At 53.2% G+C, this 57,671-nt stretch carries 51 protein-coding genes and 1 pseudogene (1 of these 52 cut by a window edge); 44 read left to right on the forward strand and 8 right to left on the reverse strand.

From position 1 onward, the window contains the following. The 3 genes from AC1Q6D_RS24880 to AC1Q6D_RS24890 form a co-directional block, all read right to left on the reverse strand. A protein-coding gene (locus AC1Q6D_RS24880) for a hypothetical protein (protein ID WP_103403700.1) crosses the window boundary here: on the reverse strand, positions 1–445 show its 5' portion. The gene continues 14 nt to the left of window position 1, outside the view; 445 of the gene's 459 nt are visible here — the first part of the coding sequence; the start codon lies at positions 443–445; its stop codon lies beyond the left edge, outside the window. Between the two features lie 89 nt (positions 446–534). Beyond that, positions 535–2,658, reverse strand: coding sequence for a type I DNA topoisomerase (gene topA, locus AC1Q6D_RS24885; RefSeq protein WP_103403699.1), 2,124 nt, complete (start codon positions 2,656–2,658; stop codon positions 535–537). An 81-nt stretch (positions 2,659–2,739) separates the two neighbouring features. Further along, positions 2,740–2,961: a hypothetical protein gene (locus AC1Q6D_RS24890; RefSeq protein ID WP_103403698.1), complete on the reverse strand. Its 222-nt coding sequence runs from the start codon at positions 2,959–2,961 to the stop codon at positions 2,740–2,742. Between the two features lie 153 nt (positions 2,962–3,114). Here AC1Q6D_RS24890 and AC1Q6D_RS24895 point away from each other — a divergent pair, with 153 nt between their 5' ends. Then, the gene (locus AC1Q6D_RS24895; protein WP_103403697.1) at positions 3,115–3,603 is read left to right on the forward strand and encodes a PD-(D/E)XK nuclease family protein; all 489 of its coding nucleotides are present in this window, start codon (positions 3,115–3,117) and stop codon (positions 3,601–3,603) included. 257 nt (positions 3,604–3,860) lie between these two features. On the opposite strand, the gene AC1Q6D_RS24900 is transcribed toward AC1Q6D_RS24895, so the two are convergent. The 3 genes from AC1Q6D_RS24900 to AC1Q6D_RS24910 form a co-directional block, all read right to left on the reverse strand. Then, positions 3,861–4,325, reverse strand: a complete 465-nt coding sequence (locus tag AC1Q6D_RS24900) for a hypothetical protein (RefSeq protein ID WP_103403696.1) — start codon at positions 4,323–4,325, stop codon at positions 3,861–3,863. A 15-nt stretch (positions 4,326–4,340) separates the two neighbouring features. Further along, positions 4,341–4,790, reverse strand: coding sequence for a hypothetical protein (locus AC1Q6D_RS24905; protein ID WP_103403695.1), 450 nt, complete (start codon positions 4,788–4,790; stop codon positions 4,341–4,343). A 61-nt stretch (positions 4,791–4,851) separates the two neighbouring features. Next, the gene (locus tag AC1Q6D_RS24910) at positions 4,852–6,015 is read right to left on the reverse strand and encodes a ParB/RepB/Spo0J family partition protein (protein WP_256590173.1); all 1,164 of its coding nucleotides are present in this window, start codon (positions 6,013–6,015) and stop codon (positions 4,852–4,854) included. 12 nt (positions 6,016–6,027) lie between these two features. Between AC1Q6D_RS24910 and AC1Q6D_RS24915 the strand changes: the two genes are divergently transcribed. Next, positions 6,028–6,576, forward strand: a complete 549-nt coding sequence (locus tag AC1Q6D_RS24915; protein ID WP_146041462.1) for a hypothetical protein — start codon at positions 6,028–6,030, stop codon at positions 6,574–6,576. A 49-nt stretch (positions 6,577–6,625) separates the two neighbouring features. On the opposite strand, the gene AC1Q6D_RS24920 is transcribed toward AC1Q6D_RS24915, so the two are convergent. Continuing rightward, positions 6,626–7,159, reverse strand: a complete 534-nt coding sequence (locus AC1Q6D_RS24920) for a hypothetical protein (protein WP_103403693.1) — start codon at positions 7,157–7,159, stop codon at positions 6,626–6,628. Positions 7,160–7,297: 138 nt separating this feature from the next. Here AC1Q6D_RS24920 and mobH point away from each other — a divergent pair, with 138 nt between their 5' ends. The 20 genes from mobH (at position 7,298) to traN (ending at position 36,299) form a co-directional block, all read left to right on the forward strand. After that, a complete protein-coding gene (gene mobH, locus AC1Q6D_RS24925) occupies positions 7,298–10,894 on the forward strand; it encodes a MobH family relaxase (RefSeq protein ID WP_103403692.1) in 3,597 nt (1,198 codons plus the stop codon). Positions 10,895–10,899: 5 nt separating this feature from the next. Then, a complete protein-coding gene (gene traD / locus AC1Q6D_RS24930; protein WP_103403691.1) occupies positions 10,900–12,771 on the forward strand; it encodes a conjugative transfer system coupling protein TraD in 1,872 nt (623 codons plus the stop codon). A gap of 32 nt (positions 12,772–12,803) precedes the next feature. Further along, positions 12,804–13,208, forward strand: a complete 405-nt coding sequence (locus tag AC1Q6D_RS24935) for a hypothetical protein (protein WP_103403690.1) — start codon at positions 12,804–12,806, stop codon at positions 13,206–13,208. 1 nt (position 13,209) lies between these two features. Next, complete coding sequence (locus AC1Q6D_RS24940) at positions 13,210–13,863, forward strand: IncC plasmid conjugative DNA transfer DtrJ family protein (protein ID WP_050682339.1); 654 nt, start codon at positions 13,210–13,212, stop codon at positions 13,861–13,863. 121 nt (positions 13,864–13,984) lie between these two features. Beyond that, positions 13,985–14,797 carry a DsbA family protein gene (locus AC1Q6D_RS24945; RefSeq protein ID WP_050682338.1) on the forward strand — a complete coding sequence of 271 codons (813 nt, stop codon included), beginning with the start codon at positions 13,985–13,987 and terminating at the stop codon, positions 14,795–14,797. Then, complete coding sequence (gene traL / locus AC1Q6D_RS24950; RefSeq protein WP_050682337.1) at positions 14,797–15,078, forward strand: type IV conjugative transfer system protein TraL; 282 nt, start codon at positions 14,797–14,799, stop codon at positions 15,076–15,078. The genes AC1Q6D_RS24945 and traL overlap by 1 nt, the downstream gene beginning before the upstream one ends. A 7-nt stretch (positions 15,079–15,085) precedes the next feature. Beyond that, positions 15,086–15,724 carry a TraE/TraK family type IV conjugative transfer system protein gene (locus AC1Q6D_RS24955; RefSeq protein WP_050682336.1) on the forward strand — a complete coding sequence of 213 codons (639 nt, stop codon included), beginning with the start codon at positions 15,086–15,088 and terminating at the stop codon, positions 15,722–15,724. Next, positions 15,714–16,856, forward strand: coding sequence for a TraK domain-containing protein (locus tag AC1Q6D_RS24960; RefSeq protein ID WP_050682335.1), 1,143 nt, complete (start codon positions 15,714–15,716; stop codon positions 16,854–16,856). The genes AC1Q6D_RS24955 and AC1Q6D_RS24960 overlap by 11 nt, the downstream gene beginning before the upstream one ends. 10 nt (positions 16,857–16,866) lie before the next feature. Further along, complete coding sequence (locus AC1Q6D_RS24965; RefSeq protein WP_178083118.1) at positions 16,867–18,228, forward strand: TraB/VirB10 family protein; 1,362 nt, start codon at positions 16,867–16,869, stop codon at positions 18,226–18,228. 57 nt (positions 18,229–18,285) lie between these two features. Beyond that, positions 18,286–18,810 carry a type IV conjugative transfer system lipoprotein TraV gene (traV, locus tag AC1Q6D_RS24970; protein ID WP_103403689.1) on the forward strand — a complete coding sequence of 175 codons (525 nt, stop codon included), beginning with the start codon at positions 18,286–18,288 and terminating at the stop codon, positions 18,808–18,810. Positions 18,811–18,845: 35 nt separating this feature from the next. Beyond that, positions 18,846–19,187: a TraA family conjugative transfer protein gene (gene traA / locus AC1Q6D_RS24975; RefSeq protein ID WP_492618485.1), complete on the forward strand. Its 342-nt coding sequence runs from the start codon at positions 18,846–18,848 to the stop codon at positions 19,185–19,187. Between the two features lie 69 nt (positions 19,188–19,256). Then, on the forward strand, positions 19,257–26,039 hold the full coding sequence (locus tag AC1Q6D_RS24980; protein ID WP_256590172.1) for an Ig-like domain-containing protein: 6,783 nt from the start codon (positions 19,257–19,259) through the stop codon (positions 26,037–26,039). Positions 26,040–26,157: 118 nt separating this feature from the next. Then, positions 26,158–26,847, forward strand: a complete 690-nt coding sequence (locus AC1Q6D_RS24985; RefSeq protein WP_178083117.1) for a DsbC family protein — start codon at positions 26,158–26,160, stop codon at positions 26,845–26,847. After that, positions 26,848–29,250 (forward strand): type IV secretion system protein TraC, encoded by a 2,403-nt coding sequence (traC, locus tag AC1Q6D_RS24990; RefSeq protein ID WP_050682333.1) that lies wholly within the window; start codon positions 26,848–26,850, stop codon positions 29,248–29,250. It begins immediately after the preceding gene. Continuing rightward, positions 29,247–29,567, forward strand: coding sequence for a hypothetical protein (locus AC1Q6D_RS24995; protein ID WP_050682332.1), 321 nt, complete (start codon positions 29,247–29,249; stop codon positions 29,565–29,567). Before traC ends, AC1Q6D_RS24995 begins: the two co-directional genes overlap by 4 nt. Next, positions 29,560–30,051, forward strand: a complete 492-nt coding sequence (locus tag AC1Q6D_RS25000) for a S26 family signal peptidase (protein WP_103403688.1) — start codon at positions 29,560–29,562, stop codon at positions 30,049–30,051. The genes AC1Q6D_RS24995 and AC1Q6D_RS25000 overlap by 8 nt, the downstream gene beginning before the upstream one ends. 29 nt (positions 30,052–30,080) lie before the next feature. Continuing rightward, the gene (locus AC1Q6D_RS25005) at positions 30,081–31,196 is read left to right on the forward strand and encodes a TrbC family F-type conjugative pilus assembly protein (RefSeq protein WP_256590171.1); all 1,116 of its coding nucleotides are present in this window, start codon (positions 30,081–30,083) and stop codon (positions 31,194–31,196) included. Further along, on the forward strand, positions 31,193–31,906 hold the full coding sequence (locus AC1Q6D_RS25010; protein WP_103403686.1) for an EAL domain-containing protein: 714 nt from the start codon (positions 31,193–31,195) through the stop codon (positions 31,904–31,906). Before AC1Q6D_RS25005 ends, AC1Q6D_RS25010 begins: the two co-directional genes overlap by 4 nt. Then, positions 31,906–32,949, forward strand: coding sequence for a TraU family protein (locus AC1Q6D_RS25015; protein WP_050682328.1), 1,044 nt, complete (start codon positions 31,906–31,908; stop codon positions 32,947–32,949). The genes AC1Q6D_RS25010 and AC1Q6D_RS25015 overlap by 1 nt, the downstream gene beginning before the upstream one ends. A gap of 8 nt (positions 32,950–32,957) precedes the next feature. After that, positions 32,958–36,299, forward strand: a complete 3,342-nt coding sequence (traN, locus tag AC1Q6D_RS25020) for a conjugal transfer protein TraN (protein ID WP_103403685.1) — start codon at positions 32,958–32,960, stop codon at positions 36,297–36,299. A 48-nt stretch (positions 36,300–36,347) separates the two neighbouring features. Here the strand turns inward: traN and AC1Q6D_RS25025 are convergent, their stop codons facing one another. Beyond that, positions 36,348–36,998 (reverse strand): hypothetical protein, encoded by a 651-nt coding sequence (locus AC1Q6D_RS25025; protein WP_050682325.1) that lies wholly within the window; start codon positions 36,996–36,998, stop codon positions 36,348–36,350. A gap of 445 nt (positions 36,999–37,443) precedes the next feature. On the opposite strand from AC1Q6D_RS25025, the gene AC1Q6D_RS25030 reads away from it, so the two are divergent. From AC1Q6D_RS25030 to AC1Q6D_RS25135, 22 genes and pseudogenes are all read left to right on the forward strand, one after another. Then, entirely contained in the window at positions 37,444–37,749 is a 306-nt protein-coding gene (locus AC1Q6D_RS25030) for a hypothetical protein (protein WP_050682324.1), read from the forward strand. Between the two features lie 116 nt (positions 37,750–37,865). After that, positions 37,866–38,057 (forward strand): hypothetical protein, encoded by a 192-nt coding sequence (locus tag AC1Q6D_RS25035; RefSeq protein WP_050682323.1) that lies wholly within the window; start codon positions 37,866–37,868, stop codon positions 38,055–38,057. Positions 38,058–38,287: 230 nt separating this feature from the next. Further along, positions 38,288–38,765: pseudogene (locus AC1Q6D_RS25040) on the forward strand (single-stranded DNA-binding protein). Between the two features lie 108 nt (positions 38,766–38,873). Further along, complete coding sequence (locus AC1Q6D_RS25045; protein WP_103403684.1) at positions 38,874–40,040, forward strand: RecT family recombinase; 1,167 nt, start codon at positions 38,874–38,876, stop codon at positions 40,038–40,040. A gap of 69 nt (positions 40,041–40,109) precedes the next feature. Next, on the forward strand, positions 40,110–41,126 hold the full coding sequence (locus AC1Q6D_RS25050; RefSeq protein WP_103403683.1) for a lambda-exonuclease family protein: 1,017 nt from the start codon (positions 40,110–40,112) through the stop codon (positions 41,124–41,126). A gap of 203 nt (positions 41,127–41,329) precedes the next feature. Then, positions 41,330–42,361, forward strand: coding sequence for an AAA family ATPase (locus AC1Q6D_RS25055; protein WP_050682320.1), 1,032 nt, complete (start codon positions 41,330–41,332; stop codon positions 42,359–42,361). A gap of 3 nt (positions 42,362–42,364) precedes the next feature. Beyond that, complete coding sequence (locus AC1Q6D_RS25060) at positions 42,365–42,808, forward strand: hypothetical protein (RefSeq protein WP_050682319.1); 444 nt, start codon at positions 42,365–42,367, stop codon at positions 42,806–42,808. 58 nt (positions 42,809–42,866) lie between these two features. Continuing rightward, positions 42,867–43,196 (forward strand): DUF5983 family protein, encoded by a 330-nt coding sequence (locus tag AC1Q6D_RS25065; RefSeq protein WP_050682318.1) that lies wholly within the window; start codon positions 42,867–42,869, stop codon positions 43,194–43,196. Positions 43,197–43,398: 202 nt separating this feature from the next. Next, on the forward strand, positions 43,399–44,640 hold the full coding sequence (locus tag AC1Q6D_RS25070; RefSeq protein ID WP_256590170.1) for a DUF3150 domain-containing protein: 1,242 nt from the start codon (positions 43,399–43,401) through the stop codon (positions 44,638–44,640). A gap of 69 nt (positions 44,641–44,709) precedes the next feature. After that, positions 44,710–46,506 carry a VWA domain-containing protein gene (locus tag AC1Q6D_RS25075; RefSeq protein ID WP_103403682.1) on the forward strand — a complete coding sequence of 599 codons (1,797 nt, stop codon included), beginning with the start codon at positions 44,710–44,712 and terminating at the stop codon, positions 46,504–46,506. A gap of 72 nt (positions 46,507–46,578) precedes the next feature. Next, positions 46,579–47,001 (forward strand): hypothetical protein, encoded by a 423-nt coding sequence (locus tag AC1Q6D_RS25080; protein ID WP_103403681.1) that lies wholly within the window; start codon positions 46,579–46,581, stop codon positions 46,999–47,001. Positions 47,002–47,149: 148 nt separating this feature from the next. Beyond that, positions 47,150–47,980 carry a hypothetical protein gene (locus tag AC1Q6D_RS25085; RefSeq protein WP_103403680.1) on the forward strand — a complete coding sequence of 277 codons (831 nt, stop codon included), beginning with the start codon at positions 47,150–47,152 and terminating at the stop codon, positions 47,978–47,980. Positions 47,981–48,176: 196 nt separating this feature from the next. Beyond that, entirely contained in the window at positions 48,177–49,103 is a 927-nt protein-coding gene (locus AC1Q6D_RS25090) for a hypothetical protein (RefSeq protein WP_103403679.1), read from the forward strand. A 104-nt stretch (positions 49,104–49,207) separates the two neighbouring features. Continuing rightward, positions 49,208–49,645: a hypothetical protein gene (locus tag AC1Q6D_RS25095; RefSeq protein ID WP_050682312.1), complete on the forward strand. Its 438-nt coding sequence runs from the start codon at positions 49,208–49,210 to the stop codon at positions 49,643–49,645. A 488-nt stretch (positions 49,646–50,133) separates the two neighbouring features. Continuing rightward, a complete protein-coding gene (locus AC1Q6D_RS25100; protein ID WP_146041461.1) occupies positions 50,134–50,607 on the forward strand; it encodes a hypothetical protein in 474 nt (157 codons plus the stop codon). A 64-nt stretch (positions 50,608–50,671) separates the two neighbouring features. Further along, a complete protein-coding gene (locus AC1Q6D_RS25105) occupies positions 50,672–51,319 on the forward strand; it encodes a hypothetical protein (protein WP_103403677.1) in 648 nt (215 codons plus the stop codon). A gap of 374 nt (positions 51,320–51,693) precedes the next feature. Further along, complete coding sequence (locus AC1Q6D_RS25110) at positions 51,694–52,194, forward strand: hypothetical protein (RefSeq protein ID WP_103403676.1); 501 nt, start codon at positions 51,694–51,696, stop codon at positions 52,192–52,194. A gap of 168 nt (positions 52,195–52,362) precedes the next feature. After that, entirely contained in the window at positions 52,363–53,040 is a 678-nt protein-coding gene (locus tag AC1Q6D_RS25115) for a hypothetical protein (RefSeq protein WP_146041460.1), read from the forward strand. Between the two features lie 57 nt (positions 53,041–53,097). Then, positions 53,098–53,649, forward strand: coding sequence for a hypothetical protein (locus AC1Q6D_RS25120; protein ID WP_146041459.1), 552 nt, complete (start codon positions 53,098–53,100; stop codon positions 53,647–53,649). A 205-nt stretch (positions 53,650–53,854) separates the two neighbouring features. Continuing rightward, the gene (locus AC1Q6D_RS25125; protein ID WP_103403673.1) at positions 53,855–55,405 is read left to right on the forward strand and encodes a DNA cytosine methyltransferase; all 1,551 of its coding nucleotides are present in this window, start codon (positions 53,855–53,857) and stop codon (positions 55,403–55,405) included. Positions 55,406–56,197: 792 nt separating this feature from the next. Next, on the forward strand, positions 56,198–56,686 hold the full coding sequence (locus tag AC1Q6D_RS25130) for a JAB domain-containing protein (protein ID WP_103403671.1): 489 nt from the start codon (positions 56,198–56,200) through the stop codon (positions 56,684–56,686). A gap of 66 nt (positions 56,687–56,752) precedes the next feature. Then, positions 56,753–57,637 carry a DNA adenine modification methylase gene (locus AC1Q6D_RS25135; protein ID WP_103403670.1) on the forward strand — a complete coding sequence of 295 codons (885 nt, stop codon included), beginning with the start codon at positions 56,753–56,755 and terminating at the stop codon, positions 57,635–57,637. The last annotated feature ends 34 nt before the right edge of the window (positions 57,638–57,671 follow it).

Consider the following 57,671-nt stretch of genomic DNA (forward strand, 5'->3'; position numbering starts at 1 on the left):
GTGAAGCGCCTCTGCTCTTACTTTGCCTGGCGAGGAACACAAGCCTACGAGCTTCCATTTCTGCGCAAGCACCTTGATCAAAGGTCGGAGGCGAAATGTCGAGGTCACCAAGCTCCTCTAACTGAAATTCCATGTGATGGCCTGCGATCTTATAAAGCTGCTGCAAAGCCACTTTGACACGTTCTTCCCGACAGCCCACAACACCCCCGACCAGGAAATCATTGATCAGCTCGCATGCCCTGGTAGGTTGAAGGCCGATGGCTTCCATTTCGAGGGCGCCGAGACCAGCCTCAGCCTCATCACCCGAATGAATCTCGATAACGCCCGGCACGACACCGATCACGACATTCAGGGTGTTGGTGCCAGTGGCAATCCCGATCTCAACAGGAAGCTTAGCGTTTGCTGATGAGTAGCTGGTTACTGCAATTGCGCCGTCGATACACATAATGGTCCAAGAGCCTCCGTCTAATCGGCGCATTATCCCGATGCCATAACGATACAAAGGTCCGATCAGTCCCAGTCACAGGGGCGAATTCAGATTGCCTGTGGCGCTGCAATTAATGGCCTGCCACCATCGTCGGGCGCCGTGCCCTTGCAAGAAGGGTAGCCAAGGCATCCCCAGAACGGCCCCTTTGGACCTGGTCGCAGCGACATTTTCTTCTTCTTGCACTTTGGGCAATTCACCTCAGAAATGATTCGCTCCGGTTTAGGTGCGCCGTTCTCAGCAGAGGCTTCTTTGGTGCGGATGGTTGAGAGATCAGGTACAGGAGGCTTGCCCCGTGCCTTGATGTCATTGCAGGACGCTGTGCAGGACGGGTATTTGGTGCATCCCCAGAATGCCCCCGAACTGGTAGCTCGCCGGCGAAGAACACCAGATTTGCAGATCGGGCAACTGACCTGGTCGCCGAACATCTCTGACTTTTGTTCAGCTACCGTTGCTGAGATGCTCGGGTCTGCTTTGATCTTGTCCACTTCACCCGTGAGCACCTGGTGTTGGTAACCAACGACGGCCAAGTACGATGCTTTGCCGGTGGCAATTTGATCCAAGGCCTCCTCAATCATCTTTGTAAAATCGTAGCTAACGAAGCTGAACCGGCCCTTCAAGATGGAGATCACGCCTATGCCCAGTGGTGTCGCGTAAAGCTTCCGTCCTTCCTTTCGAATGTACTCACGCTTGTAAAGCGTGGCCACAATAGACGCGAAAGTTGAGGGCCTACCAATACCCATGGACTCAAGCAATTTTGTGAGCGAGGCATCCGTGAGCCGCGGCGGAGGCTTTGTTGCGGTTGTGACGGCTTGTACTTCACTGCATTGGAGTCGGGCTTGTTCCTGCAGGTCAGGGAGGGATTTGTCTGCGTCGTCCTCATTGCCCTCGTCTTTGTCCTCCACTGCGTCGTCCGGGGTCAGTGCCATCCATCCCGGGCTCAATAGGACTCGGCCTTTTGCCAGAAACTGCAGGTTGTGATCTTTCACTTTGACGGCCGAGAGGAGCAGCGCCTTAGTCGCATAAAATTTGGCCGGCACCATCTGACTTGCCACAGCGCGGAGCCAGATCAGCTTGTAGAGCTTCATCTCATCGCTGTCGGGCGCAAAATCGGACGGTGTAATGTCGATTGCTGTCGGTCGTATGGCCTCGTGAGCTTCCTGAGCGTCAGCTTTGGACGCCCAAGTGTTGCGTGCTGCAGGAAGCGCATGTCCCTTCCCAGTGAGCCATGCACGAATTTCCTGGGCAGACTCTTCGGAAAGGTTAGGACTGTCGGTGCGGTGATAGGTGATCAGGCCTGCTTCAAAGAGCGCCTGGGCCTTCTTCATGGTCTGATCCACGTCCATACCCAGCTTCACACTTGCGGCTTGCTGCAGAGTCGATGTAGTGAAGGGCGCCGGCGCCTTTCTGTCCTCCTCTCGACTATCAAGCTTGTAAACCATGAAGGCAGGCTGACCCTTAATGGCGTCGGCGAGACTTTGTAAATAAGAGGCATGCGTAAAAAGGTCGGTTTGCTCAACACCCATGGCTGCTTGTAGCGCCTTGTGTTGCCATTCAGCAGTCCAAACTGCTTGTTTACCTGGCCAGGTAAAGCTCACTTTCAGCTTGTAATGGTCGACGGAGACGAAACTGGTGATCGCCTGTTCTCGTTCGACCAGAAGCAAAAGGGCTGCCGACTGAACGCGTCCGGCGGATAGGTTGACACCGGCCCCGGATAGCTCGGTCAGTAGCGGTGAGACAGTGTACCCAACTATGCGATCCAGAACTCTGCGTGCCTCTTGGGCCGCCACCAACATCATGTCGATGTCGCCGGCCTTGGAGATAGCTTCAGTAAGGGCCTTCTTGGTGATTTCGTTAAATTTAATTCTTCGGTATTTTTTGGGCTTGAGGACCTCCCTCAAGTGCCAGGCAATGGCTTCACCCTCGCGATCGAGGTCGGTGGCCAGGTACACCATATTTGCCTGTTGAATTAACTTCTTCAGGTTGGATACGACCTTCTTTTTGTCTTCACTTACCTCATAGTCAGGTACGAAGTTTGGGGCTTCTACTCCCATCCTCCTGAGTGGAAGGTCTCGGAAGTGCCCGACGCTAGAGGTAACCTTGAAGGAGTCCCCTAGAAATTTCTGGATTTTTTTAGTCTTGTTCGGCGATTCAACTATGACGAGATCAAACACAATGTTTAGCCCTGGGGAAACTTAGAGCAACATTGCCTTCAACATCGGGTCGCTGGGGGGGCAATTTGCCCCCTGTTGGTGTTACTTGTGCAGCCGTGCGACCTCATCGGCTGTGCCGGCATTGAGGACAGCCCGCAGATGAAACCGCTCATGCTCAGCCTCGCCCTGGCGTGCCATTGCTTTCATCTCTTGCGATGCTGCTTCGGGGAGGTTTAGTGCAACCATCAGTTCACACTGGCCGAGTTTCGACAACTCGGTTGCCGATATTGACCTTGGATGGCGGCCGTTTCGTTTACCGCTCATAGGTTCACCTCTTGGTTCTCGTAATCACACCCATAGGCTCTCACGTTCTCCTGAACTGCAACTTTTTTGGTGGCTGGTTGAAGCTAAAGCAAAGGGGTTGCACTTTCCGAGACAGGGGTACTGTAGTGGTGTGAAAAAAGAAAAGGTGAGTAGATGAATCGTGCAATTGGAGCCTGGAGTGAAAATCTCCCGGATGCACTGAGAGGAGGGCGCGTTGTCCTTTCTGAGCGCGACTTGGCCACTGAGATTCCCGTCCCCCTGCATGGCCGCGGTGATCAGGTGTTTTTGGCTAATGGCTGGCTGGTGCCCGTAGATACCAAGCGCCGAAAAAGCGAATCGGTCTACATGAAGGACGTGATTCAGTTGAGCGTCTACGCCTTTATCCTGGCTCGCCAGTCGCAATCGCTGTTTGGACGTAACCTTCCAGTGTCAGGGACTGGGTTCATTCGAATCTCGAATTCAACGCGCACCGTATACAAGCCTGTGACGCTGCTATCCAGCGCTCAAGTGATTTCGCTCTGGAACAGGTACTGGATGTTGCGAGGGGAGGGGTTGCGCGCTGCGCCAAGGCACCCGCATGAACGGGTTTGTGTATCCTGCCCGAAGAGATCGAACTGCCCGGTGGGGCAGCGCATTCGGTGATTCAGGGTAAAAAGGGGCGAGGCAGAAGTATCTTCTGGCTACCCCTTCATACTGGCTGATATCGCACGCGAGGGTGATTCGTTGGGACCTCTTGGGTAACTCGTGTAGCTCTGTAAGCAAGGTCAGATCGTGCCGGCCCTTCGTAGTAGCGGAAAAACCTGCAGCCCTTGGGGCTTGTTTGGCAGGCGCATCAAATCCATACCCAACGGCATAACTAAAAGCCCAAACTCCTGGGCCGCTTGGGCGTAACTATCCGTCTATTCCTTCGGCTCGCGGTTACCTGAAACATCCTTGCTCATAAAACGCTTGCCGGTGCCGTCCGGTTGAACCGGCTTCGATGTTTGGACGGCTGTGTTTTCCTTATCCAGCCACTCAAACATAGCCCCCAATTCTAGCCCGCCATATGCTTTTGTTCTTTCGTGCAACAGGGCGTAAGACGCATGATCTACAGGCTCATAATCTGCCAATCGCTTGTCTACAACCTCGGCCCATGACTTCGGAAATTTGGAATATACATAGGATAGGACGGTTGTAGCGACGCCTGTTCCGAAGGCGACTGTCAGGCCAAGTTGCAAAGCCGGACCGGCTACAAGAGCAGCGACCGTGCCGGCAATGATGGCCGCCCCGGCACATGGGGACATACGTCCCTGGTTGAGGCTAACTACCGCGTTCTCGATCGCGCTTAGCTGGCGACGCTTTGCGTATAGGTTGTCTTTTTGCATGGTTTGTCCTGATTACTATGGCGCCGTGCCAATAGGAACTATGTTCGTCGGGGAGTCAGCCATTTTAAATTTGTATGCGATGAATCGCCGACGCTCGCTGTCGCCCCAGTAGGTGAGTTCACTACCTTGGTCAGGCACCACGAAGGTTCGCAAGGTTTCCGTCAGATACTTGGCCATGTCCAGCAACCAAATCGGTAGGTAGTGCATATCAGGTCGTCCATCGTCCAGGATCAAAACATAGGCGCGATGGTCTTTCACGCTGAAAGCAATGCCGACGTTTTCCCGGCCCATGACGACGGAAGCACAGGCCAGCTCGTAGCTTTCTGCGTCGTCACCCAATTCAGTTACCAGTAGACCTTGATACACGCCGAGTGCAGCCCGAGTCTGTTCATAAGCGTCAGCTATTGGGGTCTTGCCTTTACCCGAGTTCATCGGGGTATGCGAAATAGTAAAAGTGTTACTCATCGTCATTTTCCCTTTGGGGGTTTAAATGTTGTGTTCGATTGGCTGGCAAAGATAATTCCTATCAACTAGCCAACCCGAGTACCTGCTGGTCATTATCGCTGGCAGGTTTGCCTGCTGGCTCGTCATGGCGATGCTTGGAAACTTCGCTTGAGATCGACATGAATCGCTCGTATTCCTCGATCGGGATCTGCACGGAAATGGTTCCGTTGTTTGCATCAATAATCGCGGACTCGCGCATGAGCTTCGAGATCCCGGTCATGGTCGACGTCATGTTGGTAATCAGCTTTTTACCGATCCGTTTTGTCGGCGCTGAAATATGCCGACTGGTAAGACGTATCTCTGGCTCAGGGATCGGGGCGAGCTGCGTCAGGTCAACTACTTGGACTTGTGGGGTCAGTGGCTCATCGCCGGCGATGACTGCCTTGGCCAACAGTTCAGCCTGCTCACGCTTGCGCGCCTCATAGGCATCGAGAATGATTTGTTCGCTCGAGTCACCATATTTCCGCCATAGATCAAGGGCAAGGAAGGGCTTGATGACGCCTTTTTCAAGCAGAGTCTGGATGGACTCCGGCAGAAGTAGCAGGCGCAGCGTTTCGCGTACATGGGTATCGGTCATGCCAATATGGGACGCGATTTGCTCATCCGGCCAATTGAAGTCGCGTAGGCGTTGATAGCCATGCGCTCGCTGAATAATGCTGAGCTTGAGCTGCTCATTCGAGGTCAGAATTCGCACGCAGGCGAGCTGGTCATTCCCCTTAAGCTCAATGACAGGCAAACGCTTGATGGGGGCGCCACGAGAAGCGGCCAATCGCGCCGCACGCAGCCGGCAATGTCCGTCACGTACATAGCAATGCCCATCGACAACTTGGACTTCGATCGGCTGAAACTGCTCGCTTCGCTCCCAGGCGAGCGCCAACCGTTCGATGTGCTTTACGGTGTCTGGTCGCTCATAGTCACGAAGATTGAAACCCTCCTGTTCCTCAATGAGGTCAAGGGCCAACCAAGTGAGGTTGGTCTCCCCGACATTGCCGGTATTACCTGACGCGACAGCAACCTCGCAGAACGTGCTCAGGTCATTGGCTAGGGCCTGGTGGTGGGCAGTGCCTTCTTGGTTTTCGTCGTACTGATTATGTTCCGTCATCGTCGTTATTCGCTTGTGCAGGTGTGAAGCGGCGGCATGGCGCTGGGAATTTGCCTCCGGCCCGAACACGAGAGCGATGTTCAACGAGTCCCGGTCATGCGTTCAATTGCGGCGGGTAATCATCGAAGTGCTACTTCGGTTCTCGCTGACCACCTTACCGCTGACTGCAGCTACCAAGGGGGGCATCCGACCCACCAATGGTGGCGAATAGGGCCTGTGCCGGACTTGATTTTTGGTACGGTCCCTGAATCTCAACTGATGAGGGGACTATTCATGGGCAGTGCAGAGCCGGCCGCGCAATTTGCAAAACGATTTCGTAAACGGATCTCCCTGAGATCGTTGCTCACAGCTCATGAGGAAGTCTTTGGTAGCAAAGAAAATCACGGGCAGGTGGAAGAAATGAGCAAGGCAGAAACCACAAGCAGCATGAATAATATTGGATTGGACCTGCAGCTGCGAATGAACCGTTTGCATGCCCTTCCCGAAGGTTTGGAGGAGTCATCGCATGGGAGCTTATGGGGAGTTCGGCTCAGATACCTTCTCGTCGTTGAGTTGGTGTTAGGCTCGATGTTCGGTGTGATATTGGGTATGGCCACCTACGACACGCCCGTGTATTGGTGGATAATTCATTTGCTTCTAGGCTAGAAACAGCCCGGTGTGACCGGGCTTATGCTCTGTATTTCTGTCCCGCTTTCTATTTGTAGGAAAGACACTTTCCACGGAGTGTCGCGGGGACGCCTTGTGGGCCTCCCAAGGCAACAATCTCCCACTCGCGCTCTGTCATTTCCATTCCTGCGCCTCGGCACAGTTTTCGATACGCTCTTTCGTATTCCTCTTTACTGGCATTGAGTGCATAGGAGCGGGGGGCGGGTTGTTGATCGGGTGGTGTGAAGGTAAGGGCCTGGTCGATGGCCTTGTTCATCCCGTGATTGAGTGCGGTAACCACTACGCTATTGCCAGTGCCCTGTCCGGAGCGTAACTGCGCGTAATTACCCTGAGTGGTCATTACCTCATCCTCGCTACCCATCACGTGTTCGTACGCGGGTTTTCGAAGCGCCGCACCGCCGCGGCCATCATGACCCCAGCTGCTGTAAAACTCGTGCGCAACTCTTACCGGCACGTACGCCGTGGCGTCCTCAGTGATCTGGTCATAGGGATGTTTGTGGGTGCTTGTGCAGGCCGTAAGAAATACAGCCGCCGCGATAGTGATTGCCTTTGTCCGGACCATTTTGCCCTCCCATAGTGTGTGAGGGGGATCATATGGCTGTGCAAACTGCTGGTGTGGTGAGTCCGACCCGCGAAGTGGTATGGATTCAGGCACCGCTTTTCCGACATCTAGACAGAATGCGTGCATCAGGAGGACTGCATGCAATTACTAAAATTATTAAAGGGGCTCGTTACGCGTCCCTCAATAGATGCTGGGCGTGAAGGCAAGCGCAGTCTTACTATTAACCAGATTCAAGAGCTGGAGCTTGAAGACCCCGAGCTGCAGAAGTATTTGATGCGGGGCGACGAGGCCTCGCTCAAGTACCCACCTTTTCTGGTCGGCCTGCCTGCAAGGGTTCCGGGCAAGTTTCTTCTGAATGCCCACGCGGGAAAAGTGCGCGCTATAGCCAGCGGTATTGGACTCCCTCCCAGGGAGTTCAATCGTTTGATTCTGCCGGTTCTCGACTCCTTCGCCAGCTTTGCCCACATGCTGCCGGCATCACAGGCCCACCATCACCGCGGTGCCGGTGGGCTGCTGGCGCACTCCCTTGAAGTGGCGGTGCACGCGCTGAATGCGTGCCAGGTGACGAGTTTTGACCACGATCGGTATCCGGCCGAACGAATCAAAAGACGAGATCGATGGAACGCGGCGGCGGTGCTCGCTGCACTTATGCATGACGTGGGCAAGCCGCTTTACGACCTGAGAGTGACCGATGCGTCAGCTGAAAAGATCTGGCAGCCGGTCGCCAACTCGATTCCAGAATGGGCGCAAGAGAATGGCGTCGAGCGCTACTTCTTCCACTGGAACCCAAATCGGCACGATGTCCATAAGCATCTGTCGACCACGATGATAGATCGCCTTCTGTCAAAAGAGTTGCGGTTGTGGCTCATGGAGGCGGGGCAGGATCTCTATTTTGCGATGGTCAATGCGATCGCCTGTGATGACGAGAAGAGCATTCTAACGGGGCTGGTCATCAAGGCGGATTCGACCTCTGTAGAGGCGGATCTCAGGAAATGGGGCGGCGACGCATCTGGTAAATCAGCGCTGGGAATCGGCGTGCCCGTTTCCTCGCTCGTGGTCGATACGATGCGGCATCTGAAAAGCATCGGTGTCTGGAAGGTTAATGAAGTTGGGCACCGGGTTTGGGTTATCGGTGACGGGGTCTACGTTGCCTGGGTGCAGGGCGTTAAGGACATCACAGAAGAGTTGAATGAGAAGGGCGTCAAGGCGGTACCGCGTAGTGCGGATGCACTGGGAGAGGTGCTGCTAGATCACCATATCCTTGAAAGGTCCCCAGATGGATCGATCTACTGGTCTGTTTTTCCAGATCTGCTCAGTGATGGACGTCCCAAGCCGATTAAGTTGAAGTGCGTCAGGTTGGCGGCGTCCAACCTGCTATTTCCCTTCGAGCCAGTACCACAATCCATTGCGGGTGTGGTGGGTGAAGGCGAGCACGAAACCAGATTTGAGGCCAACTCCAACACCGGAGCTGTTGCGTTGCCAGGAGGGGGCGTTGCGTCGCAAGCCAATGATCCACTGGCGGCTTTCCCTGCTCCTGGTGCAAACAATCCGGCGTCCATGGAGCCGATGTTTTCCCTAGGGGGCGCTACTGTTGATGCCTTTGCTCCAAAACCTGCGGCGGAAATTTTCAGCACGCCGACTCTGACGGTGCCCGACTTCTCTGCTGCACCTGGTGGGGCAGACCCCTTTGGCAATCCTGCTCCGAAGCAGGCTGTACCGAGTATTTCCACGGCAGTTGCTCCGCAATTGGCCAGCCCACCGCCGAGCACGTCTAACGCTCCATCTACACCGCAGTCATCACAACGGACAAAAGGGGCAAAGGCCACTCTGGAGAGGGTGGCCCCGGGTTCGGCGTCCGCCCCTCAAATCAAGATTGTTGGGGCCCCGTCTCAAGCAGCGACAACAGAGCAAGGTATTGTCGTAAGTGGACAGCAGCAGGCAGTTGTTGAAGGGATCAAAATTGGTGGTAGGGATGCACCCTCAGCTAAGACGGCAGCTGCTGGAAAACAGAGCAAGGGAGGAAGCACTCTCGCAGGTGGCGCGAAAGACGGCCGGCTACCCAAAGCTGGCGAGCCCGAATTCTCACTACCGGAGCTTGCTGATGATGCGCGACTGTTCCCGGGGCCCTCTGCAGATGAGTTTCCGTCGCCAAAAGTTCATGCGACCATCTCGCCAGCAGTACCCGCGGCAGGGGGGAATCAAGTTGGAAACGGCGGGGATGATTTAACGCAACGTAATGCTGAGTACGCCTATAACTATGCGGACATTGACGATGATGTGCTCGAGCTCGCAGGGATGGCGATCCCTGATCGATCTTTGAGGCCTGCAGATGCCGAGCAGGACAAAAGACCCAAACTGGCTGTGCAACTTGGTTCTGTCGACAGTGACGAAAATGGTCAAGCTGAACAGTATCGCCCTCGAGTATTCCCGCGACCGGCGGTGGTCACGGCCCCAATAAAGCCAGGTGGGCATGGGGGCGAGGTCAAAATGGTCATTCCCCCTGAGCTTGCGGGGATGGACGAGTTTGGATTCGGAGATCTACCTACCGAAATATCTCTTGAGTTCCTTGGTGATCTGCCTACGGGTTCCCCGATTTCAGTAAGCCTTCCTAAAGGCATGGAGCGCGTGCTTCATTCTCCGAATTTCGATATAGCGGACCCGGAACCGGCCCTGGTGGCTGATGAGCAAGAATTGCATTCGATGGTATCGGAAACACTATCGCCTCATCTGGAAGGCCGGGATTTGCTGGCAGACTTTGACCTCCCGGTAATGAGTTCGAGTGTGATGCTGCCGAGTGTGGACTTAGAACTCGACCTTGAACCGGACGTCGACTTCTTCCCGCCGGCGCAGACAATGCCTGATTGGATCGAGGAATCTTTTCAGGATTTACACCCCGAGGCTCAGGTGAGGCTTGATCCGCCCGTGACAGCACCAGCTCCTGCTCCTGCACCTGCACCTGCACCTGCACCTGCATCAACCAGACAGGTTACACCGAAGATCAGAGCTGAAAGGACGGTTCCCCAGGGTGTTGCACCGGGTATCAGTGTTTCAAAAAGTGCTGGTGAGCCATACCCGGAAATTAAGGTAGGGCAGCCAAGAAAGCCTCGAGAGCCATTGCCAAGTACCCCTGTCGAATGCCTCCCTCTGCCGGAAGAATCTTCTGCGATCACAGAGAGTTTCAACGGGTATGTGTGTTCGCCGAAGGAGTCAGCCGAGTATGAAGAGTTTCTTGCGCTGACCCCGGACCTGTCGAAGTCTTTGAGGTGGTACGCATCCAATATCGACAAGACTGTCTCCATGGTGAGTTACAAGCCAAATTTCGAGTTCGCAGGCGGGGGGTTTGTTATCGACGATCTGCCGAAGCTTCAGAAGGCAATGTGGCTTTGGGACGATTTCACCGGAACCATGACACGCAAAGCGCCCAAGAGCGTCATGCTGAACTGTTACCTGGGAGCCATATTTGAATACCTCACAAAGGGGAAGTACCGCCACTCGTTAGCAGTTGCAAAGGATCAAGTTGAAGCGGAAAACTTTCGGCGTATCGCTACGGCTGCACTGGCGCTCTGCAAGGAATCGGAGCTGAACGGAAAACGAGTTGTGAGCATTCAGCCCAGAAAGCTGAGTGATATTTCCAACGCCCTTCAAGTTGACGAACCGACTCTGAAGAGGGCGCTAATTGCTACTCATCAATACCTCTTAGTCAGGAACAATCACGTCATAGAAATTGTGGACTAATAGCGATGAGTGAGTGGGCGTATGAGATGCCATGGAGGCCCAACTTTGAGGCCTTCGAGGCTAGTGGCTGGGTGCTTGGCATGGCGGCTACAAGTGCTGTGCACTTACTCACCGACTTGCCCCCGCAACCATTCTATTTGTCATTGATTGTGATGGGGGGCTTCGCGCTGCGTCGCATCCCCGCTGCCGTGCATCTCTATCGGGTGAAGCAGGGCTTGAAGGCAAAGCCGGCAGTGCTGATGGGGCAGGACGAACTGATTGAGCAGATGCTCAAGAACAGGGGGAATTTGTTCCTGGGTACAGGATTCAAATGGACGCAGAGCGAGGGGCAGCAGGTATTCGAGCTGCTAAAGCGCGACATCACCAAGCTGATGCCGAAGATCCCCGATGGGTTCATGGGTTCTCCGTGGATTCATGGCATCTCAATGCAGCCCGATCGGCCAATCGAGATGAAGGAGGACCTGACCTCGCTCCATACCCTGATCGTGGGCACGACGGGCTCGGGTAAGACCCGGGAATTTGACATTTTGATCAGCCAGGCCGTCCTCCGCGGAGAGGCTGTAATCATAATCGACCCCAAGGGCGATAAGGAGCTTGCCGAAAATGCCAAGCGTGCTTGTGAGCTTTCTGGGCGCCCTGAACGGTTCAAATATTTCCATCCGGCCTTCCCTGAAAAGAGCGTCCGAATTTCGCCAACCAAAAATTTTGGTCGTGCAACCGAAGTGGCCTCGCGAATCGCGGCGCTGATGAAATCCGAGGGCGGCGATCCGTTCCAGGCCTTCGCGCAGATGGCTTTGAACAACGTAATTCAGGCGTTGCTGTTGTGTGGCATGTTGCCGACCCTCGTCGAGTTGCGGCGTACGCTCGAGGGAGGCTTGGCGCCTTTGGTAATCCGTTCGATCAAAGCATACGGAGAAAAAGTTCATCCGCACTTTGAAGCGCTAGCACGTGCTGCCTTGAGCAAAGCCCAAACAGATGAAATGAAAGCGAAGGCCCTTCTGGGCCTCTATAGAACAGAAATCGTGCCGCTGGCGCCAAGCTCGGATCTGGAAGGCCTGCTCTCGATGTTCGAGCATGACAAGGCTCACTTCGGCAAAATGATTGCATCGCTGCTACCAGTTCTGAACATGCTTACAGCTGGGCACATGGGGCCAATCCTATCGCCGAATATGGATGATCCTGATGATGAGCGTGAAATCACCGACTCTGGCAAGGTTATCCAGGGGGCCGAAGTTCTCTACATGGGGCTGGATTCTCTCTCCGATAGCATGGTTGGATCGTCTATAGGCTCAATCTTCCTGGCCGATCTGGCGGCTGTGGCGGGCCAGCGATATAACTTCGAAGATCCGGAGGAGCTTAAGCGCCGGCCGGTAAACATTTTTGTTGATGAAGCTGCTGAAACAGTAAATGACCAACTTGTTCAACTACTAAACAAAGGTCGTGGTGCTGGCATGCGCTTGTATGTGGCTACACAAACTATTGCCGACTTTGAGGCGCGGATGGGGTCTCCAGCGAAGGCTCGACAAGTCTTGGGTAACACTAACCATGTTATTGCTCTGCGTATCACCGATCAGGAAACCCAGAAGTATATTGCGGAGATGATTCCTCCGACTTACTACAAGTACGTCATGCGGACCCAGGGGAATTCCACCAAAGATGATCCGCATATGCATTCGCTTAACGTGGGTGAGCGTCTTATGGATGAAGAGGGTGAACTATTCCCTGCGCAATTGTTAGGGCAGTTGCCTAATTTGGAGTTCCTGGCGATTCTGGCAGGCGGTAGAGTTGAGAAAGGCAAAATTCCAGTTCTGACTCGTCCTAAAAATTATGAAAAAGCAGTTGAGCGTGCAAAACTGCTAGTTAAAGAGGCTGCATAATCGTGCGATCCCGTTTTGAAGCTGTTACGCGTATGTTGCCAAAAGCTGACAAGGCCAGAATGGTTCTGAACATCCTTGAAGCTGATTGGCCGACCGCAGTGGAGATTGTTCCTGCTGCTCTTGAGTTGGTTGGCCTAGAGTCGACTACTCCTCAGTGCGTGGAACTACTGAAAAATTGCTTGTCATCATATCAGTCCTATTTGGGGAGGAGCGATCGCGCGAGGTTAGTCTCCTTTCTTGATCCGTTTCTTACTGGCGTTACGGCACTGTTACTTCAAGACCCAACGCCTGAAGATTCGGTGCTAGAGATCCAGGGCTTGTTAGATGGTGTGATAAAAAATCATGGCAGTGCGGGGGCGCGTAACAAAATCGAAGAGATCCTAATGCCAGAAGGTTCTTCTATCGGACGCGTCTGGCGGGATATCAAGGAAAACTGAAATGGCCGACGTCGAAGAAAAGATGCCCCAGGGGCTATGGGCGACTTTGGTGTTTATCTGTATCGAAATACTTCTGATCGTGTGCATTGTTCCCAATGAATTTATCGATATGGCAATTCTCAAGGAGCAAGATTGGGGTGAGGTGCTGATGGGAAAAAATCAGCATGATGGCCTCATTAATAAAACGAATCAGCTTTATAGCAAAATTAATCTGGAAACAGGTCTCAATCAAACGGTTCAAAGCTTCTTTGTCCCAACAGCGGAAGAGCGTGAAAAGTCTAAGGCATGGGAAGGCCTCGGCAGGGTGTGGTTTTCATTCATAGGAAATCGCGGCGAAGCATTGACCAAAGTCATGTATCACATTTACTACCGTTTTTTACTACTGTTAATGTGGCTGCCCTATATGGCCGTAATTTTAGTGCCATCAGTGCTGGGCGGCTATATGAGCTGGAACATCAAAAGATACACTTTTCGCCATTCATCGCCATTCCTCAATACGTACAGCTCAAAAATCATCGCCTTCATCATTGCGAGCCTCTGCGTTAGCTTCATCGCGCCGGTTCCAATCCCGCCGATGATCATTCCGGTGGTGATCATCACGCTGTTGCCCATCGCCTGCAGCTTGTTGATCGGAAACCTGCCAAAGCGTCTTTGATGCGCCTTCAGGAGGAATGCTCTTTTTTTGGAGCTTCCTCTTTTGACCCTTTCAGCGGGGCGGATTCGCTCCAAAACACTCGACCTAGACCTCACCATGTGCTCAATGGTTGAGGTGTCTCATGAAAAAAGAATTTGTTGTTCCTGTCGCGATTTCGACTCTGTCCCTTTTGGTAGCCGTGGGCTCATATTTCCTGATTGACCATAAGGTTAATCAGGCAGTGAACCTGACAAATCAAGTCAATGAGCAGTTTTCCAAGGTTAAGCCTTGGGCATTCAAGCGGGACGCCCTTGATTCAGTGATTGACGAGAACAGGATCACGGCGGCGATTCGAGGAAAAGATTCTTCTGCGCCAAATAAGCCTCGTGTGCGTGAGCCACAACCGGCTCAGATCGATCGACGCTACGGCGATCCAAAGGCTCAATTTACGCTTATTGAGTACTCGGATTTTGAGTGCACTTTCTGCAAGCAGTTTTTTGCGGTGCCCAAAGCGCTCGCCGACGGATCCAGAGGGAATATATCCGTCATTTTCAAACACGTTCCAATCCATGGCGATGCGTCACGGCGAGAAGCGTATGCAGCAGAGTGCGCAGCTGCGCAGGGTGGTAACGACGCATTCTACCGGATGGCCGGGGCCATATTTAGTTCAACGCCTGGTAATGGAACCGGTACTGAAAAGCCACTCAGTGTTATCGCAGAAAGTATTGGCCTTGATGGTGTTGAGCTTTCAAAGTGCATGGATAACGAAGACTTCTACGCCAAAATCAAATCGGATTTTCAGGAGGCGATTGATCTTGGGATTAACCAAACCCCGACTACGATCGTGCGCCACAACGTTACAGGTCAGCAGGTCAGGTTGGACGGCGCAGTTACACCTGAAGCCATCATGAAAAGTTTGTCTAAGATCGTTCAAAGTCCTGGAGCAATGAACTAATGCAGCCTGTTCGCATTCCTCAATATGTTGATGATCCACCCCATCTCCTCTTTTGGCAGGCTGACGAAGTTGCGCCAATTGGCATTGGTCTTGTTTTTGGTATGTTCACTGGCTACGCGGCCATTTGTACTATCGGCGGTTTCTTGCTGACTCGATGGTACAGAAAATACCGTGATGATCATCCTGATGGATTTATGGTGCATATGATTTATTGGTTTACCGGGTTGACTGGGGCAAAGTCCAGAACGATTCCGAATCCATTTATCCGTGAATTCCATTGAGGCAAATATGTTATTCAAAAACTTCAGGCAGTCGTACCGGGGAACGGTTTCGGAGAACAAATTTCTTCGAGGTATGGTGATCGCGCTGATCGCAATTGACTTGTTTGCGATCATTGGCTGGCTTAATAAAAGCACTGTAATCGATATGCAGCCCCCGACCCTGACCGAGCGTGCTTGGGTCGACGAATCATCTGCATCTGATGAGTTTGTGGAAGGTTGGGCGCTTTATATCGCTGACCGTCTCGGCAACGTGACACCTTCGTCGTCAAAAGTGATACGCAAGTCGATTGAACCGTTGCTCGATACTGATATATATCAGGATGTAGTGAATAAAATCGAGGCGCAGGTACTTCAGATTCGCCAGGACAGGGTGACCCTTAAATTTAACGCAAAAGACGTTTTGCGTGATCGGTCGAATACAAGAAAGTTTTATGTAACCGGCCGATCCTACATGACGGGGCCCAATGGAAAGCCTGAGCCAAAAAACGTCACCTATGAACTTGACTTGCGAATCAAAAACTACAAGCCAGTACTGACCTTTGTCGATACATATGAAGGTCCACCACGAACTGAAGATGTTATTCGCCGCCAAGAGAAAACCACCCAAGCTCGTAAGCGTATGGACCAAATTAATAATGAAAAGTAAACAGGTGAAACTAGCGTTGATTCTCACTGCGTTTGCGGCTGTTCAAGCGGTTCATGCGCGAGAGTTGAATATTCCAAAAATGCCCACCGCCTCGACAGAGACTCTGGTGGTCGATGGGACGCCGAAATCGGTTAACCCCTCCGATTACGGGCTTGAAGCGGGCGAGGCGGATGCACACGCTGCTCTGGAACAAGAGGCCGCGAAAAAGGCTTCTGAGCCAGCCGCGAAGCCAGCTGCACCAGCGGTCGCTAAAAGTGCGCCTACCCCGGCAGTGAAGAACGACACTGACATGATGAAGGTGTCTGGTGGCGGTCGGCAGGGTGACCTTCAGGCGGTACCTGCGTCCGTGGCCAAAACCACCGCAGGTGGTGAGGAGTCGGTTGCGATGGTGTCGTCCCTGGAAGATGTCGTTGTCCAGCCCGGCGTGAACACCATCGTTCCTGTAGCTATTGGTCACCTAAACCGAATCGTTACGCCATTCGAAAAGCCGATCGTCCAAACCGTCTCAACGAGCTCTGTCGAAGTCAAGGGCAATGTCGTTTACGTTTCGACGCAGGATCAAGCGCCGATCGCCATGTACATCACGCCGAAGGACGACGAGTCGGTAGCGATCAGTCTGACGCTGGCGCCGCGGAAGGTGCCGCCTATTCAGGCCAACTTGATCCTTGGACAGGCGCCAGGGTCTGGTGGTCGCGCTACTCCTGGTGGCATGGGCGCCTTCCGTTACTCGGGCCAGGCTAAAAAGTGGGAGGAGGGGCAACCCTATATGGAATCGATCAAAGGGATCATGCGATCACTGGCTTTGGGCGGCATTCCAAAGGGATTCTCCATGGGTAAATTGAGTCGCACCGATACGCTCCCCGCCTGTTACCAGGAGGGCATCGCATTCGACTTTTCGCGCTCCCAAATTGTTCTGGGTCATAACTTCAAAGCCCTCGTGGGAGTAGCCCGTAACACTTCGGCTGTCCCGGTTATGTTCGACGAAACCTCCTGTACGCATCCGTCATTGGCCGCGGCTGCCGCATGGCCTCGGAATATGCTCGAGCCAGGTCAGGCGACGGAAATCTACATCGTGACTCGAGTTGGTGACGCGCCTGCAGAAGAGTCTTCCAGGCCGAGCCTGCTGAACTAAAGGGGGGGTTATGATCAAGTCAATGTGGTCGGGTCTGAGCCCGAGTAAAAAGAAAGTTGTGGCGATTATTGGTGCCGTCGGGGTGGTTCTTCTGGCCGTCTTCGCGATGAGTTCGATTGGGGGGAATGACCAGCGTAAGCAGGGTGGCAAGCAAACAATTGGCCGTGTTCTGTATGACGGTGATCCTCGTTCCGTGGGCATCGATTCCATCAACTCTAAACAGCGCGACCAAGAGAAAACCATCACTGAAGTTCAGCGCAACCTCAAAACCCTGTTGGAACAGAGCAACAACCAAAAGGTAATTACGGACAGCCTGAAAACCGTCCAGCAAAGTGTTGATGATCTTAAGGGGCAGGTCTCTCTCGCTAAGGAGCAGGCCGACAAGGTTGCGGCTGAAAATCTTAAGCTCGCGGAGGAAGTGCGCACCAATCAGGCGAAGGCCCCACCTCCTGAAAGGGAAGTCGAGCTCAAGGAAAAGGAGGAACGAATCCAGCGTGAAAAGGCTTCCCAAGACCGTTTCAACGCCGTAGGAAACGATCCAAATAAAAACCAATCGGCCTTCTTTGCAAATGCGCCGGCCCCGGCCCAGGACCCAGTCAAGCCAGGTCAGGCCCCTAAGAAGGACGAAAAGCTGACGATCAGATCTATTGGCAATGAACAGCCTGATGAGGCGGACGGCAAGGACGAAAAAGAGCAAGAGGTCTTCTTGCCGGCCGGCTCCATTATGTCGGGTGCCTTGATTACAGGCCTTGATGCGCCGACCGGTACTAAGGCACGCCAGGATCCTTTCCCGGTTCTTCTGCGGATCAAGAAAGAGGCCGTCCTTCCTAACCGATTCCGAGCTGACGTTCGTGAGTGCTTCTTGATTGCAAGCGCCTTCGGCGACATGTCCTCAGAGCGAGCTTATATGCGTGCTGAAACCATCTCATGTGTTCGTGATGATGGCGGTGTTATCGAGACCGGTATGGATGCCTATGCGGCGGGAGAAGACGGTAAGGCAGGTGTTCGTGGCCGCCTGATCTCGAAGCAGGGCGCGATCCTCGCCCGCTCCCTTGCAGCTGGATTCATGCAAGGCGTCAGTGAGGCGTTCAGTGTTCGCCAAGTGCCGAGTATTAACGTGACGGGTACAGGGAGCAGTGGCAGCAATAAAGGCGTTGTTGATCCGGTGTACCAACAGGCATTCAACTCGCAGGCCCTGCAGGGCGCTGCCATCGGTGGTGTGGGCTCGGCGTTGGAGCGCATTGCTGACTTCTACCTGGAAATGGCTGAAAACCTTTATCCGGTTATCGAGGTAGATGCTGCCCGTGAAGTCGACTTCATCGTCAAGAAGGGTGTCCAGCTGAAACTCATGTCGAAGGCGCCACGTCGCTGACCCAAAACAGGGGCGGATTCGCTCCTGCACCTAACAACATATTTGGATACTTCAATCATGAATTTGATTTCAGCGGTGAATGCTTTCCGATTTTTGGCCCTGGCAACAGTGGCCGCGGCCATGACCGGCTGCTCGTTTTTGCAAGTTGGTGAGTCTGAGTACTCCTGTAAGGGCATGCCAGACGGTGTGACCTGTATGTCCGCTCGCGATGTTTATCAGCTGACTGAAAACGAGAATTTTCGCCAAGTAGTGGAGCAGAACCAGTCGGCCAAGGACCAGGCGATAAAAGAGGGCAAGTCGATTGAGGAGGTTCTCCCCGCGGTGCAGCCCCATATCGCAGCTGGCGAGCGCTATGTCGTTCCGAAGCCAGCCCGTAACCCGATTCCGATTCGTTCGCAGGCCACTGTCATGCGCGTCTGGGTGGCTCCGTGGGAGTCCGATTCGGGCGACCTGAACGTGCCTGGATTCATCTACACGGAAATTGAACCGCGCCGTTGGGAAATTGGTACGCCGGCGCCTAAACCGACACCTTCCATTCGGCCACTGGAGTCGAGGAAGAACACCTCTTCACCTGCAACTTAAACATTCCCCAACCAGCATGACCTAGGAGATACACCATGCAAATGAGCATGACCCCAAGCCAAATCCGGCGCACGAAGGACGTAATGAAGTTCGGTGTGGCACTGATGCTCACCGTCGCAGCAAGCAACGCACTCGCCGGCACCGGTGGTGACAGTTTCGACTCAATCTGGGTAACCCTGACGGACTGGATGCAGGGAACCTTGGGGCGGGTCGTGGCAGGCTCAATGGTCCTGGTCGGGATCGTATCCGGCATCGTACGTCAGTCGATCATGTCGTTTGCTACCGGCGTTGGCGGCGGCGTTGGCCTGTACAACACGCCGACCATCATCGAGTCGATCATGACCGCCACCCTCCCGGTTGCGCACTCTCTCAACTAAGCAACGAGTACTAACAAAGCCGGCCGTTGCCGGCTTTTGGGTTTTCAAACCAGGATCGGGAAGATAATTGTGAACTGGATTAAATCGACAGGCCTTCTTGCGGTGACGTTGATGTCGGCTGTCTTTTCGACTCAGCTCCTAGCTGCGACGCAATGCGTTGAGAGTGGAGAGGCGCTGTCATTGAATCCAGTTGTAGCAGTCGTGGGCGAGACACTCAGTGTTACTTATGCCTTGAACCGCGTCGGATGTTCGTCTACAGGTTCCTACAGTCTTCCGATCAATGTTGGCTCGCCAAAGGGCGCGAACATTGGCAAGTGCGAAGGGGTAAGAACTAAGGAGACGTTCAGCTGTACGGGTGCTGCCGCATTGCCGCAAGGATTCACCGGACCTTTGGTTATCAGCGTCGGTAAAGCACTCGCGGAAACGATTGTTGAAGCGAAGAAAACCCAACCACATGCCGATGACATGGAGGTGCTCAATAACGAGGACGAAACACTGGTTATCCCTCTCACCCTCACAGGTGCGGGAGTCCAGGCTGAGTCCTTCGAACTCCTGGATATGCCTTCGAAGGACATCGGACAGTTCCTGTTGAACGGGTCCGCGGTCACCTTCAAGCCATTTCCGCAATGGTCTGGCGTTACGTCATTCACCTATCGAGGCAAGGACACCACCGGTAACTTTTCCAATGCGGCGACGGTTCGCGTAGTTACCAGCCTGGTAAATGATGCGCCGATGATCATTCCCCACCCTGCAATCGGGGTCGAGGACAAGCCCCTTGTATACGTGCCTGTTGTTCAAGATCCAGACTCGGTCGACATTTACCGGTTGGTGGTGGAGGCGCAGGGAACTCACGTTACCGCTTTGGTTGAGCCGGACCTTCACTCTCTCAGAATTGTTCCCGAAAAAGACTGGAACGGTTCCGATACCATCAAAATCAGTGCGGTAGACAGTGCAAACGCTAAGAGTGAGGTGATGACCATTAGCGTCATCATCCAGCCTGAAAATGACGCGCCTGTTCTCACTCCGATATCCATCGTGGCCAACGAGGACAGCGAGGGCAGGGCCAAAATCGTCTATGCGGATCCTGACGGAAAGGACCCATATCGATTTCTAATTGATAAACAACCGCCGCTTAGTGCTGGCGGTTGTGGTATTGACGGGGATGAAGTTGTCTTCACACCGGCGAAGAACTGGAACGGGACAACGGAGTGTTCTGTCGTGGTGGTCGATGCTGACAGTGGCGCTTCGCTTCCAGCCACGGTGTCAATCACTGTAGTGGCGGTACCAGACAAGCCAGTGGTGGAAACCAGGACTCTGACCTTGAATCAGGGCGACTCTTCGACCTTCAGCCTTGTGGTGACTGACCCCGATGCCGGCGACAGTTACTCGCTCAGTAGTTCGTCAATTCAAGATGCGGTTTTTGGATCGTTTAGTTTTTCTGGGACAACCTTGTCGGTTGCTCTTAACCCAGAATTCGTTGGGACAAGATCCATTTCGTACACGGCAAAAGACTCGTTCGGGTTGGTGTCTGCACCTGGTGAACTGACGATCAAGGTGCTGCCAGTTGCCAAGAAGCCTGTCGTCGCTCCCGCTCAGGCCTATACCGCTACCGGTACACCTGTGGTGTTAGATCTCATGGCCACCGATCCAAACCATGACACGCCACTTGCCTTTGCCATTTCTCAGACTGTCCCGGTCGCATCTGGGACGTTGAGCATAAGCGGTAATCGATTGACCTACACGCCTGCGGCGGGATTCGTCGGTACCGCGACCGCTTACGTAGTTGCTACTGACCCAGGTGGCTTGGTGTCGGCGCCTCAAGCAATATCTTTTATTGTCCAGGCTGACCAGAGCTTTGCCTTCGACCCCGATAGCCCTGACAGCCATACGATCATCATTGTTCAGCAGCCTGATCCGGCGGCCGGCGTGCTAACAGTCAATGGCTTGTCGTTAACCTTTGCACCTGTGCAGGGTTATCTTGGAACGGCTACGTTCACCTACAAGGTGCGGGACTTGGCGGGTCTTGAGTCGGATATCAAGCAAGGCACAATCGATGTAGTCAAAACCAATTACGCTCCTACGTCTGCGAGCGTGGCCATCAGCGTTAACGAGGGTGAGGCGTCGAGCCCCGCGCTGCCGACTGTAGTTGATGAGAACCTGTACGACGCTGGGATGCATACTTTTACCATCCCTATCCAGAGCATGACTGGGGTCGCGGAGGTGGTGAACAACCGCATCATCTACCATGCCCCGTATGGCGCCAGCGGTGTGAAAACCTTCAAGTTCATCGCTCGAGATGTTGCCGGCGCTGAAGTCGTTGGGCTGGCGACTGTGAATGTGGTGCCCAAGAATTTCCCACCAACCTCGGTCGATTTGACTCTTGATACCCTAGAGTCCACGCCGGTAAGTGGCGTTCCCGTCGTCGTCGATCCAAATCCAACTGACACGTTCACCTACACGGTCGACTCGAGTCCTATTGCTGGTACTGCTGCGGTAGTAAGTGGCAAGGTTGTCTATACGCCGGCTCCGAATTGGGTTGGCTCTGATCGCTTCGCCATTTCAGCGTACGACGTCGCTGGCGCCAGAGTGAGTGGGCTGGCTTACGTGACTGTACGTCGGACTAACGTCGCGCCCGAGTCGCTGACCGGCAGCATAACGGTTCGAGAGAACACCACGAGTGCACCGTACTACCCAGTCATCATTGATAAAAACCTGTATGACATGGGTAAGCATCAGTTGGTGGTCAAAGCGCAACCTTCAAATGGCACGGTTTCGACTGAAAATAACCGACTGATCTACACACCGAAAAAAGACTTCATCGGTGATGACATCGTTACGGTCGAGGCAACCGACCTGGGCGGGCTCTCCGTACAAGGGGTGGTGGCTCTTCGTGTCACCAAGAACAATCTTCAGCCTGAGACAGCAGCGCTCAATATCCAGACGTACGAGAACACGCCGTCAGCTGAAGTAAGCCCGACGGTGGTCGACCCAAATGCGTGGGATCAATTTACTTACGAAGTGATAGCTCAGCCGGAGCACGGTTCCGTGGTGGCCGGGGCGAATGGGTACGTGTACACCCCGCAAGCAAAATACACTGGCAATGACAAGTTTGCCTTCCGAGTCGTTGACGTGGGCGGAAGATACGTCGAGAGCGTGGCCAAGGTAGCAGTTCTGCGGAAAAACACTCCGCCATCTGGTGTGACACCGGACACCGTGTATTTCTTCGAGGGCATCGGGGGCAAGCAACGTCTGGCTGCCATCGACGATAACCTCTGGGGATCGCATACCATCGAAGTGCAGTCACAACCAGGGCACGGTTTCGCCTGGTTCAATAACGATATGTTGAATTTCAAGACCGATGGGCGAACTGAAACAACCATGACCGTCAAAGTGACGGATCAGGACGGTCTGTCGGTGATCGTGCCTGTGCGGTTGGTGCCCAAGAGTATCGACAGCGTAATCGATCAATTACCGGTTCAAGAGCTCACGAGTAGCAAAGTGGCCACGCCAGCCATCACCAAAGAGTTTCTGCGCGTGGATGGCCGACCAGGCTTGCTGCTGACCGATAAGGACGCTATAGCGGCGCTGGGCAGCGACATTGTCGCGGTGGTTGAGAAGTCCTCAACTGTTGGCTTGCGTATCGGTAGGAGGCCTTTGGCGCCGAGTCAAGGCACCCGGTTGTCAGTGGAGTATTTCACTGCGGACGCGCTTGGATCTGCATTGGCTGGTATCCAACCGAGTGCCAGTGGTCATGGCCGGGTACTGCTTGTAAGAGGGGACCTGACGGGCACTGCCTACGCAATACCCTTTGAGGTGTGGAAGCTTGAAGGTGCGGTGAAGACAACCGCCGATTCAGCTCCTCTGGGTCTACAAACATTACGCGCGCAGTTCGAACCGTCTAACACCGTGTGCTTGAACACAGTTCGCCAGGCTTCTGCGGTGAACGGTAACCCTTATGACAATCCTGTTTGCCTTTTGGAGTTCACACAGAAACTGCCAGAGTTCAAGGATTTGTCCAGTGACTCGACTTTGGCGATGATTGGGACCGCTACTGATGTCGGTACGTACCCGATCGAGGTGACTTCCTACATCGTCGGCGCCGATGGCGAAAAAAGTCTGTTGGCGACTTACACCAAGTCTGCCGAATTTGTTTCCCCAGTTGGCGCTGTGAAAGTCGGACCTAAGTATCCATTCACGACGGCGTATTACAAAGTCGAGGATTTGGATGTTGAGTACGTCCAGCAGGTAGGGCCTCCATGCGATCTAACGATTATCGAGCGCCGGGCGATTTCAGCAGCTGCGTCGTTTTCTACAAAACCCCTGTGCCTGCTTGAATGGACTGAAATCCCTGTGGGGATGGTAGTTCGTCCAAACTGGGAGCGACCATACCTCCAGGGAACGGCAACTATGCTCGGCCTCAACACGTCGAGCTGGAGGCTGTCCGTGTTCACGCCATCCGGTAAAAAAATCGATCTTGGTCCCGACACTTTTACCTTTACCGCGATTGAACCGAGCCAGGCGACGGTTACCTATGAGTCCAGTACGAAAGTCAGCGACACACTCCTGACCTCGCCGCTTGAGGGCGCGTACATCGGTGACGCCGTGATCCAGTCGGTAAGTGCAAGGCTGATGCTCAAGCACAACCTAAACCTGGGCGTGGAACAAACCGAAGATGCAGCTCCAGCCTATGGCGCGACGAGCAAAATCTATCGGCGGATTTACACGGCGCCGTTTGATGCGTTGTGGCAAATGAGGAAGCTCCACGTAGACGCTGCGTACAAGGTTCTGCCGGATATCGCGACTCACACAGAAGCCGATGTCCTGGCCGTTCCTGACGAGAGTGTTGTGCCAATCATCGACAACCAGAACGGAAAGATTCTTTCAACGGAAAGCCTTGAAGTAGGGGTGACCATAGGGGATGCGTTCGACACTAAAAAAACCTACTCGGCGGACAGGATGGGAGAATGGGAGATTCGCCTCATTCTTAAGCCATCGTGGAACACGGTGACGGAGCTGGCGCCATGGCAAAAGACTGACGGTGCCGGCCATACTGCTTTTGCGATACCTGTTGAAGAGTTGGCCGGTAAAAATCTGCGCATTTACGCCGAAGCACGAGTCATATCTCCTGTGCCAGAGTACAAGGTCACTCGCACATCGCCTCGACCTCTAAGCCTCGCAATCCTGAATGGTGCAGCACTCGATGGGTCGATCAGGTCACTTCGTTTGACGGGTGAAGCCCCGCTGCGCGTGACGCTGTTTGCTGATGTGACCAATCGAGCGTGGACCAAGGACCTTGGGGCGGTTCGCTGGGAGCTGTCGACTGAGGGCGGCCCGTGGGTCGAACTGCCAAACAAGAGTCGGACGCCGCAAAGGATCGCCATGACCTTGCTGAAGGGCAATTACAAGGTCCGCGCAGAGCTCACGAATAAAAACTCTGGGGCTAAGTCGATGACCGATGAGATCGAAATCATTGTGTACAACGTCCCGAAAGGAGTGTTGAAGGGGCCAGGGAATACCTTCCTGGATGCATCTGCCCGGTTCAGAGTTCTGCAGTTGAATGCCCAACCAATTGACCTCTCAAATATCGAGGTTGAATGGAGCTTGGATCGCGGTAAGACGTGGGCGCTTGGGACCGATACGAACATCCAAACACGCAGTACAGAGCAGCGAGTGAGCGTCTATGCGCGCATGCGTTACAAGGACGCACCAGCTGACGATGTTCACGTATGGAAGGTCCTCCGATCTGGTGTCGCTTTCCGGAAAATCAGACCACCACGGGTGCAACTGATTGGTCCGCGCCGGCCTGAGGTCGGGAAGGAGGCTACCTGGGTAGCAAATATGCTGATGCCATACCCAAACATGGACCTGACCATGGGCGGGGAATTCATCATGCCTGACGGTACAACGATCGTGCCTGGCCAAGAGGCCAAATACACGCCGGTGGATGCCGACATTACTGATGCAAAGACCTACCTCAGCTACAGGGCTTGGATTGACGGCTATCGCGATCGTGGAGGAGAGGGCATCACGCAGCAGCGCATCACTTTCTGGATCTATGACTGGCCTGAATGGGCTATCCAGCCAACCTTCAGCGCAGAATACGCCCCGGCGGAGCTCTCACTGCGCGTACGGAACATTGGTGAGTTCAAAGCGGTTGAGGGCGTGTACTACGACTGGGAAATGCCGACGATGCCTGGGTACGAAGTCGTGAAAGACGACACCATGGTTCTCAGGATGCTCAATATCCTCGAGCCCGCCGTGTACCCCTTCAAGGTCCATGTCTACGATGCACGAGGCAACTACAGCTTGGTTGAGCGCCAGATGACCTTCAAGGAACCACCCCCTTGGACCATCAATCTGCTGTGGAATGGTGACAACAATGCTTCCCGGGCGCCTTTGGGCATCATGATTCGACCTCAGATTTCTGGTGGCCACCCTAAAGATCGGATCACCAGCCTGAAGTACAAGTTGAACGGCGAAGAGATCGATACGGGAGGCTCTCGCTATGCCAGGGCCACCTTGCCGGCTGAGGGGCAGTATCAGGTAGACCTCGAAATTGAAACCCAGATGAACAAGGGCTCAGATGGGAAGGTTGAGATCGATGTGAAGAAGAACCAGCCACCCACTTGTGAACTGCAGGTGAAGGAGGGCGGATCCGCGTGGTCTGCACTTGCCAAATGCACGGATCCAGATGGGCGAATCGCGAGGCATAACTGGTACGTGAACGACAAGGTACAAGGACTGGGAGGGTCGGCAATCACGATCTCGAAGCGAACCTACCCAGACGCACCGAAAATCGTCCTGTTCGCTACTGACGATTCAGGGGAGGACTCAGCGCCAGTTACCTGGTGATGCAAAAAGGAGGGCGCCATTGGGCGCCCTTCATTTTTGACCCTGCTACAGGGTCAGATTCGAACCTAACGGGGAGGCAAGTTCTCTAGCCTGATGACATCGAAATCGAGGTGTCCTCATGCTCAGAAGAATCTTTTTCCCCCTCCTGCTGGCCACGTCTGCATGCGCTTTGGCTGCCGAGCCGGTTGACGGCCAGCACAATCAAACCGCACCGATGCCAATCAACGGAATGATCGCGGCGGTAAAGAACGGGAAAATGGCCTTCGTTAGCGATAACGGGCGATTCGTGTTCCGCGGATCCATGTATGACACGTGGGCGCAGAAGGAAATAACAACCCTCGAAGAGGCCGAGCAAGCCTCCAAGTACATTGACCTCCAGAAAATCAAATTCAATATTGAAGATCTGGTTCCCTTTACTGTCGGATCCGGCTCCAAAACTGTCGTCGTCTTTACAGACCCACTTTGCCCTTCTTGCGCCAACCTTATTTCCGATCTGAAAAAAGTCGATGGTTACAGTTTCAAGATTGTTGAAGTTCCGGCACTAGGTGACGAAAGCGCAAAGATCGTTCGAAGTCTGCTCTGCGCAAAAGACAAAGCCGCCGCATTCGATATTGCAACAGGCAAGGATAAGCCAAAGGTAATCGATCAGCGCGGAAACGACTGTGACACCTCGCCAATCGGCAAGCGGATTATTTCGGCTCAGATGTTCGGTGTGAAAGGCGTTCCATTCATGATCAGGAATGATGGACTGATCAAGCATGGTTATGAGAAAGGAACCCTCTCAAACTGGCTGATGGGAGCAAATTAAGTGACTGCTTATGCCAAGGCAAACTACCCATTAGCCGACCTTCTGAGTGTGATCGCCTATGACGACGACAAAAAATATTTCGTCATGGATGATAACTCGGTTGGATTTTCGTTCTTGTGCCGGCCTTTGCCTGGCAGTGACGGGAAGGAAGGTGATCAGCTCAAGTCTGTGATGAAGCAGGCCTGGCCCGCGGGCACGACAATCAACTTCAATTTGTTTCCGTCACAAAATATCAACTCCCAAGTAAATAGCATGCTCAGGATGCGGCTGGGGTGTGAGGACAACATCGCACACCAGGCAATTAAAAGCCGGGCAAGCTACCTGGTAAATGGCACCTTAAAACCTATCGATGATTACTCCGGGATCAAGGTTCGTGAAATTCACGTACTGATCACCGTAGTCATGCCGATAGATGACGTGCTGCCGTCCGAAAAGGAAATTCAGACCCTGTCGGAGTTGCGGGCACAGTTTGACTCCACCTTTAAAAGCATCGGTTTTGCTCCGCAAGCACTGACCAATCACCTCTACCTGGAGATCATGTCTTCGATCCTGAACCAAGGCCAACAAGCTTCTTGGCGGGATCGCATGCATGCCGAAGCGGAAGATGACAAACCGTTAAAATGCCAAATCCTCGACTACGACCGAACCGTCGAGGTTTTCAGCGATCACCTTAAAATCGGTGACACGCTAGTAAAAACGCTGAGCGTCAAAAAATTTCCTCGGCAGACGCTTCAGGGGGCTGCTGCGTGGTACCTCGGCGATTTGCTGACTGGTGCTAACGGCATCCGCGAAAACTGCTTGATCAGCTTTACGGTGTATTTTCCTGAACAGCAAGCAGCGAAAGACAAGCTCAGTACCAAGCGTCAATGGGCAAACAACCAGGCATACGGACCGCTTCTGAAGTTTGTGCCAAAGCTTGGGGCAAAGAAACAAGGCATGGATGACCTCTTCAAAGAGATTGAAGAGGGTGAGGCAGTGGTCCGGTGCAACATGACGGTGGTCATTTTTTCCAGTGACCGGGACCGTCTGGTGCGTGCGACGTCGGAAGCGCGAAACTATCTGGGTATTCGACAATTCACCCTTCTGGAGGACAAATACTTCGTTCTTCCGTTGTTCTTGAATGCTCTTCCCTTTGGTGCCGACCGCAAAGCTATCGACGAAAGTTACCGCTATAAGACGATGGCCATCACCCATGCGTTGCCGTTGCTTCCAATCTATGGGGATTGGAAGGGTACTGGTTCACCGATCATGCAGTTTGTTTCTCGGAATGGGCAGTTGATGTCCTATTGCCTGTTTGACTCAGAAACAAACTATAACGCCACGGTCGCAGCCCAATCCGGGAGTGGTAAGTCGTTCCTAACAAACTATCTCATCACCGCCTATCAATCAGCAGGTGCCCAAGTTTGGGTTATTGACGTTGGTAGGTCGTATGAAAAGCTTTCCAAGGCGTTTGGTGGGGACTTTATCGAGTTTACGCCCGAATCGCACATCTGCCTGAACCCGTTCGAGTTGGTGCAAGTTTACCAGGATGAAGAAGACGTTCTGATTGGCTTGCTCTGCGCAATGGCGGCGCCGACACAACCGCTGATCGATTTGCAAATCGCCGGTCTTCGTCAGCATTGCGCAATGGTCTGGGACGCCAAAGGGCGTCAAATGATTGTCGATGACGTCGAGCAATCACTTCTGGCGGACAAGGACTCCCGGATCCAGGATATCGGCAAGCAACTGTTCCCGTTTACCTCGAAGGGTATGTACGGCAAGTACTTTAACGGCCGAAACAACGTCGATTTCAAGAACCCATTTACGGTTCTTGAATTGGAGGAATTGAAGGGGCGGAAGCATCTTCAACAAGTGGTCCTCCTGCAGCTGATCTACCAAATCCAGCAGGCTATGTTCCTGGGCGATCGGGACAGAAAGAAAATCGTTGTAATCGACGAAGCTTGGTCGTTGCTCACTGAGGGCGACGTGGCCAAGTTTATTGAGCACGGCTATCGGCGTTTCCGTAAGTACAACGGCGCAGCCATCACTATCACGCAGTCCGTAAATGACCTGTATGCAAGCCCTACGGGCCGTGCCATTGCAGAAAACTCGGCGAATAGTTTCCTGCTTGGGCAAAAGCCTGACGCGATCAACATGATCAAGCGGGAAGGGCGTTTGGCGCTCAGTGAGGGTGGCTTCAGCATCCTCAAATCGGTTCATACCATTCGGGGCCAGTATTCAGAGATCTTCTTTCAGACCGAGCAAGGCACCGGGGTTGGGCGTCTCACCGTAGATAACTTTTCGAAGTTGCTTTATTCGACAACACCAAAAGATGTCAGCGACATCAATATTTACATCGGCCAAGGGCTGAATACAGCTGAGGCGATTAATGCCGTTATGCGAGATCGTGGGGTGGCAGCATGAAAGATATTCTTTTAAACGCATTTGTTTCTTTGGTTGTGGCAGTTGCAGTGGTTTTTGGTCATGACTTCATAAAAGTTCAGGATTCCGGTACGCCAATTGCGGTGGTTAATTATGATGTTGTAGCCGGCCGCGCTACTCTCGATTCGCCCGAGAAGGCGGAAGCTGGTTATGAACAGCTGCGGGCTTCGGCAAATAAGCTTGCGGCGGCGGGGTTCGTAGTGATTGATTCGCGTGCGTTGACCGCATACCCGCCGGATCTAGAGGTGCCTTCTCCTGTTCAGGAAGAAGAAAAAACCTCGAGGGCGAAGGATGAATAAGCACGCGCGTTTTATGATTCGTGCTTTGCCACTAACAGCATTAATGGTTGCGGCAAGCCTGTATGTGACCACGCGCTATGGAGTAGGTATTGATCCGCAAAAAAATACTTGTCTAGATTGGCGTGTGTTTATCATTGATAAGCACAATACGTCTGTCGAGCGCGACGGTATTTATGCGTTCAAATCAACACAGATGGAGCCATACTTTCGCAACGGTACTGTCATCATAAAGTACGCCCGTGGCGTTACGGGCGATCGCGTCACGGTGAATACTGACCAGATCTCTATCAATGGAACGGTTCGCGGGCAGGGGCTTTTGTTGGCCGATAAATTGGACATGCCAACAACCCGGTATGTGCGAGACGAGATTGTACCGCTCGACAAATTCTGGTTTATGGGAACCTCCTCAGACAGTTTTGATTCCAGGTATTGGGGGTATGTCGGTCAGAGCGAAGTTATTGGTAAGGCGTACCCGATATGGTAGGTCGGACTGCTGCCCTGGTGTTTTTGTTGATGGCTCCCGTGACCGCCAGCTTGGCTGATTTAAATTTTGCCGCCCAAGAAAAGGCTGCTATTGAACAGTTTTCAGCAGAACTTGATCAAATTAAGCATCGGACTGACAGTCAAGTTGATTTCACTTTAAAAAATGAAGACTTTGCGTTGGCTAAAGCTCCTGCCCCGCAAGCGCCTGAGGCAAGCGCTCAGCCTGCTATTGATGATAGAAAAGTCATATATCAGATATTTGTGTCTTGGTCTCTTGGAGAGCAGGAAATCAAGGGTCTCCTCGTTCTATATAATGGCAACAAGACTGTAGAGCTCGTTTTTCGTGGCATTCCAGAAGGAATGCCGTTCCCACAGGCCTTGGCTAAACTTCAGAAACTGGCGCTGGAGACAAAGTCGGACACCCCAGTATTAATTAACCCCGTTGTATTTACTGATGCGGCTGTGACGACTGTTCCGCAAATACGAAAAATTGTGGAAGGTGCACCCCAATACATTATTGCTGGTACCACTTCTATCGAGGCGGCCGATAAGGAATACGGCACAAGGAAGAAGCTTAGTCTGGGTTCCGTGGGGCCAACGCTCGATATAGACGAGCGTGACTTGATTGAAGTGCTAAAGGAGCGCTTGGCGAAAGTTGATTTTGCCGAATTAAAGGAAAAGGCGACCAAACGGTTTTGGGACAAGCAAACCTTTGTCGACGTCCCCACAGCGACAAGCCATCGCGTGCGGAAGCTTGACCCCACCGTCACGGTTCCTGAGGACATGACTGCTGCAGATGGTTCATTGATCCATAAGGCGGGTGACCGGATAAACCCACTGTCAATTCGTCCATTTACTCAACGACTAGTGATCATTGATCCAGTTGACCCAAAGCAGATCGATCTAGCTAAAGCCGAAATCGCGAAACACGGCAACGATCAGAACGTCGTGGTCATTCTTTCAAGGGTCGACCGAACCTCTGGCTGGGAGGGATTTACGAACGTCCAGGACCAAGTAGGCAGAGCTGTTTACCTTCTCAAAGATGATGTCAGGACCCGCTTCTCAATTGACGTTGTTCCATCGGTAGTTACGGCGGATTCATCCAACTTTTATATCGAAGAATTCCCAGCAGGGGGGCTCAAATGAAAGCTATTGCGCTTCAGGCAATCCATCAGCCCAACGGGGGCATTTTGGGACACGAGGTCCTTGTGCGCCAGTCCGTTGGTGGCTCCTGGGTGGGGCCTGGGGCGTTTATGGCAGGTTCAAACCCTCAGGCATGGGTAAGCATGGACCGCGCTGTTGCGCAGATGCTGATTAATCATGCGCCCGATCTCAGAGGCCGCGGTGTGTCCTTCGTGAATGTGAGCGCCCACACTCTCGCCGATCCCGCCGAGCTTTACGCTGTATGTCGGTCCCTGGCCAAACTGACCCAAATGGGGGTGGAGGTTTGTGTAGAGGTTTCCGAGGCCTTCGACGCCATTGGCAGTTCTTTCAATCAGGCAATGGGCGTAATCAAAGACCAGGGCCTCTTATTGGCAATTGACGACTTCGGTATAGAGTGGTCGAACTTTAGTCGCTTGAGTTCCTACCCATGGGACTACTGTAAAGTGGATTTAACCGCAGTGTGGAATAGTGACAATCTCGATTGGCTAATCGAGGTGAGGGATTACTGCAGTGCCAATGGCATTGGGCTGATACTGGAAAAGCTCGAGTGTTTAAAAGTTTTAGGAGGATTGCTTAAGCCTTTGAACTCTGCTTCGGTGCAAGGCTTCGCTTTGTCCAAACCGTTCATTCTTCAAATCAATTCTTTCGCTGACTGTTCGGCTACACAACAAAAGGCGCAGCAATCACTGTGATGAAAATCAAAGTCATTTTGGCCCTCCTACTTTCGGCTGTTCTGTATTCTGGTTCAGCTGCCTCTGATCAGACAGTTACAGATTCTCTTTCATGCCCCAATGCGCAACTGTTCAGTGGGAAGCTCTTTACCGATGTCTGTTGGGCGTGTTTGTTTCCCATACGAATTGCCGGTGTGAGCATCACACCAGGTGACGCCCCGTTCGGAGCGTCTAATAAAAGCCTCTGTATGTGCGAGGACAAGCTGGGATTGTTTATGCCCGGCATCGTTAACTCCATGTGGGAGCCTGCGCGACTAATTGAGGTGGTTAGAAAACCTGGTTGCTCTCTTGCTCTTGGTGGCGTGACTCTACCGATAGGCGATAAGCGTCTGTGGGGTACTTTGTCCGACGCGACTGCCGGGAACGGCATCACAAAAGAACGCACGTCCTTTTACAACGTTCATTACTACGCGTTTCCATTGCTCTCGATTCTTGAAATGTATATGCCAAAACGCTGTTCTCCGGATGGCTATGCGGACTTTGACATTATTCAGCTCTCCGAAATTGACCCTACGTGGACCAATGACGAGCTGGCGTTTTTTGTGAACCCTGAAGCGGCAGCTGTTGCGAATCCTTTGGCACAAGCCGCCTGCACTGCTGATGCGGCGTTAGGTGTAGTTGGCCAAGAGCCATTGACGTCGCTGTGGTGGTGCGCAGGTACCTGGGGGGAAATTTACCCTATGGCTGGTACGGCTCTACCGAACGACTTTGGACGTACAACGTCACTCCTGGCTGCTCGCACGATTGCAACTCAGCACCGGCGTGGACTCGCGCACTTAACAATTGGTGACGCAACGATCTGTAGGGGATCGATATTTCCGACTATTCCAAAATCCCAATACAAAATGAGTATGTTTTTTCCTAGAGCTGAATCAAAACGTGCGCACTTCATCGGGTCTCACCCACTTACATGGCAAGGAGGAGAGGGCCGTGTTATCCCGCAGGTTGGTGAGGATGCACTTTATATGCTGTTTCGTTGGAATGACTGCTGCAATACATTGTGAGGACACATATGACGACTGCCGGTAGAGTCACAGCAGCAGCCACCCTGTTGTTTTATACCTATTCCTGTTTTTTGCCAGCTTGGGCGGATAATATTGCTGCGTCGGCATCTGCGGGTAATGCTGCGGCCCAAGAAGCCATGTCGGCGTGGACACCGCCTTCGGCTTCAGGAACCGCTATAAGCTACGGATCGGGTAGTGATAAGCAGAGTATCAATATTTCAGAGTTATTCCCTGGGGCGGGGAAAAGTGACGGGGCCTCTGACCTTTCTAATTTATACGGGGATGACAAGGGTACGTTGAGTGCTGGTTCGAAGGCGAATACAACACTCAACAGTGAAAACTCCATGAGCGGTGATGCATACCGTTTGTTAAAGAATACCGCAGGCACAACCCGGCCAGACCTGAATAATGATCCACTCTGGACCAATAGCGATAAAATTATCGACAATCAGGATGTATTTAACAAAGAGTTTTCCGACTGCAAGCAGATAACCGACACTAAAAAAACGACAACGATGAAGCATGTTTCAGAGTTGAAAACCTGCGAGCGAGTTACCGACAAGTCAGGTTCTTTTACTCTGAAACACGATTATCTTGCCGGTGTAATCAAATACACATCTGGTCCAACCAATATTCAGACCTGCGGAGAAGGCTGTGTTGACATCTGGTTGGGGCAGGTTGGCGATAACTATTGGAGTGGTTACTGTACTGTCTACGAAAATAAAATGGAATTTGAAGTAATTAAGCCTGAAGCAATTACCAATGCTCAGTTGGTATATGCGAAATGGGACGACTATATGCAGGTTTGGGTCGGGCAGACAAAAGTCTGGTCTGGACCTAACGGGAATTTCCCCCCTGAAACACCCGGCGCGTGTGAGCTCGGTACTTCATGGGAAACAGCGCCAAATGTCGATATGACATCTCTCTTAAAAACAAAAGGGATAGTTCCATTTAAAATCCGAGCATCCGTCGCAGGTGCAGGCGAGGCATACGCGAAGTTGCGTGTTCACTTCGATCCAACCAAAGTGATCAGCGATGACAAATGGTACCCGCAGGAGGCATTGGACGCGATTACAGCCGTGAATGACGGTGCCTGTGAGGGTAATTACGTTTGTACCAAGATGCCTCCTCTATCCGAGGACGGTTGCTCGTTGATCAACGGGGTCAAGGTTTGTCAGAGTAACTTTGCGGCCTCCCCAGTGCCGGGTATTTCTCCGCTCTGCCAAGAAGTGTCTGTCGATACCCAGTGCGATTTTTATAAAGGTCCAATGGACTGCTACACCGATGCTCAAGGGCAGCAACAGTGCCCCGTCAACTCTGACAAAACATGTTCGGTCACCCATAACCTCAAGGTCATTGAGATTCCGTTTGCGGCCAAGGTAGCCGTCGAGGACAAAGCAGGTGCAAATGAAACCAACCGTATAAAGGTCGATTTTCTTGCCGGCACCTTCACCAACACGTCGAGTTCATCGCGGTCCGATAGCTCTCTGGACAAGGTGAATTACGATTATATTTGTAAGAGTGGACCTAATGGTAAGCCGATGCCGCAAAAAATAGCGGTGTCTTCCATTGGGGTTTGGACGGGTCATAAGTACGCTCCTAATACCCTTACGGTTGACTCGGTAAACATCGTTCAAATGCCCAGTTGCCAAAACGGCTTGCAAATGATCGCTGATATCAAAGACACGGGGAGTGGTAACCCGGGCTGGTTCTATGCGCATGAATTCCGACTCAAAGCAGTCCGTATCAACGCGGAGACTTACGGTCCCCAGTTTTGCATCGACGCGGCTAACAAAATTCAGAAAGGGCAGTGTTCGGAGGGTGGCACCGTATCTGTCACCAAGGGCGTGACCTCAGGCTGTCTGCCGCTAAACGGAACTCAGGTATGTCCTGGTGATGAGATGTATAACGCGATGCTGCCTGCGCCGGTTGCGGGCGTCGATAAGCTTGCGCTGGCTATGAAGGTAGAAGGATGCGTAGAGGGTGGCCTAACTCTCAACTCTTGTCAGAAGTTTGAGAAGGACAAGTCTTGCGGATTTATCTCGCAGAAGTGTGTATCCGGTGCCGCCGGTGCATCTGGCCAGTGCTATGTGACAGAGGAGGTATGGGATTGCGGTTATGACGTCGAAGTGCCATCTACAGAGACGAGCAGCTCCTACCAATGTGATGGGCCTGTGAGATGCCTAGGAACTGAATGCTTTAACCCGGTAGATGAGAAGTCCACGGATTTTGCCTACGCCGCAGTGGCACTTCAGATCGCCCAATTTGCCGAGCATGACCTCGATTGTGGGAAAGACCCGACGGATACGACTTCGGATAAAAGCTGTAAGGTTTGGAAAGGCGAGGCTATGGAGTGCAAAAAAGCAGTGGGTGGTTGGGTCGATTGTTGCGAGGCTCCAGACGGTGTCTCGCTCATGGATTACGTCACTCTTGTGTACACGTCCATCCAGCTGAGTGAGAAGGTCGGAATTATTGATGCGGCCCCAACCCTGGAAAGTGCGTGGGCTTTCAGCAAAACACTGATCTCCAGTGGCTGGGATGCAGCCTGGAGTGCTGCAGGTGCTACTAACGCGGCGGTTACAGAAGTTGCTCAGCTCGGGGTGATCAGCGCTTTTAAGCAGCAAATGATGAACTACGTTGCAAACTGGACCGCCCAAACATTCGGGCCGGCCGCAGCGAATATGATTTTCGCGAGTGGCATCGCTGCCAATGGCGCGAGCGATGTCGCGTACGCTTCAACTGATGCTGCAACAGGAGCGGTCACGCCGGCAGCCAATGCGACCTGGGCATCGGGCCTAGCCTCCGTGGTATCGGTGGTGATGATCGCGTACATGGTTTACCAGATCGCCAACATTCTGGTGAATATCATCTGGGAGTGTGAGGAAAAGGAGTTCGAGCTCGGAGCTAAGAAGGAAACCAAGGTTTGCCATTTTGTTGGTAGTTATTGCGCGTCAAAGTCACCACTTGGCTGTATTGAGAAGCGGGAAGCCTATTGCTGCTTTAACTCGCCTCTGGGGCGGATCATTCAAGAGCAAGCCCGGCCGCAACTCGGTATGAAATGGGGGGAGGCAGAAAATCCGTCATGCGAGGGTTTGGCCGTTGAGGACCTCAGCCGCCTGGACTGGAGCAAGATAGATATATCCGAGTGGATTGGTTTGCTCCAAGTAACCAACAACTACCCCACTATCGATAAGTCGACGTTGGATAAGCTGACTGGCAAAGGTACCGCACTCAGCATCGGCGGTGACCGGGAGAACACTCTGATACGCAATCAGTCTCGGTTGGAGGATAAGGATTTCTCGGGGAGCCGAAAGGAAGCCGAGGATAAGGTACGGAAAAATCTCAATTAATAAACAATGAAAAAGGGCGCCAAATGGCGCCCTTTTTCATTGCTGTTCTTACGCAGCTTGTTCTTCTTCCTCGATGGCTTCTTTCGTGCTTTTGTCGACTTCGGTTTCTTCTGCCGCTTCCCCCAGGGATTGCGCGATCGATTCTGCATAGGGCTCTTTCTTGCCCTTGTTCCGCGCTTCGCTGGCCATGTTCTGCAGCTTACGGATCACTTTCATAACCTGGCGCATGCGCTCGTTTGCCACCAGGCTGTTCTTGTCAGACGGCAGCAGGCAGAGCAGCCATGCTGTCTGAGCCTGAATCAGCATTTGGTCGAAGGCTTGAATGATTTGCGCAAACCGCATGATCGCCGGCGTGGAGACGGTAAAGGTATAGGACTGGGCGTTGTCATAGCGGGCGGTAATGCCCTCTTGGCCCGCCGCCTTGATCATGTGAGAGTAACGATCGCGTTCTTTGTTTATCTCGGTTTCCAGGTTGATCAACATCGTTTCCACGGCCGTGATCACCCCGTTGTAGTCGAACGCTTTGTTCGACTGCGCCATTGCCCGTGCCACCACGTCAACGGTGAAGAGGGCGCGTGCCGCACCTTCAAAGCAGCGACGATGTACGCGTTGCGCTTGCTCGGTATGGAGTGTGTAAGTGGACTCAAGAGTTGCGCTGGAGTACCTGCCTTGCGGCTTGAAATCGTGTCCGTTGGCCATTGCATGGCTCCTATGGGTTGGGGAGCCTTAACGATATTCTTATGATGCTTTTTGGTAGGTTGAATCTGACCCGATGTTAGGGTCAGAAGCTACCCTAGCCGCTTTACACCTTCCTGAAGGGCAGTTATGCTCAGGCCTAATCTTCACCCAAGCATGTTGCTTGAGTGTTGTCCCAACAGGTCTTACCTGTTGGGGTTGTGTGAAGCTGGGCACCATACCTAGCACTCAATCGATCACGATTCGCGGTCGTGATTTTACCCAGAGGGGCTTTCTGTCCCTTTGGGGTGGAGGCTCCTCATTTTTTGCTGGAGGCCTCCATGAAATCTGCAATCCTCTCTACTGTCCTTTCCGCTCTCGCGCGGTTAGTGATGGTCCTGTCTGCTGACACTGCACATGCTTACAACTCTTACGCTGGCCATGTAATGGCTGATCAGGAGGTGAGCAAATGAACAACCTTCCTATCGTGTTGCTCATTCTCGCTGTGGTAGTCGGGTACCTCTACCTCACTCGTACCAAGAAGGTTGTTCCTCGCCAGGATCCCAAGCTTGGTAACGAGAAGGTTGATGATCTGCATGTGTCGCCTAACCAGGCCGCTCATGCGAAAGCAGCAAATGCTTCGCTCGGTCTTAGCGCCAAGGATTGCCTCGCTCTGCGTGGCGCCACTCGCACTAACCAGCTTCCGAAATCGATCGATTATTCGACCTATGACGAGCCGACCTTCCAGCGTCGCAAAATCCAGCTCAGCTTCTGAGCTGATGGGCTACTCACTCTTTGAGTGAGTAGTGCTGCAAGGGCCACCCTTCCCAGGTGGTCCTCCAAAGTTCTCGCTTTGAGTGCTTTGGTGGACCACCTGGCGAGGAGCCCTCCATGCAATACCCAGTTCAAGCGTTCTATCTGATGGAACTACAAGAGTTGCTCCTTGGCGGTGAAACGGTACGTGTACCGGACAACATCGCGAGTACGGTGACTCCTGAGGTTATGGACATTCGCTATGTCAAGCGATGGGCCGTGTATAACCACATTCTTCCCGAGACCGCGGAAATCGGGATCACAATGTAAATCCCTTCGATAGCGGGGGGGAGTTCGCTCCCCCTTGAAGCTTCTTTTCTGTGGCCTTGCCTCAAGCCCATTGAAAAGATTCTTCTGTACCTGCTACCTGGATTCCTGTTGGTCATTGTTGACCTTCGGATGCAGAAGCTGGACTGCTTTTCCCAGCATTAACATCAATCCCCTAAGGGCCACTCATACCCCGTAGGGGCGTGCGCCCCGGTTCTATGTGGAGTGACAACATGGCGCGTGGCGTAAATAAAGTAATCCTCGTTGGCACCTGTGGCCAAGATCCCGAGGTCCGCTATTTGCCTAACGGCAACGCGGTCACCAATCTGAGTCTCGCTACCAGCGAGCAGTGGACAGATAAGCAGTCGGGCCAGAAAGTAGAACGTACTGAATGGCACCGTGTCTCGATGTTCGGCAAGATTGCTGAAATTGCCGGCGAATACCTTCGTAAGGGTTCGCAGGTGTACATCGAGGGCAAGTTGCAGACTCGCGAGTGGGAAAAGGACGGTATCAAGCGGTATTCAACTGAGATCGTCGTTGACACTCAGGGCACCATGCAGTTGCTCGGTGGTCGCCCTCAAAACCAGGACGGCTCACAGGCTTCCGGTGGCAGTAATTCTGCCTCTCGCCATCAGGCTGCGAGGTCTTAGTCTTAAAACGCAACAACAGTCGAAGCCTGGACCATTATCGGACTTTGATGATTTCGCTTGAGGTCTTGCCTCTCGTGAAACACTGCTGATCCAACTCAAGCAATTCATCCCGCGCGGGGCGCAAATCCCGTTCGGGGTTTGCCTCCGCCTCTTAACCTGGAGGTAACACATGGCTGGCAAACAAATTTCTCAACAGCGACCACCCGTGAAGCCTGAGCAGATCAATGATCTGGTTAGAAGCACGGAGCAGGATTTCTCGAACATTGTGAGTGCGATGAATAGTCGTATGAACTTTGCCCAGGAAGCGCTTTACGCCTACCAAGCAATGCTAGGTAATTCTTACCTGGCATCGGTAGCAATGAACAACAAGGCAAGCTTTGCCTTGGCGATGCAGCAAATTGCTTCGTCGGGGCTCACGCTGAATCCGGCGATGGGGCTGGCATATCTGGTGCCCCGCGAGGGCAAGGTGATCGCCGACATCTCCTACCGGGGACTGATGAAGATCGCTACCGATAGCCGTGCAGTCGATCTTGTGGTGGCCTGCTCGGTTTACAGTCGTGACACCTTTAGCTTTAACGGTGCCAATGACGAGCCGATCCACGTCTACGATCCATTCCTGGCGAAGCATGATCGGGGGGAGTTCCGCGGCGTATACGTCAAAGCGTATCTGTCCATCGGTAAGCTTCTCGTTCACCCAGTCAGTGCTGAAGACGTCTATGCCGCCCGGCAGTTGTCTTCTGCTTGGACGAACTCGGACCCGACGAAGAAGAAGGGGCCTTGGGATACTCACTTCGACTCAATGGCTATCAAGACGGGTATCAAAATTGCCCGGAAGTATTGGCCAATGACCAGTCCCGCCCTCGATAACGTTATCTCTTACCTCAACGAGGAAGGTGGTGAGGGCTTCGTAGGTGGTGCAGTCACGCTCGAAACTGCGTCGAGGGAGATGCATGGTCCTTCGTCGGCAACTCAGACCAATGTCGTTAACCTGCACGATGGGGTTGTTTACGACATTGATCCCAATCCAGTTGGCCAGCCTCAGGCAGATGCCTCACCAGTTGGTGATTCGCATTTTGCCCAGATGGATCAGCCTCGTAACCAGGGGCCAATTCGTACTGAGGGTGAGGTTGGCGCCGGATCAGCGCCACGTGATGTGAACGAGACGCTTATCCGTCGTATCGATCAAGTGCATGACCGCTCGATGCGTACCGGTGCCTGGCAGAGCGCATTCGACTGGGCTAGTGCCCAGCTGAAAGGCGATTTGCTTGAGCGAGCAAACAAGAAGTTCCGTAAGGGACAGTCTGAGTACCTCGCAAAGCAGAAGGTACCTGCGTGATGTCAGTACTCAACCCTAAAGGGGGCCTTGCCCCTTTTGGGGCTGGGTTCCTCCACTTATGGAGGCACAATGAACGTTATAAATTTGCGCCAAAGGAGCCCGCAGTGGCACACCTGGCGAAACGAAGGGATCTCTGCAACCTCTTCCGCTGTGATCTTGGGACATCATCCGGAGAAAACACGGTGGCGGTTGTGGGCTGAAATGACCGGGAGGGTTGCTTCCATCGACATTTCGATGATCCCCCAAGTTCGCTTGGCAATCATGCTGGAGCCTCATGCGATCGCTTGGTACCAGGATCGGTTCGACACGGTCTTGCTTCCGCTCTGCGGTCAGTCGATAACCCACCCTGTGCTCAGGGCGAGTTTTGACGGCGTGGATCCGGAGAATCGCCCAGTCGAAGTGAAGGTCCTTTCGGACACGAACTTCGATGAGGTGAAAAATCTGGGAGAGCTCTCCTCGCACTACAAACTCTACTGGTGGCAAGTTCAGCACCAGATGGCTGTGTCGGGGGCAGAGAAGGGCTTTCTTCTGTTCTACCACACCCGGCATGTCCCGATTGTCTTCGAGATTCTTCGAAGCGATCTGGCCGTAAAGCTGATAACCAAAGCGGCGCTAGAATTCTGGGCGCTCGTTGTCACCGACACAGAGCCGGAGAAGGATCCTCTCCGTGACTTTTTCATCCCTGAGGGTGAGAAATTGGCGGAGTGGGTAAAGCATGCGGCCGAGGCCAGGAGCATTGACCGTCGTGTCAGTGAACTCGAGGCAGAGCTGAAGTTGTTGAAGTCGCAGAAGGAAGGCGTTCAGAAAGGATTGGTTTCCCTTATGGGACACCACATGCTGGCTGAAGCCGAAGGTGTTCGGATTTGTCGGTACCAACAGGCCGGCAATGTGCGGTGGAAGGAGTTGTTTACCAGCCTTCACCCGGACTATCCAGAGGATAAATTGCAGTCGTATCGCGCGCCGGTATCGGAGCGATCCCGATTGACGATTGATCCAGATACACCGCTTTCAGACGCGGCGCTGGCGCATCTTTTCGAGGCCGAGACTGTTGACCTGGAGGGTGGTGTTCAGGCATTTTGCTATTAGGAATTGGGGGCCTTTCGGCCCTCATTTTCTCCCTCAAGAAACCTGCGGTAAGCACGTCCTTACCAGAGTTTTCTGAATTTGTTCCTTCGCCATGTGGCATGGGAGCGATAACGCAGCTGTTCGTTCTAACAGCAAATCTCAAACCCCCTGGGGCATCCATTCCCCAGCAGGGGAGTGGTGCCTCTCTTTTCTGGAGTTGCACCATGAATTTTCAAAACATCATCCCAATGAGCTCGTTCGGCGTAGTCGGCAATGAAGCGCAAGTTATGGCTCCTGGCTTCCCAGCTGATCATGAACTGATGGAGCTCGTTCCATCGATCAACCCTCACTACTTCTTCCGCACCATCCTGCGGTTGCCAGTAATGAACTTTCTCTACTCCCATGGTGGCGACTTTCTGTCCCTTGTGGGTCCGACTGGCGCCGGTAAAACGTCTATCCTCGAGCAAATTGCGGCGCGTCTTCGTTGGCCCTTCCGCAAAGTAAACGCTCACTCAAGGATGGAAATGCCTGAGCTGGTTGGTTCGACCTCACTCGAATGTGAACAAGCAACGGGTGATCAACGAACCTCTTTCCGCTACGGTCCGTTGGCCCTAGCAATGAAGGAGGGGGCAATTTTTGTTTTGGACGAGGCGGATGTACTCGATCCATCGGTGTTTGCAGGTCTTAATGCGGTGCTGGAAGGTGGCGCGTTGGTTCTTGCAGAAAACGGTGGTGAGATCATATACCCGCATCCAAACTTCCGTATGGTCATCACGAGCAACACTCGTGGTCAGGGCGATGACACTGGTCTCCACGGCGGCACCATGGCGCAGAACCTTGCGACCTGGGACCGTTGCCGGATGATCGAAGTACCATACATGAGCAAAGCGGAGGAGCTTCAGATCCTCTCTTCGACAATGCCAAAAGTGGATGTCGCCATTCTCGAGAAGATGATCGATATCGCCAACGATGTGCGTAAGCAATTCGTTGGCAACCCTGAAATGGAGTTGAAGCCAGGCCAGCCTGGGCTGACGATCACGTTTTCGACGCGCTCGCTGCTGCGTTGGGCTCGGATCGCTTCAACCTACAATGCTAACGCATCTGCAAAAGCAGTCTTCCCATCACCAATGGGCCAGGCTCTTCGCGAAGCGCTTACCAACCGTGCCGACAAAGCGATGCGTGTGGTTGTTCACACCTTTGCCAAGGACGGATTCGGTGCCGCTTGGGGTGCTGATCCTGTTCTGCAGGCGGCATAAATCATGAGCATTTTCTTCTCGTGTGCAGTCGATTCAGCACAACGGGAGCCTATCCGACTGGCACTACAGGATCTTGATCCTGTAGCTGCCAGCCTGGGGCTGTCATCGTCGCTGAAATCCCTCGGTGGTTTGCTTGAAGGCTCTCTCGCTTCTGGCGAGCTGAAACCTGATGAAGACCTGGAAAAGATACTTCTGCTGTCGGCAGTCGCTGTCAATCTTGGGCCGATAAACAATGGTGGTCAGCTACTCAGCTTGGCCACCGCCGGCGGTGAATCCATTGCGTTGACGAGTGCTAAAGAATGCGATGCGTTTCTGATGCGGTTGTTGAACGTTGATCAGTACAATCATGGTGTTCAGATCTTGATTGCCCTGGGTGTACTGCCGAAACCCTTGGACCTTTCTTCCTTCGCCAATGCTTTTGAAGGCGAGTCTGTGTTCTGTCTATAGCCCTTGCGGGGCTCGTCCCGCAAGGGGCGAGCTCCGATCGTAATTCGGAGTTAGAACCATGAATTTGTCACCTGCGATCTGTAAGGCCGTCGAGTTGTGCACCGGCCACTTGCGCAAGGAGGATGTACAGCTTCTTGAAACAATCGCGGCTGAACATCGAGGGCGCTTCAGTGAGTCTGCTGAATTCGTCCCAGTCGTCTTCGATACCCGTCATGGGTTTTTGATTGCGATCGGTGAGCTCACGGTCAACGCTATTGTTGCTCGAGGTGCATCGTCCGAGTTCAAGTCTTTGCTTGAATGGTGCCTTGCACCTTCTCAGGGAATCCTCTATCTGGCTTTCGACGCTGATGCTGAGCAGATAGATGATTTACCAATGTTTGATTGGTAAGAAAGCGGGGGCCTCTGGCTCCCGCCTTCGAGCCTGCTTTGCTATAGTCCGGCTATAGCAAAACAGGTTCTCAGCGTTGCTCATGCGAGCAACCTGCGTTAGTGACAGCTACTCACTCAAATCCGCAGCATTCTTACTTAAACCCATTGGGGGCGACCTTCCCCATATGGGGCAGACCGCCTCCACTTCCCGGAGGTGCGTCATGCAAAATTCTAATCTCGTTCAAGAAACTCAAATTCTCAGCAAGCTTTTGCTGGTGGATTTGAACGTCAGTATCTGGTCCGGCCGCAAGAAATTGCGCGCTGAGGACCTGGGTGTAGATCTCAATCTGCCCCCATCGGAACTGGCCTCATTGGGTAGCAAGCGAATTACCGATCCTGATGAGATCAAGGAATTCGATCGGCTGAAGCGGCGCGCAATTCGCCTGCTTGAAACCAACGGTGTTCGCTTCATGGGGGGCTACGGTCTTCCAAATGATGTTGCGCCGGCGGTTGCAGCTGAGCTGCAGGATATCCAGCGGTTGTTCACCCAGCAGATTCAGATTTTCATCGGTAAGTACGATCAAATCTGTATTGACTGGATGAACAAATGGAACGGTAAACCTCAGTGGCGTAAAGCTATTGAGAATGCCATCACTCCTAAGGCTGTCGTACAACAACGACTGGGCTTTCGCTTCACTCTTTGCCGCGTGGTGCCCGATGCTTCGGATCCCACGCTCTCCAAAGGCTTGGAGCAAGAAGTTCAGGGGTTGTCGGGTCAGCTGTTTCGGGAAATTGCCGATGCAGCTGAGGATCTTCTGGATAACAGCTTTGTTGGAAAGGGCTCCGTCAGCCGTAAGGCTGTCAGTGCCATGCTCAAGATGCACAAGAAACTCAGCTCGCTGGCTTTCTTGAATCCGAAGGTACAGGACGTAGCCGATTACATGATGGCCGTGATCGGTAAGCTGCCAAAAAATGGTCCCTACGAGGGTTCGCAATTTCAGGATCTGTTAGGCCTGATCATGAACCTTTCTGACGAGACCAAAATTCTCAAGATGGCTGAGGTTTTCTCGAAAACCTCCACCGATGTCCAGTCGACCCTTCAAGTGCAGGCTCCGCTCGTTATTGATACCTCTATTGCCGCCCCGGTCGTAGTCGGATCGACGGAACCACACCTGATTGACGATGTGGAGACAGCGTTTGACTTGGCGGGTGAAAGCCTACTGGCAAGCGATGTTGCGGTTGATGGTGGCCACACTGCACCTAGCGTCACGCTCGATGAGTTGATGACTGGTACCACCCTTGAGGGTGATATGAGCATTGGCGAGTTGTCGGCACTGGCTGAGCAAATCCAAGCCAGCGCTTTTCAATCGGTACCCGTTGTTGAAACAAGCGCTTTACCTGCGGCCCACATTGTGGCGCCTGTGGTCGAGTTGCAAAGTGGCGCTATCGAGTTCTGCATGTAAATCCAACCCCTCGGGGGCACACCTGCCCCCTATGGGGGCGGAGTGTCTCCACTACCTGGAGGCAACACCATGAATAATTCTCTTCAAACAGCACTCCCGATTATCGCTCGTTACTACTGCGATGATCTGGGAGTGACCGTTGTCTGGGGCGGAAGCCAAGCTTGTACCAGGAACAACGTCATCTACCTCCCAATGATTGAGGCGTCGTCTACCATGCTGAATGTGGCCCTGGGCTACACGGCGCATGAGTCGGCACACATCAAATACACGGATTCGACGGTGTACGACAAAGCAGGACTCGAACCACCGTTCATTGGGAAATTTTTAAACCTTCTCGAGGATATTCGAATCGAGAAACGCATGATGACTGACCATTACTCCACCATTCACCCCTTAGCTGTGACGGCTCAAGAGGTGCTTGGGGGCGAAAGTGATCTGTCAGGCATGACTGAGGCGGTACTGCTTCACGACGGTTGCTTGCTCGTTGGGCGCGCAAAATTGCTCAACCAACCGCTCCAGCGTGAAGCGGATAACCTTATCTTCAAGATGAGGGAGGTTTTCGGTCCTGGCCGTAGTACCAAGATTTTTGGATTGCTCAACCAGGTCACTGACCTTCCGGACACTGAAGCTGTTTATCAACTGACCCACCGCATCTTGGATGTTCTTGATGAGGACGAGCCGGAAGACGACCAGAGTCAGCAGCAGAACCAACCGTCGCCGAATTCTGGTCAGGGGTCGAACCCACCGGATCAAAGCGGACAACCCCAGAGCCAACCTGGTGATGGGACGGACGATGGATCTGCCACTGATGAATCAGGCGGTACCGATGATCCAAATGCAAAAGCTGATGGTTCATCCGGAGGTGCTGGCGATCCTGGCAGCGATCCTTCTGGACCTGATGATGCACAAACAGCCGGCGCTTCTGCCGGTCAAGGTGCAGCTGGGAAACTGAAGCAGAAGATTCTTTCTGCAACGGATGCAGACCTCGATGATGCTAAGTCCGATATCGGCGGGGAGGCTGCAAAACTGATAGGCCAAGCTGTTGACCATTCAAGTCCTACACCTGCCTCGGTAGTGAAGGATGCAGTGGGCTCTAGCATTCAAGGGGGAATCGTCGTTCAAAATGGCCAGCTTGCCTCCATGGGGCTGCGCCAGGTTCTCAATGGACTGATTCAGGGTTCTCGCGACGCACGCGTAAGTCTGCGTCGCACGGGCAGCAAAATCGATTCCTCGCGCTTAGCGCGGGTTCGGGTTGGGGAAAACCGGATATTCCGGCAACAAGAACCCGTGCAGCGCACGAATGCGGCAATCGAAATTCTGCTCGATGGATCTGCGTCGATGGATTCTCATGACAAGGGCAAAACAAAAGCTCCGCTTCAGATTGCCGAGGAAGCCACCGTTGCAATCCTAACTGCATTGGAGGGGATTGCTGGCGTGACGACCGGTGCGATGGTTTTTCCACGCAATGGTGGGCATGGAACAGCGGTTGGCATCTTGAAACGGCACGATCAGCGTCTTGTTGGTGCAATTCAAGAAGGACGGTTTGGCCTGAAAGCAACCGGCAGTACACCTTTGGCAAATGCGATATGGCCAGCTGCTGGAGATCTACTGAGGGCCAAAGGCGAGCGGAAAGTAATGTTCGTTATTACCGATGGCGACCCCGACAACGCTGACCAGGCTAAAGCCATGGTTGGTCGTTGCAGGGATTCAGGAATCGATGTGTTCGCGGTCGCTTTTGGGACTGCCAACACAGTGAAGCTCCAGGACGTCTTTGGTAAAGACAAGTGGCAATTTCTGAGTGATCTCGGCGAATTGCGCGCTGCGTTAAATGGCCTGGTTCAACAGGTTCTGACACAAGCCGCGTAAGCGGATTCAACCCAAAGGGGGTATTTCACCCCCTTTGGGGTGGCGTACCTCCTCCTAACCGGAGGTATACCAATGCAATTAGCCATGTTGTTCGGAGAGCAGTCTCAGTCCGAACTCCCCGACAGCCTCGTGAAGAAAGTTCGTCGCGCACGTCGCCAGCAAGGGGCCAGTGCGGTAGACGTTCAGCAGTTCTCAATCTTTGACCTTCTGGCGCTGCCTGAGGAGGAGTTGGGACCGGTTGAATGGACGGATGACGATATCGATGTGCTCAGGGAAAAACTGTTGTTTGAGGCGTGCAGTATCTTTCTGGACAAGCGCGCAGCACTCGGCACTCGGAAAGATCGTTGGGCATGGATCATGAGCGATGTGATTTCACCATTCTCGTTCAAGGTCTGCATCAGCGCTGCTGGTGTCGACTGCGACAAGTTCCGTGAAAGTCTGGTTGATCTTTGCCGCCGGGAAGGGGTGATTAATCAACTGCAAATCGCAGCATAACGAACACCTCCTCCAGGAATGGGGGAGGGCATTTGGAAGCAAATACTCAGGCCATTTGGCCTGTGGTACCTGTTGATCAACGACTACTAAACCGCTGGGGCGGTACCTCCCCAACGGGTGGTGCTTCCCCTGAAATATTGGAGGCACCATGCGCTATAACACACAACCTAAACTCGAGTTTCCATCGGTGGAACTGTTCCCTTACCGGGCGTCGGGGCATCTCCGTTCACGAGATGAGTACCAACAATTGGCGGCAACCTTGCAGCAATTTGAGCAGGGGCGCCGGGGCGAGTTTCTCGAACGGCTGAAACAGTTCAAGGCGGTAGGAGAGGAGTCCATACGATCTTTTCCAGCATCGCTGGTTGAGCAACTTTGCAACTACGAGATGCCGCCGGCGCCACGCGTTCTGGTGCACTCGCCTGGAGCGTATGTGACGCATGCAAGCCATCACGTGGTTGATGATGCGCCGTTGGCCTCCATCGATGATTACGCGGGCTACGGCGAACACTCTGGGGGCATTCCTGAGCACCTGTTAGAGCCTGGTCATTTGGAACCACCTTTTGAGGAGGTTCCGCCTGGTGACTACAGTGATACGCCTATGGGCGCTATTACTGACCACGTTTTGCCGGCGGATGTACTGGCCGACGACAACCAGGTTGATTGGTCAGGCGCTAAGGAGGGGGTCGTTTCCCAATATGGTCACTACCACTACAAGTTCGACAAGAACGAGTCCATGTCGTACTTGGTTCGTCTTGGCCGAAATGAGTACGTCTGGGGCATTGACCTGGAGCGTGTGGTGAACCTACAGAGCATTCGGAGGGGCGATCATGTCCAGCTGAAATGCATCGGTAAGCAACCCGTCGAGGTTGAGGCGCGTGTCAAACAACCCGATGAAACGTACAAGATCGAAACACGGATCGTGCAACGTAACACCTGGGTAGCACGCGTTATTGCTCGTGGGCCTGCACAAGCGAAATAGTAACTAAGCTCGATCAGGGTCGCCGTAATGGCGGCCCTGGCTGAGTCTTCAAACCAAAGGGATTGTGCCCTCTCGTTTGAAGATTCTTTGTGCCGGAATGATCTGGCGCACTGAAGCTGAATAATCAGCACTCAACACCCTGTGGGGTTTCATACCCCACTCCGGGGTATGGCTTCACTTCCAATCGGAGATATCCATGCCCAACTTTAAAATGCTGCAGTCGGTTTTTACAAAGGCTGCTGCCTTGGGAGTTCTGATTCCCAATGAACTGAAAAATTTGCCCGACGTCCTCAATGAATTCGTCACTGTTGCTGACGGTCTCGTCACTTCAGCTGACAACACAGGTTGCTGTGATGAGCTGACGGTTGTTGACGCTGTGAAGGTGGCAGCGCTTTCAAAGGTGGTGAATTCATTTCGTGATCAAATCTGCGAGCTCAATCAGCCGTCGATTGAAGTTTCCCTTTCGATCTTCGATCGCCATGGTGAGCCCTATGCAAGTCGTGTGGTGAATCTGGCTGCTGCAGGCGTTTCAGATGTTGTTGACCATGCCGCGCAGGCAGTGCTTTTGCACCGTGCAGGCAAGAACATGGGCTCTGTAATGGATGAGCTTGAATCGGCCTTGGTCGTCTACGACGTGATTCCAGATGAGGGTGATTGGCCCCTATCCGGCAGCACTGCCAACGTGAGGATCGACCTTGAGTCGATTGATATCGCGACAGGGCCTGTCTATGGCGGGGCTACTGCCGCGAGCGGTAAGCGTGCCTTGGTGGATCGAAGCATGCTCCGCGGTGCACCTGTACACCACATGTATGTTGCCTACCCGGGTGGTGGCAAGTTCGGCATTCCGCCGGAAGCTACCCGTGATGGCGCTGAGCGTTTGATACGTGAACTGGGCATGGTTCCAATGAACCTGGTCGTGGAAACACAGGAGCTGGGACCCGACAAACTACCAGAGGTCAGTCTGACGGTTAGTTTGCCGGGGAACGCGGTTCTGATCGGGGACATCAGCGATGTAGTGATATACGCCGCCGAGCATTGGGATCTGCGATTCCGATCGCTGCACCCAGCGGAGCAGAGTGAAGTCGTGGATCGCATGGTCCGCACGGTGTGTGCTGACCGCTAGGGTCATGTTCGCAGCGTTACACGCAGCTCCATAGACGTTTTAACAAACCCTTGCGGGGTGCAGTCCCGCTTGGGGCTGGCCCTGCTAATTCCAGGAGTCAGAAAATGAAATTGAAAATCACCGATAGCTCTCAGATTAAGTTTGCCCAGCGTCTTAGATTCAACGGCGTATGGGTGCACGACGTCTGGGTCGACGGTCAGTATTTCCAGATTGAAATTGGCGACGATTCATTCAAGGGCCGGCGAGAGCTCTTCAGCGGGATGTCCGATGTTGAGTTTGAGCGGGATGTTGTTGATCGTATCAACACCGTCACCATGATGGATCGCTCAGCTCCTCCTGAGCCATTGGTGACTGCGTTCAATCAATGGCGCAAGGAACTGCACGATGAGCGCGTTGAGCGCCTACGTAGCCAGCCAGAGCGCTACGGCACTATCAGCGAGGATGATCCTTTCATACAACCATATCCGGATGTGGTCGCTGCTCGTTACGAGCCGGGTCAGGGTTGGGTGAAAACAGCCGCAGTGTCGCTGTCTGCAGCCTGATCTCAAGCCTAATTCAATCTCACAACCTTCAAGTGCATCACGCATGTGGTGCACCTCAAGGCATAGGAGTGCCTATGAAATCTGGAACCAACTCGACTCACCCGATCAAGTTTGTGGGGCAGCTTTCAGTCTTCGAGAGCCCTCATTCGGACAATGTACTGCTCGTCGATCGTGCAGAGTACAACCGATATAACCGACTGGTTTGGGTGGCTCTGCTTCCAGAAGATCCAGTTGCGCTGGAGGCAATTTCTCTTCACCGAGCTACGAAACCCTAGCGCCAACCTTTCCGCATCAACCATCCTTGGTCATGCCAAGGATGGGCTTTTCCAGATCACATCCAACAGGACTACCTGTCGAATGTGATTTCCCAATCCAGCATGTGCTGGAGCGGAAAACCAGCTGCATTCGCAGCATAGGCTTCGGCCTTTCATAACCCGTGCGGGCACCGTCCCCGTTTGGGGATGGGTCTGTACTCTCGGAGATGACCCATGACTTTAATTTGCAATCACGGTACGCAGCCTTCCCGGGCACGTGTCTCCTGGCGCCTGTCTTATCAAGGTAAGCATGAATACGACTGCTCATTCTTGGGCAGTGAGTTTCGCGTATCAGTCCGGGTTGCCAGAGAGCGCTATCCGGTTTTCTGCAACATGAGTGAGGTCGAGTTTGAGCGGTGGGAAAACGGTCAATCCGGCTATGTGACCCACAGTGATCCTTCAAAACTCACGGCTGAGTTCGTGGCCACGTTCAATCGATTGCGCTTCGAGGAATGGCAACAGCAGGTGCAAATCATGCTGAGGCAACCCGAGAAGTACGCTGACTACACACCCAAGCATTTCCCTGTGTACGTCGGTGCATCCTACGACAAGTCAGAAGGCTGGGTTCGGATGCATGATTTCGAGGAAATTCGGGCTCTGGCCGGGATTCCCGAGCACATCGCAGTCGACCCAACGGTTCTTCACTAAAACCCTCCGCCGGGCCATTGTCCCCGCGGTGGGGCATGGTCCGGCTCCAACCTGGAGATACACCATGAATGCCAACCAAGCTCTGATCGTTGTTCAACGCCTGCTCTTCAATGCAGGGTCTCGGTTGAAGCTACGATTGGTTTCACATGTAGGGGCGGATTACTGGAGTTTTTCTGTTGTTGGCCGCGGCCGAATGGGCAAGAAAGTCATTGTGCCTTTCATCCAGGTAACCGACGGCTTCAGAATTCTGGGGATCCTGGACCAGACGGGCCGAAACGCTCATTGGCTTTTCAACGGCCAGGCTGGAACCGGTTGCCGTCAGATTGCCCACTACGGGGATCAAGGGCGCACGGTTGTCTATCACTCGAAGCAACATTTGACCGAGTGGTATGGCAGGAGTGTAGGCAGCGCCGATCTTTCTTCCGCATGCAAGCAGATCATTGCCTGTGCCCCGGATCAAGAGACGCTGGTCCTTCGTGATCTTGAGTACGAACGTGACGACCAGCGAATTGAGTTGCCGTCCACGTGCCAGGCTGACGTCGTGCAGCGATGCATGGATGGGGAAATTGTTCCTGTCCAGGTCGAGCACTACGAAAGGTTGATTAAGGAGTTCGGCGTCGCAGTGCGTTTTGGCAGCGGTGAATACTGTGGCCAACTGATGTCGATCGATACATCCAAGGTACTACTTGCCGGTCAATTTATGGCCGCGTGAGGTCCGGTCCTCCTTGTGATAGGGAGCGTTGGAACAACCTGTGAAATCATGGAGTCGGGGCGCTAAAACGCCCCGGTTGCATGCTGCGCTTTGCCCAGGCAAAATCCAGTTCAGTTACCCAGTTGCTTGTGCAACTAGGTAAAAATGAAGCTGGTATCCCAGCATTTCTCTCAACTCCGGCGGTACTCGTTCGCTAGGAGTCAAAAGCTCGTTACCCATGGTGCGAACTCGATGATTTTCAGCCAGCTGACTTTTGCGTTCGTGGTCGAGAACACCTCGTCGCGGTTGAACATCAGCAGCTGACCATTCAAAAACTCAACCTGCGGGGGTGTGTTCCCTGCGGGAGCATGGTCCCGCTCAATCTGGAGATGACCATGAATTGTAAAACCATCCAGAAATACATTTTCATCTTTGTCAGCAGCTATCGTGGGACGCATTCCTATGAAGCCAAGTTGATCGAGAACGGAATTGTTGGCCAGACATTACGGCTCTCATGCCGAGTAGCAACTGATTCGTACGAACAGCCTTGCACGCTTTCTCGTGAGGAGTGGGTAAAACAGGTCAACGGAAAAGTTGGGATGGTTAGCACCTACCCATCAGAAATGCTGACCGATGAGCTCGTGGCTACCTTTAACCGATGGTTGTTTGATGAGTGGGAGCGAGACGTAGCCAAGATCATCGGCAGCCCTGAGGTTTACGGCACTGATGTTCCGAGCCTCTGTCCTGTCTTTGTGGGCGGGAGGTACGACGCTGCAACTGGGTGGTGCGCCCTGCAGGCGTTCGATGATTTGGTGAAGCTTGCCGGCCTGCCGGTAGAGCGCTGCTGGAATCCTCGACTTCAAGGCGTAACCCGGGAAATGGTGACTGTCGCCTAATAACTGGTTTTTTTACGAAGGCCCAGGCCTTTAGAAAAGAATCTTTCCATTCTTCGAAGGCCTTGAGGTCTTCGAGAAAACAAGCTGGTCACGCCAGCACAACTCAACCCATAGCGGGGCTTCATGACCCCGCATTGGGGTCATGGCTTCGCATTTAACCGGAGCTCCATGATGAAAGTTTTTGCATACGTTCAAGCCGTTGAAAATGAACTCTATAACGTTTTCGTAACGAATAAGGTTCACTCCAATGAGCGTTGGCTGACTGCCGTTGCGCCAAACACCAAAAACCTGTTCGAAGGTTTCAGGCTGGCATTAGATAAGTTCGAGGCAGGCCAACGCGAGTTTGTGAACCTGGACAGCATCCACGTCACGCAATTAGGTGAGGTGGTCGATGACGATGTTGCCATTGGTCAACACCGTATGTTCCTTGTGACGGCTGATGAGCTCTATTGGCTGGCCAACAAAAATGGACAACTTGCGACATTGAGTGACCTTGAGTCCACTCTGCAGTCCTACCTCGGGACTGCTACTTGTGTCCTAAGCACGGTCAGCGATGAACACATCGCCGCCGTGGTCACCAACTACTCGCCGATTGAACATCTGCGACCTCAGGTTTTGGTGCTCATGAACGACGGAAACCCGGTTGGAGTTCAACTTTTCGGGCTGCCGCCGTCAACGGTGATCTCCGTCCTGGATGTGATCCACCCAGATAGCGTTCATTGCTACAGAGACGAATACCTCGGTGATCTTGTCTATGAACACGGCGACGTCAAAAAGAAGGTTCGGAATGTCACCCCAGTGGTGCAGCGCCTGAACAGCTTTTCGCAGCTTGCCAAATTGATCTAACCCACTCGGGGCCATGTCCCGATGGGGCGTGCCCCGTACCTCATCCTGGAGTACGACATGACTAATAAATCCAAGCTTCTCGTCAACCTTGATTGTATGTTCATTGGAAGTCACTCAGAGGTGGTTTTGGTTCCGGCCGATCTCACCCCCACAGACTTGCGTGACATCGAGACCTTGCGGTTCGGAACGGTAAACGTCGGTGACTATGTCATCGATACCCAGAACGGATCCCAATACAACTCACACACCGAATGGGTCGGCGACGATGAAAAGCACACGCTTGAAATCGTGAGAGATACCAACGGGCGATTGAAAATACTTAAGCAGGAGACTGTTGTTTCTGAACCGGCCATGGCGCCGTCTGCCAGCGACGGTCTTTTGTTCATTCAACAAAATGAAGACTTGCACACCATCATTGCAGCTCTGCGGTACTGGCAGCAGATGGGTATGTGTGACCCCTTCAAACGGTCGGATGAAATGCATTCATTGTGTACAAACAACGATGAGCTTGAGTCGTACTGTGACGACGACGTCGACGACCTGGTCATGAGACTTAACGTCGAGATGAACCCCAAGGATTTCTTGGAGGACATTAAGGCAATCGTTTGATTGTGAGGTGCTGGCCCATATGGGTCGGCCATCCTCAGAATGCTTTTGAGTGACACTGTTCAAGACTCAGTCACAAGCATTCTTTGGCCTCTCATGTGAGTAGCCAAGATACCCAGCTGGTGGTCACCAGCACTCAAACTTAAAACCCACCTGGGGGCATTCATCCCCAGTGGGGGTGGTGCTTCCAATCACTTGGAGTTCCACCATGACTACAGTAATCAACACAACGATTGGCGAGGCAAAGGGCGGTGTAGCGCGACTCTGGCTTGAAGGCCAGAAACTCGTTCATGCCGGCGTAAAGGTTGGTGCTAAGTACCTGCTTCGAAGCAATGAAGCATCCAAGCGCCTCGAGTTGGTACCGGTCTCCGGCGAGACAATGGAAGCGGGTTCCTTCACTGTTTCTAAACGTGAACGCAACGGTGTCGTCACGCCTCTGTTGGAGGTGCGCACCGATTTGCTAAAGAAGTTCTTTGAAGGCTGCGAGAAGGTTCGTGTTGCCATTCGAAGTGGTCGCATTGTCGTAACTGCTCTGCAGATCGACCTCAAGATCAAGGAGCGTGTAGAGCGTATTAAACGCAAGCTCACTGAGAAGGTGGCGCTGGCGAAGGGCTCGCTTTATCACGGGAGCGGCATCATTGATAAAGCGCTGCACTCAGGCCTGTTGGTCGCGGGTGTTGCGTCTTTCATACAAGTCGGCGTTGAGGTCGATTCAAATTACCTGGATGCGTCGCTACGTAACAATCCAGAGCTTTGGACCGAAGAATCTATCGCGATCAATACTGACATTCGTGACCTCACCTTGTCGGGCGACGTGCCGCAATTAGATTGCGTGGTCGCCGGGATCCCCTGCACCGGGGCCAGCCGCTCAGGCCGCTCGAAGAACAAGATACAGAACGCGGAGGAGCATTCCTCGGCAGGTACCTTGTTCATCGACTTTCTGGACTTCGTAAAGGCCTCTAACCCTGCGATCTGCATCATCGAAAACGTGCCTGAATACTTGGACTCGGTATCAATGACCGTCATTCGCAGTGTCCTGACTTCGTTGGGATATGTGTTGCATGAAACGGTGTTCAGGGGGGCTGATTTCGGAGTGCTAGAAGACCGGAAGCGGATGGTGGTTGTTGCGATAACAAAAGGCTTGGGGGAGGGCTTTACCTTTCCGACGCCCACTGACGTTAAGCCAGTAAAAGTCGGCGATATCCTCGAGGAAATACCTGATGACTCACCCCGGTGGAAAAGCTACGAGTATCTCGCGGCAAAAGAGGAGCGAGATATTGCGGCTGGCAAGGGTTTCAAGCGTCAGTTAGTCACAGCCGACAGCACCTCGGTTGGGACTGTCGGGCGTGGCTATTTCAAAGGACGGAGTACAGAGCCATTTCTGCAGCATCCTGACCCGTCCAAGTCAGAGCTCAGCAGGTTGTTCACCGCTACCGAGCACGCACGTTTGAAAGGGATTCCGCCATCTATGGTGGAAGGGTTGTCAGAAACGACTGCCCATGAAGTTCTCGGACAGTCGGTCGTTTATCCCGTGTTTCAGGCGGTTGGTTGGGCGCTGGGTATGGCATTGACCAATCAGGTCATCAATCCTGTTTACACAGCTCTCCAGGAGGAGGGGATCGACAGCTACTGCATGCAGATCTGTGGGGGCGGAATCTGTGGAATCGGCCCGGTATGTCATATGGGAATCGATGCCACAACCCACCTTCCACCGAAGTACATCAGTGGTCAGCAGACCGAGCTTGCGATGTTGGTGTAGGCAAGGTGTCCAAAACTTTCCTCAGGGGGCGACATGCCTCTTGGGGACGGCGTACGGCACTAAGGCAATGCTTGGCCGTTTCAGTGTGGGTGGTTAACGCTGATGCGAGATCGTAAGTCTCGCTTGAACGGATATCGCTGTAATTATTTATCAACCCTGGCGGGCAGGTTCCCCGTCAGGGGCACGTGTTCGCCTCGATCGGAGGTGCCATGTGATGAATGTAATTTGCCAGGCAGCGCGGATGATGGGTAGTCGTAAAATCGTGCGAAAGGGGACTGCGAAGACCTCTGAATGCACGATTTTTCTGTGGGAGCTCGATGATGGAAATTCACTTGAGCTTCTGCGCAATGAGGCACCCACGGCGACTGCGCACTTTGTCAGTGTCAGGGAGAGGACGGAAAGGTTTAACGACCTGCTTCAGTACTACGAACGGCACGCCAAAGTTTTCAGCCCAGACCGCTATTTGGCGGCCTAAGACAGCGACTCTTCGATCGTCCCAAAACTGGGGCGGTCGAAGTTCTCGCGCTACCAGGTTGGAAAAATTTGTCGTATATTCACCGTGCATCTCCACCGGATGCTCCGTCATGCAGCTGACCCTTCAGCACCTCTTTTTGACTCCCTCCCGTTTCTCGACTGCTTTCCCAAGCTAAGTTTGCGAAAGCAATTGATTCTTCGCCCCCTGATGTCAGGTGGTGAGATGCCCAGCTGGTGGTTTACCAGCAATCACAATCCCTAAAGGGGCTTCATGCCCCTGCTGGGGTGAGAGCCTCCTCAATCTCTGGAGGCACCACCATGTTTATCGAAACATCCGATAACTCAAACGTTTTTCAATTGCTCGGTGAGACCGTCACGGCCGATGAAATCATCGAGGCCGCGAACGAAATCATCAACAAGCGATTTGCAAAGGGTGCTCGCTTTGATAGTCCGGATCGTGCTCGGCACTTCTTCAAATTCAAGCTGGGCGAGAAAGACCGGGAGGTGTTTGGCGTGGCCTACCTAGATGCCCAGCATCGGCTTATCGCGTTTGAGGAGCTATTCGCCGGCGGCCATCAGCATGTAAGTGTCCATCCTGGCGTGGTTGCCAAGCGCGCACTGCAGCACAATGCGCCAAAGGTGATTCTGGCGCATAACCACCCCAGTGGTGATTGCAGCCCATCGCCTGAGGACCTCTCCATGACGGCATCTCTGAAGCAGGCTTTGATGCTTGTGGAGGTGACGCTCATAGACCACATTATCGTTGGCAAGCAGTGCTACAGCCTGTGCGACAACGGTCAGATCTGAATTCTACCCCTCGGGCGTATCACATCCCGGTAGGGTTGTGGTGCGCCACCTCATCGGAGACGTACCATGAAATTTAATTCCTCAGTTGTTAGCTATCCGGACCGTGGTCATTGGGGGGATAGCCGCTACCGCGGTAACTGCACAGGCGCGATCGTACGGGATTTCTTTGGGACGTATCACACCCGAAAGGATGGTCTTGCGTTTGACCCCAGTATCGGTGGCGGAACCTCTGTCGACGTCGCAAACGAGCTCGGTATCCGGTTCAAGGGTACCGACCTGCACCAAGGCACAAACCTGTTGCTGGACGACATGCGGGCCTACCTTGGAGAAGAGGCCCACACCTGTTGGTGGCATGCACCCTATGCTTCAATGCTGGTCTACAGCGGGGAGGTCTGGGGGGAGCCAAACAAATGGGACATGAGCCGAATGGCACTGGCCGAGTTCACGGAGGCGCTCGAGCTTTCCATCATGAACATTCATGACGCCGTCGAAAAAAACGGTCACTACGGAATCCTCATGGGCAATCTCCGTCGGCAAGGTCAGTACTTTAATTTGTCATCGCTCGTCGAACGGGTGGCACCGGGTCGGCTTGTTGATGAAATTATCAAGATCCAGCACAACTGCGTTTCTGATCGTCGGGAGTATCGAGGCAATATCGTCAAAATTGCCCACGAGAAGCTGTTGATTTTCAAGAAGAACAAGGACTCTCTGTTCTTTCTTGCGCAGGTCGACAAGCGTGCTGCGTCATGGGTTGGCACCACTTGGCGGGCCGCGATACGTCGCATCCTTCAAGGTGGCAAGGTCCTCCATCTCAAAGAGATAAACCAGCTGATCGCGCCGTACGCAGGTTCACGGTCAAATCAGCACTGGGAGGCAAAAGTTCGTCAGGTAGTCCAGGACGCGCGCTTTTTTGAGCGTGTTTCGCCTGGTACCTACCGGCTGGCTGCCTGATTCGTCTCGCACCGCCCTGGGAAGTCCTGGGGCG

It is taken from the genome of Pseudomonas sp. MT92 (genome assembly GCF_058792515.1).

What these genes read in the sequence shown, in the direction of transcription:
- AC1Q6D_RS25025 (WP_050682325.1), bottom strand. Translation starts at nt 36,998, where the DNA reads ATGGCCAACGGACACGATTTCAAGCCGCAAGGCAGGTACTCCAGCGCA.
- AC1Q6D_RS24900 (WP_103403696.1), bottom strand. Translation starts at nt 4,325, where the DNA reads ATGCAAAAAGACAACCTATACGCAAAGCGTCGCCAGCTAAGCGCGATC.
- AC1Q6D_RS25070 (WP_256590170.1), top strand. Translation starts at nt 43,399, where the DNA reads ATGCAAAATTCTAATCTCGTTCAAGAAACTCAAATTCTCAGCAAGCTT.
- AC1Q6D_RS25100 (WP_146041461.1), top strand. Translation starts at nt 50,134, where the DNA reads ATGACTTTAATTTGCAATCACGGTACGCAGCCTTCCCGGGCACGTGTC.
- AC1Q6D_RS25115 (WP_146041460.1), top strand. Translation starts at nt 52,363, where the DNA reads ATGATGAAAGTTTTTGCATACGTTCAAGCCGTTGAAAATGAACTCTAT.
- AC1Q6D_RS25105 (WP_103403677.1), top strand. Translation starts at nt 50,672, where the DNA reads ATGAATGCCAACCAAGCTCTGATCGTTGTTCAACGCCTGCTCTTCAAT.
- traA (WP_492618485.1), top strand. Translation starts at nt 18,846, where the DNA reads ATGCAAATGAGCATGACCCCAAGCCAAATCCGGCGCACGAAGGACGTA.
- AC1Q6D_RS25055 (WP_050682320.1), top strand. Translation starts at nt 41,330, where the DNA reads ATGAATTTTCAAAACATCATCCCAATGAGCTCGTTCGGCGTAGTCGGC.
- traL (WP_050682337.1), top strand. Translation starts at nt 14,797, where the DNA reads ATGCAGCCTGTTCGCATTCCTCAATATGTTGATGATCCACCCCATCTC.
- AC1Q6D_RS24915 (WP_146041462.1), top strand. Translation starts at nt 6,028, where the DNA reads ATGCGTTCAATTGCGGCGGGTAATCATCGAAGTGCTACTTCGGTTCTC.
- AC1Q6D_RS25010 (WP_103403686.1), top strand. Translation starts at nt 31,193, where the DNA reads ATGAAAGCTATTGCGCTTCAGGCAATCCATCAGCCCAACGGGGGCATT.
- AC1Q6D_RS24890 (WP_103403698.1), bottom strand. Translation starts at nt 2,961, where the DNA reads ATGAGCGGTAAACGAAACGGCCGCCATCCAAGGTCAATATCGGCAACC.
- AC1Q6D_RS25130 (WP_103403671.1), top strand. Translation starts at nt 56,198, where the DNA reads ATGTTTATCGAAACATCCGATAACTCAAACGTTTTTCAATTGCTCGGT.
- AC1Q6D_RS24960 (WP_050682335.1), top strand. Translation starts at nt 15,714, where the DNA reads ATGAAAAGTAAACAGGTGAAACTAGCGTTGATTCTCACTGCGTTTGCG.
- AC1Q6D_RS25120 (WP_146041459.1), top strand. Translation starts at nt 53,098, where the DNA reads ATGACTAATAAATCCAAGCTTCTCGTCAACCTTGATTGTATGTTCATT.
- AC1Q6D_RS25045 (WP_103403684.1), top strand. Translation starts at nt 38,874, where the DNA reads ATGGCTGGCAAACAAATTTCTCAACAGCGACCACCCGTGAAGCCTGAG.
- AC1Q6D_RS25000 (WP_103403688.1), top strand. Translation starts at nt 29,560, where the DNA reads ATGAATAAGCACGCGCGTTTTATGATTCGTGCTTTGCCACTAACAGCA.
- AC1Q6D_RS25035 (WP_050682323.1), top strand. Translation starts at nt 37,866, where the DNA reads ATGCAATACCCAGTTCAAGCGTTCTATCTGATGGAACTACAAGAGTTG.
- AC1Q6D_RS24935 (WP_103403690.1), top strand. Translation starts at nt 12,804, where the DNA reads ATGTTGCCAAAAGCTGACAAGGCCAGAATGGTTCTGAACATCCTTGAA.
- mobH (WP_103403692.1), top strand. Translation starts at nt 7,298, where the DNA reads ATGCAATTACTAAAATTATTAAAGGGGCTCGTTACGCGTCCCTCAATA.
- AC1Q6D_RS25050 (WP_103403683.1), top strand. Translation starts at nt 40,110, where the DNA reads ATGAACGTTATAAATTTGCGCCAAAGGAGCCCGCAGTGGCACACCTGG.
- AC1Q6D_RS25085 (WP_103403680.1), top strand. Translation starts at nt 47,150, where the DNA reads ATGCGCTATAACACACAACCTAAACTCGAGTTTCCATCGGTGGAACTG.
- AC1Q6D_RS24940 (WP_050682339.1), top strand. Translation starts at nt 13,210, where the DNA reads ATGGCCGACGTCGAAGAAAAGATGCCCCAGGGGCTATGGGCGACTTTG.
- AC1Q6D_RS25065 (WP_050682318.1), top strand. Translation starts at nt 42,867, where the DNA reads ATGAATTTGTCACCTGCGATCTGTAAGGCCGTCGAGTTGTGCACCGGC.
- AC1Q6D_RS25125 (WP_103403673.1), top strand. Translation starts at nt 53,855, where the DNA reads ATGACTACAGTAATCAACACAACGATTGGCGAGGCAAAGGGCGGTGTA.
- AC1Q6D_RS25005 (WP_256590171.1), top strand. Translation starts at nt 30,081, where the DNA reads ATGGCTCCCGTGACCGCCAGCTTGGCTGATTTAAATTTTGCCGCCCAA.
- AC1Q6D_RS24965 (WP_178083118.1), top strand. Translation starts at nt 16,867, where the DNA reads ATGATCAAGTCAATGTGGTCGGGTCTGAGCCCGAGTAAAAAGAAAGTT.
- AC1Q6D_RS24995 (WP_050682332.1), top strand. Translation starts at nt 29,247, where the DNA reads ATGAAAGATATTCTTTTAAACGCATTTGTTTCTTTGGTTGTGGCAGTT.
- traV (WP_103403689.1), top strand. Translation starts at nt 18,286, where the DNA reads ATGAATTTGATTTCAGCGGTGAATGCTTTCCGATTTTTGGCCCTGGCA.
- AC1Q6D_RS25080 (WP_103403681.1), top strand. Translation starts at nt 46,579, where the DNA reads ATGCAATTAGCCATGTTGTTCGGAGAGCAGTCTCAGTCCGAACTCCCC.
- AC1Q6D_RS25030 (WP_050682324.1), top strand. Translation starts at nt 37,444, where the DNA reads ATGAACAACCTTCCTATCGTGTTGCTCATTCTCGCTGTGGTAGTCGGG.
- AC1Q6D_RS25135 (WP_103403670.1), top strand. Translation starts at nt 56,753, where the DNA reads ATGAAATTTAATTCCTCAGTTGTTAGCTATCCGGACCGTGGTCATTGG.
- AC1Q6D_RS25015 (WP_050682328.1), top strand. Translation starts at nt 31,906, where the DNA reads ATGAAAATCAAAGTCATTTTGGCCCTCCTACTTTCGGCTGTTCTGTAT.
- AC1Q6D_RS25090 (WP_103403679.1), top strand. Translation starts at nt 48,177, where the DNA reads ATGCCCAACTTTAAAATGCTGCAGTCGGTTTTTACAAAGGCTGCTGCC.
- AC1Q6D_RS25060 (WP_050682319.1), top strand. Translation starts at nt 42,365, where the DNA reads ATGAGCATTTTCTTCTCGTGTGCAGTCGATTCAGCACAACGGGAGCCT.
- AC1Q6D_RS24985 (WP_178083117.1), top strand. Translation starts at nt 26,158, where the DNA reads ATGCTCAGAAGAATCTTTTTCCCCCTCCTGCTGGCCACGTCTGCATGC.
- traD (WP_103403691.1), top strand. Translation starts at nt 10,900, where the DNA reads ATGAGTGAGTGGGCGTATGAGATGCCATGGAGGCCCAACTTTGAGGCC.
- AC1Q6D_RS25095 (WP_050682312.1), top strand. Translation starts at nt 49,208, where the DNA reads ATGAAATTGAAAATCACCGATAGCTCTCAGATTAAGTTTGCCCAGCGT.
- AC1Q6D_RS24955 (WP_050682336.1), top strand. Translation starts at nt 15,086, where the DNA reads ATGTTATTCAAAAACTTCAGGCAGTCGTACCGGGGAACGGTTTCGGAG.
- AC1Q6D_RS25110 (WP_103403676.1), top strand. Translation starts at nt 51,694, where the DNA reads ATGAATTGTAAAACCATCCAGAAATACATTTTCATCTTTGTCAGCAGC.
- traN (WP_103403685.1), top strand. Translation starts at nt 32,958, where the DNA reads ATGACGACTGCCGGTAGAGTCACAGCAGCAGCCACCCTGTTGTTTTAT.
- AC1Q6D_RS24895 (WP_103403697.1), top strand. Translation starts at nt 3,115, where the DNA reads ATGAATCGTGCAATTGGAGCCTGGAGTGAAAATCTCCCGGATGCACTG.
- AC1Q6D_RS24905 (WP_103403695.1), bottom strand. Translation starts at nt 4,790, where the DNA reads ATGAGTAACACTTTTACTATTTCGCATACCCCGATGAACTCGGGTAAA.
- AC1Q6D_RS24920 (WP_103403693.1), bottom strand. Translation starts at nt 7,159, where the DNA reads ATGGTCCGGACAAAGGCAATCACTATCGCGGCGGCTGTATTTCTTACG.
- AC1Q6D_RS25075 (WP_103403682.1), top strand. Translation starts at nt 44,710, where the DNA reads ATGAATAATTCTCTTCAAACAGCACTCCCGATTATCGCTCGTTACTAC.
- AC1Q6D_RS24945 (WP_050682338.1), top strand. Translation starts at nt 13,985, where the DNA reads ATGAAAAAAGAATTTGTTGTTCCTGTCGCGATTTCGACTCTGTCCCTT.